The sequence below is a fragment of the Micromonospora sp. NPDC049048 genome, assembly GCF_043197615.1.
Taxonomy (GTDB): Bacteria; Actinomycetota; Actinomycetes; order Mycobacteriales; family Micromonosporaceae; genus Micromonospora.
In genome coordinates, this window is sequence record NZ_JBICTM010000002.1 from 340648 (window position 1) to 396863 (window position 56216).

The 56216-nt window shown below is 72.3% G+C and carries 55 protein-coding genes (1 of these 55 running past the window's edge); 26 read left to right on the forward strand and 29 right to left on the reverse strand.

Annotated elements, in window-relative coordinates; genetic code table 11:
• Positions 1 to 158: 158 nt before the first annotated feature.
• Together ACGFIG_RS06945 and ppc are read left to right on the forward strand one after the other, a co-directional pair.
• Positions 159 to 728: a hypothetical protein gene (locus ACGFIG_RS06945; RefSeq protein ID WP_393000036.1), complete on the forward strand. Its 570-nt coding sequence runs from the start codon at positions 159 to 161 to the stop codon at positions 726 to 728.
• Between the two features lie 291 nt (positions 729 to 1019).
• Positions 1020 to 3806 carry a phosphoenolpyruvate carboxylase gene (gene ppc, locus ACGFIG_RS06950; protein WP_393000038.1) on the forward strand — a complete coding sequence of 929 codons (2787 nt, stop codon included), beginning with the start codon at positions 1020 to 1022 and terminating at the stop codon, positions 3804 to 3806.
• 99 nt (positions 3807 to 3905) lie between these two features.
• Here the strand turns inward: ppc and ACGFIG_RS06955 are convergent, their stop codons facing one another.
• Complete coding sequence (locus ACGFIG_RS06955; protein WP_393000040.1) at positions 3906 to 4694, reverse strand: hypothetical protein; 789 nt, start codon at positions 4692 to 4694, stop codon at positions 3906 to 3908.
• A 92-nt stretch (positions 4695 to 4786) separates the two neighbouring features.
• On the opposite strand from ACGFIG_RS06955, the gene ACGFIG_RS06960 reads away from it, so the two are divergent.
• The 5 genes from ACGFIG_RS06960 to ACGFIG_RS06980 all read left to right on the forward strand — a co-directional run bounded on the left by ACGFIG_RS06960 (position 4787) and on the right by ACGFIG_RS06980 (position 10668).
• Positions 4787 to 5134: an ArsR/SmtB family transcription factor gene (locus ACGFIG_RS06960; protein WP_393000042.1), complete on the forward strand. Its 348-nt coding sequence runs from the start codon at positions 4787 to 4789 to the stop codon at positions 5132 to 5134.
• Positions 5131 to 5568 carry an SRPBCC domain-containing protein gene (locus ACGFIG_RS06965; protein ID WP_393000044.1) on the forward strand — a complete coding sequence of 146 codons (438 nt, stop codon included), beginning with the start codon at positions 5131 to 5133 and terminating at the stop codon, positions 5566 to 5568. Before ACGFIG_RS06960 ends, ACGFIG_RS06965 begins: the two co-directional genes overlap by 4 nt.
• A gap of 24 nt (positions 5569 to 5592) precedes the next feature.
• A complete protein-coding gene (locus ACGFIG_RS06970) occupies positions 5593 to 5955 on the forward strand; it encodes a nuclear transport factor 2 family protein (RefSeq protein ID WP_393000046.1) in 363 nt (120 codons plus the stop codon).
• A gap of 102 nt (positions 5956 to 6057) precedes the next feature.
• Positions 6058 to 7236: a DNA recombination protein RmuC gene (locus ACGFIG_RS06975; protein ID WP_393000048.1), complete on the forward strand. Its 1179-nt coding sequence runs from the start codon at positions 6058 to 6060 to the stop codon at positions 7234 to 7236.
• A 162-nt stretch (positions 7237 to 7398) separates the two neighbouring features.
• On the forward strand, positions 7399 to 10668 hold the full coding sequence (locus ACGFIG_RS06980) for a S8 family serine peptidase (protein ID WP_393000050.1): 3270 nt from the start codon (positions 7399 to 7401) through the stop codon (positions 10666 to 10668).
• 66 nt (positions 10669 to 10734) lie between these two features.
• Here ACGFIG_RS06980 and ACGFIG_RS06985 read toward each other — a convergent pair whose 3' ends face one another.
• Both ACGFIG_RS06985 and ACGFIG_RS06990 read right to left on the reverse strand, forming a co-directional pair.
• The gene (locus ACGFIG_RS06985; RefSeq protein WP_393000052.1) at positions 10735 to 11187 is read right to left on the reverse strand and encodes a hypothetical protein; all 453 of its coding nucleotides are present in this window, start codon (positions 11185 to 11187) and stop codon (positions 10735 to 10737) included.
• Positions 11188 to 11229: 42 nt separating this feature from the next.
• Positions 11230 to 12219 carry a 4-hydroxy-3-methylbut-2-enyl diphosphate reductase gene (locus ACGFIG_RS06990; protein WP_393000054.1) on the reverse strand — a complete coding sequence of 330 codons (990 nt, stop codon included), beginning with the start codon at positions 12217 to 12219 and terminating at the stop codon, positions 11230 to 11232.
• Positions 12220 to 12473: 254 nt separating this feature from the next.
• Between ACGFIG_RS06990 and xseA the strand changes: the two genes are divergently transcribed.
• Positions 12474 to 13694 (forward strand): exodeoxyribonuclease VII large subunit, encoded by a 1221-nt coding sequence (xseA, locus tag ACGFIG_RS06995; RefSeq protein WP_393000056.1) that lies wholly within the window; start codon positions 12474 to 12476, stop codon positions 13692 to 13694.
• Positions 13695 to 13778: 84 nt separating this feature from the next.
• The gene (locus tag ACGFIG_RS07000; protein WP_393001349.1) at positions 13779 to 13991 is read left to right on the forward strand and encodes an exodeoxyribonuclease VII small subunit; all 213 of its coding nucleotides are present in this window, start codon (positions 13779 to 13781) and stop codon (positions 13989 to 13991) included.
• Between the two features lie 128 nt (positions 13992 to 14119).
• Here ACGFIG_RS07000 and ACGFIG_RS07005 read toward each other — a convergent pair whose 3' ends face one another.
• The 3 genes from ACGFIG_RS07005 to ACGFIG_RS07015 all read right to left on the reverse strand — a co-directional run bounded on the left by ACGFIG_RS07005 (position 14120) and on the right by ACGFIG_RS07015 (position 16853).
• Positions 14120 to 14974, reverse strand: coding sequence for a hypothetical protein (locus ACGFIG_RS07005; RefSeq protein ID WP_393000058.1), 855 nt, complete (start codon positions 14972 to 14974; stop codon positions 14120 to 14122).
• Between the two features lie 244 nt (positions 14975 to 15218).
• A complete protein-coding gene (locus ACGFIG_RS07010) occupies positions 15219 to 16028 on the reverse strand; it encodes a hypothetical protein (RefSeq protein WP_393000060.1) in 810 nt (269 codons plus the stop codon).
• A 111-nt stretch (positions 16029 to 16139) separates the two neighbouring features.
• Positions 16140 to 16853, reverse strand: a complete 714-nt coding sequence (locus ACGFIG_RS07015; protein WP_393000062.1) for a DUF4245 domain-containing protein — start codon at positions 16851 to 16853, stop codon at positions 16140 to 16142.
• A gap of 152 nt (positions 16854 to 17005) precedes the next feature.
• Between ACGFIG_RS07015 and glpX the strand changes: the two genes are divergently transcribed.
• Both glpX and ACGFIG_RS07025 read left to right on the forward strand, forming a co-directional pair.
• Positions 17006 to 18037, forward strand: a complete 1032-nt coding sequence (gene glpX / locus ACGFIG_RS07020) for a class II fructose-bisphosphatase (protein ID WP_393000064.1) — start codon at positions 17006 to 17008, stop codon at positions 18035 to 18037.
• Positions 18034 to 19008, forward strand: coding sequence for a DMT family transporter (locus tag ACGFIG_RS07025; protein WP_393000066.1), 975 nt, complete (start codon positions 18034 to 18036; stop codon positions 19006 to 19008). Before glpX ends, ACGFIG_RS07025 begins: the two co-directional genes overlap by 4 nt.
• On the opposite strand, the gene ACGFIG_RS07030 is transcribed toward ACGFIG_RS07025, so the two are convergent.
• From ACGFIG_RS07030 to ACGFIG_RS07060, 7 genes are all read right to left on the reverse strand, one after another.
• The gene (locus tag ACGFIG_RS07030) at positions 18968 to 20566 is read right to left on the reverse strand and encodes a hypothetical protein (protein ID WP_393000068.1); all 1599 of its coding nucleotides are present in this window, start codon (positions 20564 to 20566) and stop codon (positions 18968 to 18970) included. The two genes, ACGFIG_RS07025 and ACGFIG_RS07030, sit on opposite strands and share 41 nt — an antisense overlap.
• A 65-nt stretch (positions 20567 to 20631) precedes the next feature.
• Positions 20632 to 21600 carry an NAD(P)/FAD-dependent oxidoreductase gene (locus ACGFIG_RS07035; RefSeq protein WP_393000070.1) on the reverse strand — a complete coding sequence of 323 codons (969 nt, stop codon included), beginning with the start codon at positions 21598 to 21600 and terminating at the stop codon, positions 20632 to 20634.
• A 179-nt stretch (positions 21601 to 21779) separates the two neighbouring features.
• Entirely contained in the window at positions 21780 to 22433 is a 654-nt protein-coding gene (locus ACGFIG_RS07040; protein ID WP_393000072.1) for a rhomboid family intramembrane serine protease, read from the reverse strand.
• Between the two features lie 113 nt (positions 22434 to 22546).
• Positions 22547 to 23245 (reverse strand): lytic transglycosylase domain-containing protein, encoded by a 699-nt coding sequence (locus ACGFIG_RS07045; RefSeq protein WP_393000074.1) that lies wholly within the window; start codon positions 23243 to 23245, stop codon positions 22547 to 22549.
• A 277-nt stretch (positions 23246 to 23522) separates the two neighbouring features.
• Positions 23523 to 24938, reverse strand: coding sequence for a PhoH family protein (locus ACGFIG_RS07050; protein ID WP_393000076.1), 1416 nt, complete (start codon positions 24936 to 24938; stop codon positions 23523 to 23525).
• A gap of 378 nt (positions 24939 to 25316) precedes the next feature.
• Positions 25317 to 25655: a hypothetical protein gene (locus ACGFIG_RS07055; RefSeq protein WP_393000078.1), complete on the reverse strand. Its 339-nt coding sequence runs from the start codon at positions 25653 to 25655 to the stop codon at positions 25317 to 25319.
• A gap of 31 nt (positions 25656 to 25686) precedes the next feature.
• Positions 25687 to 26031 (reverse strand): hypothetical protein, encoded by a 345-nt coding sequence (locus ACGFIG_RS07060; RefSeq protein ID WP_089003683.1) that lies wholly within the window; start codon positions 26029 to 26031, stop codon positions 25687 to 25689.
• A 264-nt stretch (positions 26032 to 26295) separates the two neighbouring features.
• Here ACGFIG_RS07060 and ACGFIG_RS07065 point away from each other — a divergent pair, with 264 nt between their 5' ends.
• The 3 genes from ACGFIG_RS07065 (at position 26296) to otsB (ending at position 28180) form a co-directional block, all read left to right on the forward strand.
• Positions 26296 to 26736, forward strand: a complete 441-nt coding sequence (locus ACGFIG_RS07065; RefSeq protein WP_393000080.1) for an XRE family transcriptional regulator — start codon at positions 26296 to 26298, stop codon at positions 26734 to 26736.
• A 162-nt stretch (positions 26737 to 26898) separates the two neighbouring features.
• Complete coding sequence (locus ACGFIG_RS07070; protein WP_393000082.1) at positions 26899 to 27252, forward strand: hypothetical protein; 354 nt, start codon at positions 26899 to 26901, stop codon at positions 27250 to 27252.
• Positions 27253 to 27355: 103 nt separating this feature from the next.
• The gene (otsB, locus tag ACGFIG_RS07075; RefSeq protein WP_393000085.1) at positions 27356 to 28180 is read left to right on the forward strand and encodes a trehalose-phosphatase; all 825 of its coding nucleotides are present in this window, start codon (positions 27356 to 27358) and stop codon (positions 28178 to 28180) included.
• A gap of 35 nt (positions 28181 to 28215) precedes the next feature.
• On the opposite strand, the gene ACGFIG_RS07080 is transcribed toward otsB, so the two are convergent.
• The 4 genes from ACGFIG_RS07080 to ACGFIG_RS07095 form a co-directional block, all read right to left on the reverse strand.
• Positions 28216 to 28986, reverse strand: coding sequence for an isoprenyl transferase (locus tag ACGFIG_RS07080; protein WP_393000087.1), 771 nt, complete (start codon positions 28984 to 28986; stop codon positions 28216 to 28218).
• 31 nt (positions 28987 to 29017) lie between these two features.
• Positions 29018 to 30175: a geranylgeranyl reductase family protein gene (locus ACGFIG_RS07085; protein ID WP_393000089.1), complete on the reverse strand. Its 1158-nt coding sequence runs from the start codon at positions 30173 to 30175 to the stop codon at positions 29018 to 29020.
• Positions 30176 to 30413: 238 nt separating this feature from the next.
• A complete protein-coding gene (locus tag ACGFIG_RS07090; protein WP_393000091.1) occupies positions 30414 to 31274 on the reverse strand; it encodes a hypothetical protein in 861 nt (286 codons plus the stop codon).
• Positions 31275 to 31317: 43 nt separating this feature from the next.
• On the reverse strand, positions 31318 to 33159 hold the full coding sequence (locus ACGFIG_RS07095; RefSeq protein WP_393000093.1) for a phosphoenolpyruvate carboxykinase (GTP): 1842 nt from the start codon (positions 33157 to 33159) through the stop codon (positions 31318 to 31320).
• Positions 33160 to 33575: 416 nt separating this feature from the next.
• Here ACGFIG_RS07095 and ACGFIG_RS07100 point away from each other — a divergent pair, with 416 nt between their 5' ends.
• Both ACGFIG_RS07100 and ACGFIG_RS07105 read left to right on the forward strand, forming a co-directional pair.
• Positions 33576 to 34109: a GtrA family protein gene (locus tag ACGFIG_RS07100; RefSeq protein WP_393001351.1), complete on the forward strand. Its 534-nt coding sequence runs from the start codon at positions 33576 to 33578 to the stop codon at positions 34107 to 34109.
• Between the two features lie 65 nt (positions 34110 to 34174).
• A complete protein-coding gene (locus tag ACGFIG_RS07105) occupies positions 34175 to 34924 on the forward strand; it encodes a GtrA family protein (protein WP_393000095.1) in 750 nt (249 codons plus the stop codon).
• Between the two features lie 33 nt (positions 34925 to 34957).
• Here the strand turns inward: ACGFIG_RS07105 and ACGFIG_RS07110 are convergent, their stop codons facing one another.
• On the reverse strand, positions 34958 to 35530 hold the full coding sequence (locus ACGFIG_RS07110) for a PH domain-containing protein (RefSeq protein WP_393000097.1): 573 nt from the start codon (positions 35528 to 35530) through the stop codon (positions 34958 to 34960).
• 102 nt (positions 35531 to 35632) lie between these two features.
• Entirely contained in the window at positions 35633 to 36508 is an 876-nt protein-coding gene (locus ACGFIG_RS07115; protein WP_393000099.1) for a biotin--[acetyl-CoA-carboxylase] ligase, read from the reverse strand.
• Positions 36509 to 36614: 106 nt separating this feature from the next.
• Here ACGFIG_RS07115 and ACGFIG_RS07120 point away from each other — a divergent pair, with 106 nt between their 5' ends.
• Positions 36615 to 38198 (forward strand): acyl-CoA carboxylase subunit beta, encoded by a 1584-nt coding sequence (locus tag ACGFIG_RS07120; protein ID WP_393000101.1) that lies wholly within the window; start codon positions 36615 to 36617, stop codon positions 38196 to 38198.
• Between the two features lie 28 nt (positions 38199 to 38226).
• Here ACGFIG_RS07120 and ACGFIG_RS07125 read toward each other — a convergent pair whose 3' ends face one another.
• The 3 genes from ACGFIG_RS07125 to ACGFIG_RS07135 all read right to left on the reverse strand — a co-directional run bounded on the left by ACGFIG_RS07125 (position 38227) and on the right by ACGFIG_RS07135 (position 40387).
• Complete coding sequence (locus tag ACGFIG_RS07125) at positions 38227 to 39075, reverse strand: hypothetical protein (protein WP_393000105.1); 849 nt, start codon at positions 39073 to 39075, stop codon at positions 38227 to 38229.
• The gene (locus ACGFIG_RS07130) at positions 39068 to 39568 is read right to left on the reverse strand and encodes an RNA polymerase sigma factor (protein ID WP_393000107.1); all 501 of its coding nucleotides are present in this window, start codon (positions 39566 to 39568) and stop codon (positions 39068 to 39070) included. Before ACGFIG_RS07130 ends, ACGFIG_RS07125 begins: the two co-directional genes overlap by 8 nt.
• Before the next feature lie 75 nt (positions 39569 to 39643).
• Entirely contained in the window at positions 39644 to 40387 is a 744-nt protein-coding gene (locus ACGFIG_RS07135; protein WP_393000109.1) for a M50 family metallopeptidase, read from the reverse strand.
• A 101-nt stretch (positions 40388 to 40488) separates the two neighbouring features.
• On the opposite strand from ACGFIG_RS07135, the gene ACGFIG_RS07140 reads away from it, so the two are divergent.
• Both ACGFIG_RS07140 and ACGFIG_RS07145 read left to right on the forward strand, forming a co-directional pair.
• Positions 40489 to 41040, forward strand: a complete 552-nt coding sequence (locus tag ACGFIG_RS07140; RefSeq protein ID WP_393000111.1) for a Uma2 family endonuclease — start codon at positions 40489 to 40491, stop codon at positions 41038 to 41040.
• Positions 41041 to 41171: 131 nt separating this feature from the next.
• Positions 41172 to 41924: a GH25 family lysozyme gene (locus ACGFIG_RS07145; RefSeq protein WP_393000113.1), complete on the forward strand. Its 753-nt coding sequence runs from the start codon at positions 41172 to 41174 to the stop codon at positions 41922 to 41924.
• 117 nt (positions 41925 to 42041) lie between these two features.
• Here the strand turns inward: ACGFIG_RS07145 and ACGFIG_RS07150 are convergent, their stop codons facing one another.
• Both ACGFIG_RS07150 and ACGFIG_RS07155 read right to left on the reverse strand, forming a co-directional pair.
• Positions 42042 to 42239, reverse strand: coding sequence for a hypothetical protein (locus ACGFIG_RS07150; protein WP_393000115.1), 198 nt, complete (start codon positions 42237 to 42239; stop codon positions 42042 to 42044).
• Between the two features lie 123 nt (positions 42240 to 42362).
• Entirely contained in the window at positions 42363 to 44276 is a 1914-nt protein-coding gene (locus ACGFIG_RS07155; protein ID WP_393000117.1) for a protein kinase, read from the reverse strand.
• Positions 44277 to 44368: 92 nt separating this feature from the next.
• Here ACGFIG_RS07155 and ACGFIG_RS07160 point away from each other — a divergent pair, with 92 nt between their 5' ends.
• From ACGFIG_RS07160 to ACGFIG_RS07185, 6 genes are all read left to right on the forward strand, one after another.
• Positions 44369 to 44578, forward strand: coding sequence for an acyl-CoA carboxylase subunit epsilon (locus ACGFIG_RS07160; RefSeq protein WP_393000119.1), 210 nt, complete (start codon positions 44369 to 44371; stop codon positions 44576 to 44578).
• A 143-nt stretch (positions 44579 to 44721) separates the two neighbouring features.
• Entirely contained in the window at positions 44722 to 45195 is a 474-nt protein-coding gene (locus ACGFIG_RS07165) for a hypothetical protein (protein WP_393000121.1), read from the forward strand.
• Complete coding sequence (locus tag ACGFIG_RS07170; protein WP_393000123.1) at positions 45192 to 46592, forward strand: hypothetical protein; 1401 nt, start codon at positions 45192 to 45194, stop codon at positions 46590 to 46592. Before ACGFIG_RS07165 ends, ACGFIG_RS07170 begins: the two co-directional genes overlap by 4 nt.
• Positions 46593 to 46645: 53 nt before the next feature.
• Positions 46646 to 47764: a S8 family serine peptidase gene (locus ACGFIG_RS07175; RefSeq protein ID WP_393001353.1), complete on the forward strand. Its 1119-nt coding sequence runs from the start codon at positions 46646 to 46648 to the stop codon at positions 47762 to 47764.
• 123 nt (positions 47765 to 47887) lie between these two features.
• A complete protein-coding gene (locus tag ACGFIG_RS07180; RefSeq protein ID WP_393000125.1) occupies positions 47888 to 48544 on the forward strand; it encodes a Maf family protein in 657 nt (218 codons plus the stop codon).
• A 9-nt stretch (positions 48545 to 48553) separates the two neighbouring features.
• On the forward strand, positions 48554 to 49207 hold the full coding sequence (locus ACGFIG_RS07185; RefSeq protein WP_393000127.1) for an O-methyltransferase: 654 nt from the start codon (positions 48554 to 48556) through the stop codon (positions 49205 to 49207).
• A 199-nt stretch (positions 49208 to 49406) separates the two neighbouring features.
• On the opposite strand, the gene ACGFIG_RS07190 is transcribed toward ACGFIG_RS07185, so the two are convergent.
• From ACGFIG_RS07190 to ACGFIG_RS07205, 4 genes are all read right to left on the reverse strand, one after another.
• Complete coding sequence (locus ACGFIG_RS07190) at positions 49407 to 50837, reverse strand: MFS transporter (RefSeq protein WP_393000129.1); 1431 nt, start codon at positions 50835 to 50837, stop codon at positions 49407 to 49409.
• An 84-nt stretch (positions 50838 to 50921) separates the two neighbouring features.
• Positions 50922 to 51677, reverse strand: coding sequence for an ABC transporter permease (locus ACGFIG_RS07195; protein WP_393000131.1), 756 nt, complete (start codon positions 51675 to 51677; stop codon positions 50922 to 50924).
• 17 nt (positions 51678 to 51694) lie between these two features.
• The gene (locus ACGFIG_RS07200; protein WP_393000133.1) at positions 51695 to 52654 is read right to left on the reverse strand and encodes an ATP-binding cassette domain-containing protein; all 960 of its coding nucleotides are present in this window, start codon (positions 52652 to 52654) and stop codon (positions 51695 to 51697) included.
• A 133-nt stretch (positions 52655 to 52787) separates the two neighbouring features.
• Positions 52788 to 53453, reverse strand: coding sequence for a PadR family transcriptional regulator (locus ACGFIG_RS07205; RefSeq protein ID WP_393000135.1), 666 nt, complete (start codon positions 53451 to 53453; stop codon positions 52788 to 52790).
• A gap of 133 nt (positions 53454 to 53586) precedes the next feature.
• On the opposite strand from ACGFIG_RS07205, the gene ACGFIG_RS07210 reads away from it, so the two are divergent.
• A complete protein-coding gene (locus ACGFIG_RS07210; protein WP_393000136.1) occupies positions 53587 to 55338 on the forward strand; it encodes an acetyl/propionyl/methylcrotonyl-CoA carboxylase subunit alpha in 1752 nt (583 codons plus the stop codon).
• 94 nt (positions 55339 to 55432) lie between these two features.
• On the opposite strand, the gene ACGFIG_RS07215 is transcribed toward ACGFIG_RS07210, so the two are convergent.
• Positions 55433 to 56216, reverse strand: partial view of a LysR family transcriptional regulator ArgP gene (locus ACGFIG_RS07215; RefSeq protein WP_393001355.1) — the 3' portion only. It continues 107 nt past the right edge of the window; the window shows 784 of its 891 coding nt (coding positions 108-891); its start codon lies off the right edge, out of view — the gene reads right to left on this strand; it ends in the stop codon at positions 55433 to 55435.

The following is a 56216-nucleotide window of genomic DNA, read 5'->3' on the forward strand; positions in this document are numbered from 1 at the left end:
AGTTGATCGAGAAACCGGAGGCCCGCGTGAGCACCCCTGCCGGACATCCGTCGCAGCCCCATCACGGGGGCCCGCCACCCGGCGGACCGTGGCCGTCGCAGCCCCACCGTGGCGGCCCGCCACCCGGCGGAGGGTGGGGAGGTCCTGCCCCGGCGCCGGTGACCAGGCGCATCCCGGAGGACCAGCCGTTCGTGGTACGGCCCAACGTCGCGAAGCGCGGCCTGCTGATGATGGGGGTGGTGCTGCTGTTCGTCCTCCCGATCGCCTCCTGCGCCGGTCTCGGCATAGTGAACTCGGCGGACCCGCAGATGCGCTCCCAGTCCGTCCTCGGCATCCTCGGCGTGGTGGGGTGCCTGCTGGCCCTGATCGCCCTGCCGCTGGGGATCCAGCTCTGGTTGATCGGCTCCGGCGGGCCGGTGCTGGCGCTCGGCCCGGCGGGGCTCTGGATCCGCACGCGACCGACCCGGGGCCAGGCGATCTGGTTGCCCTGGGAGGGGGTCGCGCAGATCTCCCGCCGCCGGTGGAGTCTGGAGAAGATGCTGGTGGTCAAGCCGCGCGACTCGCGGGTGCTCCAGAACCTCGGGGCGTTCACGGCGCTGGACGGCGCGGCGCTGAGCGCCTTCTACGGCTCCGGGCTGGTCGCCACGCTCAACTTCGCGGACCGGTCCGAGGCGGAGATCATGGCGGCGGTCGCCCACTACAGCGCGGGCCGCTGCCAGCTCGTCTGATCGGCGGGCTCACCGGGCCGTCCCGGGCGCCGCTCCCCCGGCCAGGCTGGGCGCCGCCGGGCGTGCCGAGGTGTGCGCAGCGCCACCCGTTCCGGTCCGCTGGCGGGCGGGCCGGCGCACCGCACCCGCTCCCACCAGCGCGGACGCCACGGGCATCGACTGGCCTTCGAGGAGGAAGCCGTTCCCGCAAGGCGGGCAGATGCAAGGGTCCTCTGCCTAGCGGCGGGGCACGCGGATACGATCCAGGGAGTCGGACAGCGCTGTCCTTCGTACTCGCGTAAGGAGCGCATCGTGACCGACCAGCACGACCACGACGGCCCCGACGCCGCCCTGCGGGCCGACATCCGCCGCCTCGGCACCCTGCTCGGGCAGACCCTCGCCCGCCAGGAGGGCCGGCCGCTGCTCGATCTCGTCGAGGAGATCCGCGCCCAGGTGCGCTCGGACGCCCCCGCCGCCGCGCAGCGCCTCGCCGGCCTGGACGTCACCACCGGCACCAAGCTGGCCCGCGCCTTCTCCACCTACTTCCACCTGGCCAACATCACCGAGCAGGTGCACCGGGGCCGGGAGCTGCGACGGCGCCGGGCGGTGCAGGGCGGCTGGCTGGACCAGGCGGCCAAGATGATCGCCGAGCGCGGGGTGCCGGCCGAGGAGATCGCGGCGGCGGCCCGGCGGCTGGCGGTACGGCCCGTCTTCACCGCCCACCCCACCGAGGCGGCCCGCCGGTCGATCCTGTCCAAGCTGCGCGCCATCGCCGACGAGCTGGACACCGAGACCGCCAACGCGATCCTCTACGGCGCCAGCGACGAGGGCCCGGCCAACCGCCGCCTCGCCGAACTGCTCGACCTGATGTGGCAGACCGACGAGCTGCGGCTGGACCGGCCGGATCCGACGGACGAGGCCCGCAACGCCATCTACTACCTGCGCGACCTGTACGCCGAGGCCGCCCCGCAGGTCCTCGACGACCTCGCCGACACGCTGCGCACCCTCGGCGTGGAGACCTCGCCGACCGCCCGGCCGCTGTCCTTCGGCACCTGGATCGGCGGTGACCGCGACGGCAACCCGTTCGTCACCCCGGCGGTGACCCGCGAGGTGCTGACCATCCAGCACGAGCACGGCATCGCGGCCACCGAGAAGGCGATGGACCACCTCATCGACGAGGTGTCGGTGTCCCGGCGGCTGCGCGGGGTGTCGCTCGACCTCTCCGCCAGCCTCGCCGCCGACCTGGACGCGCTGCCCGAGGTGGCGGCCCGGTTCCGCCGCGTCAACGCCGAGGAGCCCTACCGGCTCAAGGCCCGCTGCGTGAAGGTGAAGCTGGCCAACACCCGGCAGCGGCTGCGCCAGGGCACCGCGCACGTGCCCGGGCGGGACTACCGCGGCTCCGCCGAGCTGATCGCCGACCTGGAGCTGCTGCGCGCCTCGCTGGCCCGCAACGCCGGCCAGCTCACCGCCGTGGGCCGGCTCGCCTCGACCATCCGTACGGTCTCGGCGTTCGGGCTGCACCTGGCGACCATGGACGTGCGGGAGCACGCCGAGGCGCACCACGCGGTGCTCGCCCAGCTCTACGCGGCCGTCGGCGAGGTCTCCGACTATCCGTCGCTGAGCCGGCAGGAGCGGACGAAGCTGCTCGCCGACGAGCTGACCGGTCGCCGGCCGCTCTCCACCGTGGACACCCCGCTGACCGAGGCGACCCGCAAGACGTTCGACGTGTTCGGCACCATCCGCGAGGCGCAGGACCGGTTCGGCATCGAGGTCATCGAGTCGTACATCGTCTCGATGACGCTCGGCGTGGACGACGTGCTCGCCGCCGTGGTGCTGGCCCGCGAGGCCGGCCTGATCGACGTGCACAGCGGCCGGTCCCGGATCGGCTTCGTGCCGCTGCTGGAGACCCCGGCCGAGCTGAACACGGGCGGTGAACTGCTCGACGAGCTGCTCTCGCTGCCGGCGTACCGGGCGCTGGTGGCGGCGCGGGGCGACGTGCAGGAGGTGATGCTGGGCTACTCCGACTCCAACAAGGAGGCCGGCATCACCACCAGCCAGTGGTCGATCCACCGGGCCCAGCGCGCGCTGCGCGACGTGGCCGCCCGGCACGGGGTGCACCTGCGGCTCTTCCACGGCCGCGGCGGCACGGTGGGTCGCGGCGGCGGGCCGACGCACGAGGCGATCCTGGCCCAGCCGTACGGGACGCTGGACGGCGCGATCAAGGTCACCGAGCAGGGCGAGGTCATCTCCGACAAGTACTCGTTGCCGTCGCTGGCGCGGGAGAACCTGGAGCTGACCCTGGCCGCGGTGCTCCAGGCCACCCTGCTGCACACCGCGCCCCGGCAGCCCGCCGAGATGCTGGAACGCTGGGACGCCGCGATGGAGCTGGTCTCCGACTCGGCCTTCCGGTCGTACCGGTCGCTGGTCGAGGATCCGGACCTGCCCGCGTACTTCTGGGCGTCGACGCCCACGGAGCTGCTCGGCGCGCTGAACATCGGCTCCCGGCCGGCGAAGCGGCCGAACACGGGGGCCGGGCTGGCCGGGCTGCGCGCCATCCCGTGGGTGTTCGGCTGGACCCAGACCCGGCAGATCGTGCCAGGCTGGTTCGGGGTCGGTTCCGGCCTGGCCGCGGCCCGGGAGGCCGGGCTCGGGGACGTGCTGGCCGAGATGCACCGCAACTGGCACTTCTTCCGCACGTTCCTGTCGAACGTCGAGATGATGCTCACCAAGACCGACCTGAACATCGCCCGCCGCTACGTCGAGACGCTGGTGCCGAAGAAGCTGCACCCGATCTTCCACAAGATCGAGCAGGAGTACGAGCTGACCAAGCGGGAGGTGCTGGCGGTGACCTCTTCGCCGGCCCTGCTGGAGAGCTCCCCGGTGCTCCAGCGCACGCTGGCCGTCCGCGACACCTACCTGGAGCCGCTGCACCACCTCCAGGTGGCCCTGCTGCGCCAGTACCGGGAGTCCGGGGCGGCCGGCCGGGCGGTGGCCACCGCGCCGGGCGGCCGACGGGCGCCGAGCGACGGTACGGCGCTGGAGCGCGCGCTGCTGACCACTGTCAACGGCATCGCCGCCGGCATGCGCAACACGGGCTGAGATGCGAGGAGGGGCACCTTCCTGACGCTTCCCGCCCAGGAATGGTGCCCTTCACGCAGCACGCGGCAGGCGGCAGGCGGCAGGCGGTCGCGCTGGACGCTACCAGTCGCCGCCGCCGAAGTCACCGCCGAAATCTCCGCCCCCGAAGCCGCCGCCCCCGAAGTCGCCGCCACCGAAGTCACCGCCGCCGAAGTCACCGCCACCGAAGTCGCCGCCCTGCTCGCCGAAGCCGGTGGCGTCGCCGAAGCCCTCCTGGTAGCCGGCCTCGTAGCCGTACCCGGGGTCGCCGAAACCGGGCGAGAAGAGCGCGTCGGCGATCAGCATGCCGCCGAGGACGCCCGCGCCGGCGCCCAGGGCGGTCTTCCACCACGGGGTGGAGTACCAGCCCGCCGGCACCGGCCGGCCCTGGTAGCGCCCGCCCGGGTAGTAGTAGGGGGTGTCCCGGCCGGGCTGCGGGCCGGCCTTGAAGGTCTGCCCCTGCACGTCGACCTGGCGCTCCCGGGTGAGCCGCCCGGCGCCCTGCGCGGCGGCAAGCGGGGGCAGCTCGGGGCCGGGGTCGATGCCGAGCGCCACCCGGGCCGCCCGCACGTAGGTCAACCCCTCCAGCGCGGTCTCCCGGGCCAGGCGGAACTGCTCGACGCTGTGCGCCTGCTCCAGCTGGCTGCCGGCCGCGTTGTAGCGCTCCCCCGCGTCGACGAGCGCCTGGCGTACGGCCGGGTGGTCGCCGTGCAGGTTCATCACCTGGCCGCCGAGCCGCTCGTACCAGCGCTGGGCGTCGGCCCGCGCGTCGGCGAGGCGCCGGGCCTCCCGCGCGTCGCTCTCCCGACGCCACCAGACGAACGCTCCCACCAGCAGCACCACGAGGATGAGCAGGGGCAGAAATCTCATGGTCAGACCGTACCCACGTCGGGCAACCCGTAAGCTTCGGCAAATAACAAGCGGTCGTTTGCGCAAATGATCTTTTGCAATAGGGTGAGGCCATGGCCTCTCCCCCCGTGCCGCCCGGCCCCGACCTCGATCTGGCCTTCGCCGCCCTCGGCGACCCCGTCCGTCGCGCTCTGGTCACCCGTCTCGCGCGCGGCGAGGCCACGGTGAAGGAGCTTGCCGAGCCCTTCGACCTGACCCCGCAGGCGATCTCCCACCACGTGGGGGTCCTTCGGCGGTGCGGCCTGGTCGAGCAGCGGCGCGAGGGCACCAGACGCCCCTGCCGGCTGAGGGTCGACCAGCTGTCGCTGCTCGGCACGTGGATCGACGAGCAGCGCCGCGCCTGGAACGACCGGCTCGACGCCCTCGAGCAGCACCTCACCGACAAGGGAGCGATCCATTGACCACCAGCACCGAGCTCCGCGACGACGAGCTGATCGCCGAGCGTCACCTCCTTGCCGCGCCCGCACGCGTCTGGGCGGCCTTCACCTCGCCGGCGAGCATCGCGGCGTTCTGGGGCGGCTCGCACGCCAGCGTGCCGCCCGGCTCCGTGACCGTCGACCTGCGTCCCGGTGGCGGATTCGAACTGGACACCCGCGCGCCGGGCGGCAGGACCCGCCGGCTCCGGTTCGTCTACGTGAGCGTCGACGCACCGCACGAACTCGTGTTCGACGAGCCCGTCACCGGCCTCCGCACGACCGTCACCGTCCGCCCCGCCGGCGACGGTACGGACCTCACGGTCCACCAGCGCCGGCTGCCGCCTGAGCTGCGGACGGCCCAGGCAGCCGACGGGCTCGCCTCGATCCTCGACGCCCTCGCCGCACACCTTCGGCACTGACAGCCCACCGGAACGGAGAACACCATGACCCGTACGACCCAGCGCGACCTCGTCGCCGAATACTTCGCCGGATTCCGGACGAGCGACCACCCGCGGATCCTCGCGACCCTCACCGACGACGTCGAGTGGGTCATCCACGGTCACCGGACCACCCGCGGCAAGGCGGAGTTCGACGGCGAGATCGAGAATCCGGCGTTCACCGGCAGCCCCGAGCTCGACGTCCAGCGCGTCCACGAGGACGGCCCGGTCGTCGTCACCACCGGCGAGGGGCGCGGCGTCAGCATCGAACACGGACCGTTCCGGTTCGCCTTCAACGATCTCTTCACGTTCCGCGACGGGCTGATCGCCCGCGTCGACTCCTACGTCGTTCCACTGTCCCAGGTGTGACCCGGCGCCGGCTGCGGGCGCGGGTGCCCGGAGCCGGCCGAGCCGCAACGCCCGCCACGCGGCGCGACGGCACGTGCCGTACCCGTCTGGCAAGCTCGGGGGGTGGACTTCTCGACGCTGGCCGTGGTGGTCGTCTGCCTCGCCGTCGGGGGCGCGGCGGGCTGGTACGCCGCCCGGACCCGCTCGGCGACCGAGATCGCCCGGCTGGACGCCACGCTGCGGGCCACCCGGGAGGGCGAGGGCCGGCTGGAACAGTCCATGCGGGCACTGAGCTACGAGGCCACCGCACAGTCCCAGGAGGCGGTGGCGCGTGCCGTCGCCCCGCTGCACGAGACGTTGCGCCGCTACGAGCAGCGCGTCGCCGAGCTGGAGCACGACCGGGTCGACGCGTACGCCGAACTGCGCGAACAGGTCCGCGCCATGAGCACGGTCTCGGGCGAGCTGCGTACCGAGACGAAGCAGCTGGTGGCGGCCCTGCGGGCACCCCAGGTACGCGGGCGCTGGGGCGAGCACCAGCTGCGCCGCATCGTCGAGGCGGCCGGCATGCTGGAGCACTGCGACTTCTCGGAGCAGGTCACCGCCGCCACGGACCACCAGGGCGTCCGCCCCGACCTGGTGGTACGGCTGCACGGCGGCCGTTCGGTGGTGGTGGACGCCAAGGCGCCGTTCGACGCCTATCTGACGGCGATGGAGGCCCGCGACGAGCGGGGCCGCGACGCCCACCTCGACGCCCACGCCAGGCACCTGCGCGCACACGTGGACGCGCTGGCCGCCAAGACCTACTGGGCCGCGTTCGACAGCACGCCCGAGTTCGTGGTGCTCTTCGTGCCGGCCGACCCGTTCCTCGACGTCGCGTTGCAGCGCGACCCGACGCTGCTGGAGCACGCGTTCGCCCGCAACGTGGTGCTGGCGACCCCCGCCACCCTGGTCGCGCTGCTGCGTACGGTCGCCTACTCGTGGCGGCAGGAGGCGCTGGCGCGCAACGCGGTCGCGGTGCACTCGCTGGCCCGGGAGCTCCACGGACGCCTGTCGACGCTGGGTGAGCACGTCGGCAAGCTCGGCGCGTCGCTCGGGGGCGCGGTGACCGCGTACAACCGGGCCGTGGGGTCGCTGGAGGCGCGCGTGCTGGTCAGCGCCCGTAAGCTCGCTGAGCTGGGGGTCTCCGACGAGGAGCTGGCCGCGCCGGCGCAGATCGAGCTGGCGCCCCGTCAGCCGCAGGCCCCTGAGCTGCTCGGAACCGCCGATGCCGGGTCGCCGTCCGGACCGTCGACACTGGACTGACGGCCGATACCTATCACCGCTGGTGTGACAATGGACGGCCACCCATGTCACGAAGTGGTCACAACGAACTCGGCGGTAGTGACAGTGACCAGCGGCAGCACGAAGGATTCGCCTCACGCGTGCCCTGCATCTGAGGGCCCTGTTCTCTGGAGGAAAGAGAACGTGAGCAAACCCCGAAACCTCGGCCGGCGGACCTCCGCCGCGCTGTTCGCGTCGGTCGTGGCGGCCAGCGCCGTGACCGTCGCCGGTGGTGCCGCCACCGCGAGCACCGCACCGACCGCCGCACCCGACGCCTCCCAGGTCACCCCCGTGGAGGCCCTGGGTTCGCACGACGCCAAGCTGCTCGCCGAGGCGGAGGCGAAGAAGGCCCCGACCGTCACGCTGATCGTGGCCACCAAGAAGGGCGAGGCGAAGGACGTCGCCGCCGACCTCAAGAAGCTGGGCGCGGCCGTCACCGAGCGCTACGACAGCATCGGCTACGTCCTGGCCAAGGTCCCTACCTCCAAGGTGGTCAAGGCGGCCACGCTGCCCGGCGTCTCCGCCGTCGACCTCGACGAGACCATCCAGCTGCCCGACCCGACGCCCGAGGTCGCGCCCTCCGGCAAGAAGGCGGCACAGCAGGCGGCGACCCTGCCCGGCCCCGGGGCCGACACCCCGGCCGCCAACCCCTACATGCCGACCAACGAGACCGGCGCGGTCGACTTCGTGGCGGACAACCCCCAGTGGGACGGCCGCGGCGTCACGATCGGCATCATGGACTCCGGTGTGGACCTCGGTCACCCGGCGCTGCAGAAGACCACCACGGGCGAGCGGAAGATCGTCGACTGGGTGACCGCGACGGACCCGTTCGAGGACGCCACCTGGCGCCCGATGCTCACCGAGGTCACCGGTCCGACGTTCACCTCCGGCGGCGCGACCTGGACGGCCCCGGCAGGCACCTACCGGTTCAACCGGTTCAGCGAGTCGATCACCGCTGCCAGTGACCCGGCCGGTGACATCAACCGCGACGGCGACCGGACCGACACGTTCGGCATCCTCTACGACCCGGCCACCCACAACATCTGGGTGGACGTGAACCAGAACAACGACTTCACCGACGACGCCCTGATGCGGCCGTACAAGGAGAAGTTCGACGTCGGGTACTTCGGCACCGACAACCCGGCCACCCCCGTGGTCGAGCGGATCCCGTTCGTGGTCGAGTACCGCGAGGACGTGGACACCACCCCCGTCGGCGGCCCCGGCCTGGTGGACTACGTCAACATCGGCATCGTCGAGAGCACCCACGGCACCCACGTCGCCGGCATCACCGCCGCCAACGACATGCTCGGCAACGGCGCCTTCGACGGTGCCGCGCCCGGTGCCAAGCTGGTCTCCGCCCGCGCCTGCTCGTGGGGCGGCGGCTGCACCTACGCCGCCCTCACCACCGGCATGGCCGACCTGGTCATCAACCGCAAGGTCGACGTGATCAACATGTCGATCGGCGGCCTGCCGGCGCTGAACGACGGCAACAACGCCCGCGCCGAGCTCTACAACAACCTGATCACCACCTACGGCGTGCAGATGTTCATCTCGGCCGGCAACTCCGGTCCGGGCCTGAACACCATCGGTGACCCGTCGGTGGCCGCCAACGTGGTCAGCGTCGCGGCGAGCATCAGCAAGGACACCTGGCTGGCCAACTACGGCTCCGTGGTCAAGAAGAAGAACGCGCTGTTCAACTTCTCCTCCCGCGGCCCGCGCGAGGACGGCGGCGTCAAGCCGAACATCGCCGCCCCCGGTTCGGCCATCTCCACCGCCCCGACCTGGCAGGCCGGCAACCCGGTCCCCGAGGCCGGCTACGCGCTGCCCCCGGGCTACGCGATGCTGAACGGCACCTCGATGGCCTCCCCGCAGGCCGCCGGCGCCGCCGCGCTGCTGCTGTCGGCCGCCAAGGCGACCGACAAGGGCGTCACCCCGGCCGCGCTGCGCCGGGCGCTCTTCACCTCGGCCAAGCCGATCGCCGACGTTCCGACGTACGCCCAGGGCTACGGCATGTTCAACGTGCCGGGCGCGTGGAAGCTGCTGCGCAAGGGCGTGGAGACCCGCTCGTACACCTCCGAGGCCCCGGTCTGCACCGTCCTGTCCGGTCAGCTGAGCACCCCGAACCAGGGCACCGGCGTCTACAACCGTTGCGCCTCCACCGACGGTGGGCAGCGCGTCGGCCAGTCGAAGAGCTACCAGGTCAAGCTGACCCGCACCAGCGGGCCGGCCGGCACCGTGAAGCACAACGTGGGCCTGCGCGGCAACGACGGCACCTTCAAGGCGCCGAAGAGCGTCTCGCTCCCGCTGAACAAGACCGTCACCGTCCAGGTCACCGCCAAGCCGACCACCTCCGGCGCGCACGGCGCGATCATGACGATCGACGACCCGGCCACCTCGGTCATCGACTTCGAGGTGTCCACCGTCGTCGTGGCCTCGAACGACGTGCAGAAGCCGAACTTCGCCTTCTCGGCCGAGGGCTCGGTCGACCGGAACGGCTTCACCTCGTACTTCGTGACGGTTCCGCCGGGCACGGGCGCCCTCCAGGTGAACCTCTCCGGCATCGCCACCGGTTCGCAGACCCGGTTCATCGCCTTCAACCCGTACGGCGTCCCGGTGGAGAGCACGTCCAGCCTCGCCTGCTACACCAACTTCTCCGACGTCAACGCCTGCAAGCCGCAGGAGCGCGACTACCAGAACCCGATCGCCGGGGTCTGGGAGATCGAGGTGGAGTCCCGTCGGACCTCGCCGTCGCTGAACAACCCGTTCCAGCTCACCGTGCGTACGCAGGGTGTCGCGGTCGAGCCGGCCGTGGTCGAGCTGCCGTCGGTCACCGCCGGTGCGGCGACCCCGGTGACCTGGTCGCTGGCCAACACCTTCGGCCCGGTCTCCGTGACCGGCCAGGGTGGCCCGCTCTCCAGCGTCCACGCCGAGCGGCCCACCATCGCCGAGGGCGCGTCGCAGGAGTACATCGTGGAGGTGCCGGCGGGCGCGACCCGCTTCACCGCCCGGATCGGCAACCCGGCCAGCGCCGCGGCCGACCTCGACCTCTACGTCTTCCGTGGCGCCACGGAGGTCGGTCGGAACGCCGACGGTGACTCCGAGGAGTCCGTGACCATCAACAACCCGCCGGCGGGCACCTACCGGGTGGTCGTCGAGGGTTACGCGGTGGACGGGGCCGGTGGCAGCACCGCCTACGACTACCGGGACTCGTTCTCGGCGGCGGCGCTGGGCACCCTCTCGGCGCCCGCCACCCCGCTCAACCTGGCCCACGGCGCCACCGCCACCCTCACCGGCACGGTGACCGCCCAGTCGACCCCGGTCGCCGGTCGGGCGCTCTACGGTGAGCTGGCCGTGGTGACCACCGAGGGCGCGGTCGTCGGCCGCGGCGCCGTCTCCATCGGCACCGTGAACTGATCCGTCCCGCACCGGAACACCGGAGCCCGTCCCCACCAGGGGGCGGGCTCCGCCCGTTGTGCCGGTTCAACCGCGGCGGGCGGTCTCGACCAGGAAGGGCGTGCCCTGCTGGCAGGTCGTGAGCAGGTCGCGCTGGACCCGGCCGGTGACCGTTACCTTCGTGCCCGGCTTCAGCACGTCACGCGGGCCGCCGACCAGCAGGTGGTTGTCGAGCAGCAGGCAGTTGGGCTCGACCCCCGAGGTGACCGTCCCGGTCAGCGTGACGGCGCCGGCCGACGGCTTCGGCGCCCCGCCGGAGGGTCTCGTGGGCAGGGGCAGGGCCGGCCCCGTCGGGTCCACCGGGTCACCGGGGGTCGGCGGGAGTGCGGAGGGGCTCGGATCCGGACTGGGCGGGCTGGTCACCGGCTGCGCTCCCGTCGGGGTCGGGGTGGGGGTGTCGCCGGCCCCGTCCTGACCGCCGCAGGCGCTCAGCGCCACGCAGACGGCCAGCGCGGAGACGGCGAGCCGAAGAGTCCTCATACCCGTTTTCGACGCAGCGGGACCGCGTGTCGTTCCCGCCGGTCAGCCGCGGGCCGCGACGGCGGCCTTCATGTCCCGCTTGAGCTCCTGCGGCAGCGAGAAGGTCAACCGCTCGTTGGCGGTCACCACCTCGTCGACGTCGGTGAAGCCACGCGCGGCGAGGTGGGCGAGGACCTCCTGGACCAGCTCGTCGGGCACGCTGGCGCCCGAGGTCAGGCCGACCGTACGCGCCCCCGCCAGCCACGCGTCGTCGATCTCGTGCGCGAAGTCGACGAGGTGACCGGCGCGCGCACCGGCGTCGAGGGCCACCTCGACGAGGCGTACGGAGTTGGAGGAGTTGGCCGACCCGACGACGATCACCACGTCGCACTCGGGCGCGATCTCCTTGACCACGTGCTGCCGGTTGGAGGTGGCGTAGCAGATGTCGTCGCTGGGCGGCGACTGGAGCATCGGCAGCCGCTTCTTGAGCCGGGCCACCGTCTCCAGCGTCTCGTCCACGGAGAGGGTGGTCTGGGAGAGCCAGACGACCTTGTTCGGGTCCCGGACGGTGACCCGGTCGGCGTCCTCCGGGCCGTCCACGAGCTGGATGTGCTCGGGTGCCTCGCCGGAGGTGCCGATGACCTCCTCGTGCCCCTCGTGACCGATGAGCAGGATGTCGTAGTCCTCGGCGGCGAAACGCTTCGCCTCCTGGTGCACCTTCGTGACCAGCGGGCAGGTCGCGTCGATCGCCCGCAGCGAGCGGCTGCGGGCCTGCTCGTAGACCTCCGGGGCCACCCCGTGCGCGGAGAAGATGACGGTGGCGCCCTGGGGCACCTCCTCGTTCTCCTCCACGAAGATCGCGCCCTGGGCCTCCAGGGTCTGCACCACGTGCTTGTTGTGCACGATCTGCTTGCGTACGTAGATCGGGGCGCCGTAGAGCTTGAGTGCCTCCTCGACGGTCTGCACCGCGCGGTCCACTCCCGCGCAGTAGCCGCGGGGCTTGGCCAGGATCACGCGCTTGCCGGTCCGGGACGTCACTTCAGCCTGAGTCACCCGCCCATCGTACGTGCCGCCTGAGAGGGCGACACGGGACGCGACCGCCATCACGACGCCGGCGCACGCCTGCCAGAATGTCCCATTCGCTGCGCGTACGGCCACCGGTGTCCTCCGCCGGCCCACCACGTCCCGCACCGGGCCAGGGGCGCTCACCAGCTCCTTTCCGGTACGAGAGGACGCGCGTACCCGGCGCGCCGGAGCTGGCCGCCGAGGTGCGCGGGAGTGTCCGGGGCGGGCCGTAGGGTGGGCGGGTGAGCACAGGCGAGGTGGGGCGCAGCACATCCGAGGAGCCGTGGCCGGTCCGGGTGGTCAGCCAGAAGGTCGGCGCCTGGATCGCCCGGCTCGGCTGGGTGTGGGTGGACGGGCAGGTGGCGCAGATCAGCCGCCGGCCGGGCGCCAGCACCGTCTTCCTCACCCTGCGCGACCCGTCGGCCGACCTCAGCCTGACGGTCACCACCAACCGGGACGTCCTGGACGCCGGTGCGCCGGAGCTGCGCGAGGGTGCCCGGGTGGTGCTGCACGCCAAGCCGGAGTTCTACGCCGCCCGGGGCACGCTGAGCCTGCGCGCCGACGAGATCCGGCAGGTCGGCCTCGGTGAGCTGCTGGCCCGGCTGGAGAAGCTCAAGAAGCTGCTCGCGGCCGAGGGGCTGTTCGACCGGGCGCGCAAGCGCCGGCCCCCGTTCCTGCCCAACCGGGTCGGGCTGATCACGGGTCGCGCCTCGGCCGCCGAGCGCGACGTGCTGACCAATGCCCGCCGGCGCTGGCCGGCGGTGGAGTTCCGCACGGTCAACGTGGCCGTGCAGGGGCCGAGCGCGGTCCCGCAGATCGTCGACGCGCTCAAGGTGCTGGACGCCGACCCGACCGTCGACGTGATCGTCATCGCCCGGGGCGGCGGCGGCATCGAGGATCTGCTGCCCTTCTCCGACGAGGCGCTGTGCCGGGCGGTCTTCGCCTGCCGTACGCCGGTGGTCAGCGCGATCGGCCACGAGACCGACGCACCGCTGGTCGACTACGTCGCCGACCTGCGCGCCTCCACGCCGACCGACGCGGCCAAGCGCGTGGTGCCCGACCTCACCGAGGAGGTGCGCGTCATCCGCCAGGCCCGGCACCGCCTCGAACGGGCGGTACGCAACCTGGTGGACCGCGAGTCGCACCGGCTCGACGGGCTGCGCTCGCGGCCGGTGCTGGCCCGACCGCAGGTCATGATCGACCAGCGGGTCGCCGACCTGACCGGGCTGCGTCAGCGGGCCGGGCGCTGCCTCGACCATCGCCTGGCCGCCGCCGACGACGACCTGCGGCACACCCTGGCCCGGCTGCGCGCCCTCTCCCCCGCCGCCACCCTCGACCGGGGCTACGCGATCGTCCAGCGCGCCGACGGCCAGGTCCTCCGCGCCGCGTCCGAGGTCGGCCGGGGCGACCCGCTCCGGGTACGCCTCGCCGAGGGCGAACTGGCCGCGACGGTCGACGGCTGAACGGAAACGGAATCACGATGGCGAGCTGGCCGCGACGGTCGACGCTGAACGGAAGCGGGATCACGATGTGGTGGGATGGCAGCGATGACTGACGAGAAGAAGGACGAAGATCTCAGCTACGAGCAGGCCCGCGCCGAGCTGGCGTCGGTGGTCGAGCGGCTGGAGACCGGCGGCACCACGCTGGAGGAGTCACTGGCGCTCTGGGAGCGCGGTGAGAAGCTGGCCGAGACCTGCCAGCGCTGGCTCGACGGCGCCCGCGCCCGCATCGACGCCACCCGCCAGAACCCCACCCCCTGACGCCCGCCCCGCACCCCACCCCGACGCCGATCATGGAGTTGTGGTGGGCGATACAGGGCGTTCTGCACCTTGTGTCACGCACCACAACTGCATGATCGACGTCGGAACGGGGGCAGAAAACGGGTGGGTCAGTTGAAGAGGTTGTAGAGCTCGGCGGGGGCCTCGACCACCTGGTCCGCCGGGGGCTTCTGGGCGGCGGTGGCGCTGCCGTAGTCCGAGTACGTGATCCGGATGTCCTGCGCCTTGTTCTGGCCGGCGGCCGGGATCTGGATGACCATCTCACTGAGCCGGCCCTGCGGGTCGAGCTTCGCGGTGAACGGCACCGACTTCGCCTGCGCGCCGAGGGCCGTGATCACCGTCGGGTCCACCGAACCCGCCTCGGCCGCCTTCGACACGTCGATGGTGCCGGCGTACGCGCCGTCGCCCGTCTGGCGGACCTCCGTGATGCCCTGCGTCAGCACCTCGCTGCCGGCGGGGTCGACCTTCTCGAAGTCGAAGCCGAGGTTCCGGTTGCCCTTGATCCGGGTCTGGTCCAGGTGCTGGTACTTGCCGAGGTTCAGCTTCTGCACACCCGGCACGCTCTTGGCGGTCGTGCCACCGAGTTCGACCTTGACCCAGCTGTCCGGCTTGTAGTGGACGAGGTCGAGCTTCATGAACAGGTCGTCGGTCGGCTTGCCGATCGTGACCCGCATCTCGGCGCTCTGGGTGGGCTCGTGGACCCGCCCCTCGGCCGTCGAGCCGACGCCGGACATGGTGAACCGGAAGTTGCCGTTGCTGATCTCCCGGGTGGAGGCCAGCAGTGCCTGCTTGGCGTCACCGGAGGCCGGGGCCGCGCTGCCCGAGGCCGCGGGCGTACCGGACGCCGAGACGGTCGGGGAGGCGGACGAGTCCGCCGTCGGGGTCCCGGAGGCGTTGCAGGCGGCCAGACCGGGAGTGAACAGGGCGGCGGCCACCAGGCCGGCGCTCAGGCGTCGAACAGTCATGCGTGTCTCCCACGTGGGTCACCCGACGCACCTGGCGGCGGCCGGAAACCGGGCGACGCACCACGTCGGCTGCGCCGCGCGAACCCCCGTCGGGCCGGTTGCCGGGGCGGCTGGCCCGGGTTCGCCCCACTTCTGTTCCCTGTCGCCGCGTCGCACAATCACCGCGATGTCCGGTTGCCCCGGTCGGGTGACCCGGAACGCGGAAACGGGGCGGCCGGAGCCGCCCCGTTCCCGTGTGCCGCTGTCAGTCCTTGAACATCTCGTACGTCTCGGGGGACGCCTCGACCACCTTGTCCGCCGGCGGCTTCTGGGCGGCGGTGGCGTTGCCGTAGTCCGCGTACGTGACCTTGATGTCGTGCGCCTTGGTCTCACCGGCGGCCGGCACCGAGATCACCAGCTCGGTGAGGCGGCCCTCCGCGTCCAGCTTGGCGGTGAAGGGCAGCGCCTTGGCCTGCGCGCCGAGGGCCTTGACCAGGTCGGCGTCCAGGGTGGCGGCGTCGCCCGCGGCGGACACGTCGAGCTTGCCGGTGTAGCTGCCCTCGGCGGTCTTCTGCACCTCGGTGATGCCCTTGGTCAGCTTCGCGCTGCCAGCCGGGTCGACTTCCTCCATGTAGCGGCTGAGCTCGCCGGCGCCCTTGACCTTGGACTGGTCGAGGTGCTGGTACTTGCCCTTCCACTTCTCCGCGCCCGGGATCATGGCGCCCAGCTCGCCGAGGTCGAGCATCACCCAGCTGTCCGGCTCGATGTAGATCAGCTCCATGCTCATCGACATGCTGCCGGACTCGTCGTCGAACTTCATGCTGAACTGGGCGCTGTTGCTGGGCTTGTGCACCAGGCCCTTGCCGCTCAGCCCGGCACCGGCCAGCGTGAAGGTGAAGTTACCCTTCTCGATCTCCTTGGTGGAGGCGAGCAGCGCCTCCTTCGGGTCGGCAGGCACGGCCGAGGTTACCGAGCCTGCGTCGGCCGGCGTGGGTTCGTCCGACTTGCAGGCAGCCAGGCCGGGAACGAGCAGGGTGGCGGCGAGCACGCCGACGCTCCACCGTCGAATGTTCACAGGTAAGTCCCTCTTCGTGGAACGGTAAGCCCGGCGTGCTTCAGCCGCCGGGCAGTGAGCCGGGGCAGCCTAGCCGATCCGACCGACAACCGGGGGGCCGTTTCCCGGCGGCTACCGGACCGCCCCGGCCAGTTGCCGCAGCTCGTTGTCCCGGGCGTCGCCGACCACGATCACGGTCCGGTTCGGTTCGAGCAGGACCAGTGCCTGCTCGTTGCCCCGGGCCGTATACCGCTGCCAGGTGCGTCCGCCCAGGTCGGTCTGGCCCTGCGGTTGCGCCTCGGCGGTCAGCTCGGTCGGCAGCAGCCGTTCCGGCGGCACGTTGCTCTGCACCAACTGGGCGCCCCGCCCCTCGGGGGTGACATAGCCGAGCCGCAGGTTCGAACCGCCCTCGACGGTCTGGAACTTCGCGCTGACCGTGTGCCATCCGTCACCCAGCTCCGCCGGCTCGCTGACCGGGAAGACGTTGGCGGCCCGCGCCGAGTCGATGGCGGGGGCCGGGTCGACGGTCGTCGGCTGCTCGCCGCCGAGGAACCCCCGGTAGAAGGCGAGCAGCAGGGCGATCGGGACCAGCAGCACGAGCAGCGAGATCGCCATGTCCTTGGGCGAACGTTCCGACTTGCGGGTGTCGACCGCGGGCGGCGGCGCGGGCCGCTCGCCCGTCTCCGTCATGCCGTCGGACAGGGCCACGTCAGCCGCGCCGGCGGGCTCGACCAGCGCCGGCTCCCCCTCGGGTACGGCGGCGTCCCGGGTCGGGGCGACGGGCGGCTGGCCGTCCGGGGGTGTGCGGTCGGCGGGTACGCGATCGGCGGGCTGTGCGGCTTCCACCTCGTCATTCTCGCAGCCGCCCGACCGGCCGTATCCGGGCCATCACCGCCCCGGCCCCGCGCCGGGTGAGCGATCGTGTGAGGATCAGCGACAAAGCCGGCAGCGGCGACGCCGCACCCTGCCGCCCCGCAACGTCGCGAGGAGGAGCCGTCATGACGAACACCAGGACCCGGATCCCGCAGGATCTCGATCGCAACCTCGCCCTCGACCTGGTCCGGGTCACCGAGGCCGCGGCGATGGCCGCCGGTCGCTGGGTCGGCCGGGGCGACAAGGAGGGCGGCGACGGAGCCGCCGTCGACGCGATGCGCAAGCTGATCAACTCGATCCCCATGCGGGGCGTCGTGGTGATCGGCGAGGGTGAGAAGGACAACGCGCCGATGCTCTTCAACGGCGAGCACGTCGGCGACGGCACCGGCGCGGAGGTGGACGTCGCGGTCGACCCGGTCGACGGCACCACGCTGATGAGCAAGGGCATGCCGAACGCGCTGGCGGTGCTCGCCGTCTCCGAGCGGGGGGCGATGTTCGATCCGAGCGCGGTCTTCTACATGGAGAAGCTCGCCGTCGGACCGGCGTACGCCGACGTGGTGGACATCAACGCCGGGGTGGCCGAGAACCTGCGCCGGATCGCCAAGGTCAAGGGCACCGACGTCTCCGAGGTGACGGTCTGCGTGCTGGACCGCAGCCGGCACGACGACCTGGTCACGCAGATCCGCCGCACCGGCGCCGGCATCCGGTTCATCTCCGACGGTGACATCGCCGGCTCCATCGCGGCGGCCCGGGGCGAGTCGGACGTCGACGTGCTGATGGGCATCGGCGGCACTCCCGAGGGCATCATCTCCGCGTGCGCGCTGAAGTGCATGGGCGGGGCGATGCAGGCCAAGCTCTGGCCGCGCGACGCCGAGGAGCGGGAGAAGGCGCTCGCCGCCGGGCACGACCTGGACCGGGTGCTGGGCACCGACGACCTCGTCACCGGCGACAACTGCTTCTTCGTGGCCACCGGCGTCACCTCCGGCGATCTGCTGCGCGGCGTGCGCTACCGCGCCGGCGGCGCGTACACGCAGTCGATCGTCATGCGTTCGAAGAGCGGCACGATCCGGGTGATCGACTCGTACCACCGGTTGGAGAAGCTCGCGCTCTACTCGGCCGTCGACTTCGACGGCCGCCCGCTGGCCGAGCAGGAGTGAGCAGCACCGGGACGCTGGCCACGCCAGCCACGTCTGCGACCCGCCGGATCACCGGTGTGGCTCTCGCGACGCTCTCAGGGCTGGCTGTGGCCGTGCAGTCCCGGATCAACGGCGAGTTGGGCGTACGCCTGGCCGACGGGATCGCCGCCGCGGTGGTCTCGTTCGGCCTCGGCCTGGTGGTGCTGCTGGTGCTGGTCCCCGCCACGCCGGCCGGGCGGCGAGGGCTGGCCGCCCTGCGCGGCGCGCTCACCGACGGCTCGCTGCGACCGTGGCAGTGCCTCGGCGGGACGTGCGGGGCGTTCCTGGTCTCCGCCCAGGGGCTGACCATCGGCACCCTCGGTGTGGCGGTCTTCACGGTCGCGGTGGTCGCGGGCCAGTCCGGCAGCAGCCTGGCGGTGGACCGGGCCGGGGTCGGCCCGGGCGGTTCCCAGCCGGTCACCGGCCGGCGGATGGCCGGGGCGGCGCTCACCGTGGTCGCCGTCCTGCTGGCCGTCGGTGACCGGCTCGGCGACCCGGACACCCTCGGGCTGGCCCTGCTGCCGCTGCTCGCCGGGGTGGCCGTCGCCTGGCAGCAGGCGGTCAACGGCCGGGTACGCATGGCCTCCGGCAGCGCGCTGACCGCCACGCTGGTCAACTTCACCGTCGGCACGGCCGCCCTGCTGGTCGCCTTCGCCGTCGACCTCGCGGTACGCGGATGGCCGACGGGCAGCCCCCCGGCCGAGCCCTGGCTCTACCTGGGCGGGCCGATCGGGATCGTGTTCATCGCGATCGCCGCCGCGATCGTCCGGTTCACCGGCGTGCTGCTGCTGGGCCTGTCCACGATCGCCGGGCAGATCGTCGGCGCCGTACTGCTGGACCTGCTGCTGCCCACGGCGGCCTCCCGCCCGGACGCCGTCACGCTGCTCGGCGCGGCGCTGGCCCTGGTAGCGGTCATGATCGCCGCTGTCGCACCGAGCCGGCCGGCCCGTTGACGGGCGGAGTCGCCGGCGCGGCGACCAACCGGGCCGCCCGCCAGCCCAGCAGCAGTCCCGGCACGGTGGCCGCCACGGCGAGCAGCAGGGCCGTGCCGGAGTACGCGGGCCGGCCGTAGAGCCAGCCCACCAGCGGCAGCGCGGTCAGTGCCAGGGTCAGGGCGGCGGCCAGCAGCACCTCTGCGGTCCACCGCCCACGCGCCCCGCGCAGCCCGACCGGCGTCAGACCGGCCAGCGCCAGCAGGGGTACCAGGACAGCGGCCAGCCCGACGAGACTCAGTTCCTGGACGAACAGCTCGTCCGCCCAGACCTGGGCCAGCAGGACCCAGGCGGCGCCCGTCAGGAGGCCCAGGGGGACGAGACGCCAGCGGGCGGCGCCGGTCCGCCTCCCCGCCCGCGCGCCGGCCACCGCGACCACCGATGCGACCAAGGTGAGGCCCAGGGCCAGGGCCAGCAGCGGGTCGTCCCCCCGGTCCGCCGGGGTGCTGCGGCCGAACGCCGGAGGCCGCCCGCCGAACGGGTACCCGACCGCCGCCTCCCCGCCGAGGAACCCGAGCCGCTCCCAGCTCCCGTCGGGCCGGCGGACGGCGAATCCGTCCCGCCCGTTGGCCACCAGCACCACGTGCCGACCGTCGCCGGTGTCCCGCACGGCCAGCTCCTGCGTGGTCAGCCGCTCGCCGCGCGGTCCCGGGTCCGGGTACTGGCGGCGCAGGACAGCCCGCTGTGCCTCGGTCGCCCCCCAGGCGGGCTGCCAGGTCCGGCCCGCGTCGTCGCTCTGCTCCACCGCGAGCCGGCCGGGGACCACCCGGTAGCAGCGCGTCGGCGTGGCGGTCGAGCAGCCCTGGCTGACCGGGCCGGCCACCGGCCCCTTCGTACCGGCCAACGCCTCGGTCTCGCCCCGGATCGGGTCGCGCCAGGTGAGCCCGTCGTCGCCGCTCAGCCGCCAGGCGGGAGTGTCGTCGAAGACGCGGGTGTCGTAGCCGTACCCGGTGCCGGCGGCCAACTGTCCGTCGAGGACCGTAGCCCGGACGGCGTCGGGATAGTGGACGGCGCTGGTGGCCGCCACCGCCAACGTCGCCGCCGGCAACAGCACCAGCAGCCGGACCAGCCGGGCGGTTCGCCGCCGCACCGGCGCCCGTCGCGCCCGGGACCAGCTCCACCCCGCGAGGACCAGCGCGGGCAGCGCGAGCAGGTCGGTGGGGTCGGCCCGGACCAGCGACGGCCCACTGACGGTGCTCCAGAGCGCCGAGGCGCCGGTGGCGGCGTACCCGCTGGATTTGACTGCGGTGAAGCCGGCGGCCACGAGGCCGAGCCCGAGCCCGGCGGCGACGCGGGCCGGCAGCCGTGGGGCCAGCAGCGTCAGCAGCACGGCGACCAACGGCGGCGCGACGAGCAGGCCGGCGACGTCGCTGAGCTTTCCGGTCACCAGGCCGGGGAACGCCGGCTTGAACAGGTGGTCGTTGACCACGAGCAGGACGAGGGCGGTGACCGTCGCGGGATGACCCAGCCAGGCCAGGGTCGCTGGCGCGCCGTCACGGCGCGGGACCGGATGGCTCATCGGCCCACGATCGCAGCAACCGATCTCGATCCGGCCACGGACGGGGCAGGATCCGGTAGCAACGCTCAGGTGCCGTCGGACGAGTGCCCGGGGAACAGGTGCGCGCTCGGGTCGATGGCCACCGCCGCGTTGTTGACCGCCGTGGCGGCCTCGCCGAAGCCGGTCGCGATCAGCCGTACCTTGCCCGGGTACTCCGTGATGTCGCCCGCCGCGAAGACCCGGGGCAGGTTCGTCGCCATCGCGCTGTCGACCACGATGTGCCGGCGGTCCAGCCGCAGCCCCCACTCGGTCAGCGGCCCCAGGTCGGCGGTGAAGCCGAGGGCGGCCACCACCGTGTCGACGGGCAGCAGCTCCGCCGCGCCGCCGCGTACGGTGATCTCGGCGCCGGTGACCGTGCCGTCGCCGTGCAGCCCGGTCACCTCGGCGTTGACGATGACGCGCACCGGCAGGCCCAGCACCCGGGCGACGGTGGCCGCGTGCGCCCGGAACTTCTCCCGCCGATGCACCAGCGTCACCGAGCGGGCCAGCGGCTGGAGCGTCGACGCCCAGTCGAAGGCGGAGTCGCCGCCGCCGACGATCAGCACGTCCCGGTCGGCCAGCTCGCCCGGCTGCGGTACGAAGTAGACGATCCCGGCGCCGGCGAAGTGCTCCGCCACGGGCAGCGGTCGGGGCGTGAAGCTGCCCAGCCCACCGGTGACGACCACCGCCCCGCAGCGGAGCTGTCCGCCCCCGGCGAGGCCGAGCACCGGCCGCCCGTCGGCGTACGAGAGCTTCTCGGCGCGGGTGCCGAGCAGGTAGCACGGATCGAAGGGAGCCGCCTGGGCGACGAGGTTGGCCACCAGGTCCCGCCCCTTGACCGCCGGGAAGCCGGCCACGTCGTGGATCAGCTTCTCCGGGTACATGGCGGTGATCTGGCCGCCGGGCTCGGGCAGCGCGTCGACCACCGCGACGGAGAGTCCCCGGAACCCGGCGTAGTACGCCGCGAACAGCCCGGCCGGGCCGGCCCCGATCACCGCGACATCGACCTCACGCATGGGCGTACCGTCGCTTTCCGCTCACGGATCAACGCGTGCTGATCCCGACGGTAGGGCCGGCGGCACCCCCGGGCAAGCACGTCCCACCGCGACGCGCGGCACCGGCGCGTCGGCACGGCGCCGACGGGGCGGGTAGGTGTGGCCGCACCGCCGAGCCAGGACGGCCGGCCGCGCGCCGGTCAGGGCATCGTGAGCGTGGACTCCGAGCGGTAGGGACCGCCGAGGTCTCCCCGCCGGCGCCGGAAGATGATCGCGGCGACCACCCCGCCGAGCAGCCCGAACAGGTGGCCCTGCCAGGAGATCCGCTCGTCGGTGGGGAGGATGCCGACCAGCTGCCAGCCGTAGAGCAGGCCGACGAGCAGGAAGACCGCGAAGTTCCACCAGCTCCGTTCGACGATGCCCCGGGTCAGCAGGATGCCCAGGTAGCCGAAGATGACCCCGCTCGCGCCGACCACCACGGAGGTCGACGAGCCGGTGAACCACACGCCCAGCCCGCTGACCAGGATGATGACGAGCGTCGACCAGAGGAAGCGGCGGGCGCCGGCGGCGAGCACGAAGGTGCCGAGCAGGATCAGCGGGATGCTGTTGCTGTAGAGGTGGTCGAAGCCGTGGTGCAGGAACGGCGAGAAGAAGACGCCGTCGAGCCCGTCGATCCGCTTCGGGATGATCCCGGCGGCGGTGTCGAAGCCGGCCGCGAGCCCCTGGTCGAGGGCCTCGATGAGGAAGAGGAACGGCACCACCGCGCACATGGCGACGAAGGCCCGGCCGAGCGCGGCGTAGAACGCCTCGGTGCCGAACCTGTGCGGGTCGCCGCTTGGCGGGTGCAGGGTCACCCGTCAAGAGCTATCAGGTGACGGGCACAGCCGCCACTCCTGCGGCGATCCGTAACCGGAACGACGAGGGCGGGGTGTGTGGACACCCACACACCCCGCCCTCGAAGGTCGGTCTAGTACCAGCCCACGTCCTGCGAGTGGGCCCAGGCCTTGCACGGCGTGCCGTAGCGGCCCTCGATGTAGCCGAGGCCCCACTTGATCTGGGTCGCCGGGTTGGTCTGCCAGTCGTCGGCGACGGAGCCCATCTTGCTGCCGGGCAGCGCCTGCGGGATGCCGTACGCCCCGGACGAGGAGTTGCGGGCCTTGTGGTTCCAGCCGCTCTCCTTGTCCCAGAGCTTGTTCAGGCACGGGAACTGGTCCATCCCGAAGCCCGCCTTCACCATGAGCGCGCAGCCGACCTCGCGGTTGCCGCTGAACTCGGCGCAGGAGGCCGGGATCGGTCCCTCGTACGGCTTGCTCTCGGCGGCCTTCTCGGCCGCGGCCTTGGCGGCGGCCTCGCGGGCCTTCTTCCGCGACGCGGCGGCGGCCTCGGCCTCGCGGGCGCGCTTGGCGGCCTCCTTGGCCGCCGCGGCGGCGCGCAGCTTCGCCTGGTACTCGGCGGCCCGCTGCTTGGCGGACTGCACCTGCTGGGCGGCGTGCCGCTCGCGCTGGTACTCGAATTCGGCCTGCTCGACAGCGACACCGACCTGCGCGGTCAGGCCCTGCTGCTGGGTCTGTCGGTCTTCGCCCAGGTAGACGCCGCCGGCAACGCCCACGGAGAGCAGCGCGACAGCGGCCGTACGGGCGCCGAACCGGCTCCACAGCCGACTCACGAAGTGGTCCCTTCGTCGGGTGCAAGGACACGGCGCGGGGCTGCGCCCCGGGTGGGGCGCGTCTCCGCGTCGCAAGCGCCCCGACCCGGTGGCGGTCGCAGCCGACGTACCCGGGTGGCAGTTGGCGCGTCCTGTGACGAACGATCACCAACGATCTTCTCGGTACGTGGGCGCTCGTTGGACACCATCGCGCACGGTGGGACTGATGGGAAACCAACGGGCACGATTGTGATCTGCGCCACACCAAAAATGCGGACAAACCCCTACATAAGCCTCGTCATTGCGGGATGTCCTCCAGCAGATCCGTCACCATCGCCGCGATCGGCGAGCGCTCCGAACGGCTGAGGGTGACGTGGGCGAAGAGCGGATGGCCCTTCAGCGCCTCGATCACCGCGGTCACGCCGTCGTGCCGCCCGACGCGGAGGTTGTCCCGCTGCGCCACGTCGTGCGTGAGCACCACCCGGGAGCCCTGGCCGATCCGGGAGAGCACCGTCAGCAGCACCCCGCGCTCCAGCGACTGCGCCTCGTCCACGATCACGAAGGCGTCGTGCAGGCTGCGGCCCCGGATGTGCGTCAGCGGCAGCACCTCCAGCAGGCCGCGCGAGGTGACCTCCTCCAACACGTTCTCGTGCACCACCGCGCCGAGGGTGTCGAAGACCGCCTGCGCCCAGGGCGACATCTTCTCCGACTCCGAGCCGGGCAGGTAGCCCAGCTCCTGGCCGCCCACGGCGTAGAGCGGACGGAAGACCACGACCTTCTTGTGCCGGCGGCGCTCCATCACCGCCTCCAGCCCGGCGCAGAGGGCCAGCGCCGACTTCCCGGTGCCGGCCCGCCCGCCCAGCGAGACGATGCCCACCGACTCGTCCAACAGCAGGTCCAGCGCGATCCGCTGTTCGGCCGAGCGGCCGTGCAGCCCGAACGCCTCCCGGTCGCCGCGGACCAGCCGTACGGTCTTGTCGGGCAGCACCCGGCCGAGCGCCGAGCCCCGGGCCGAGTGCAGCACCAGGCCCGTGTGGCACGGCAGCCCGGCGGCGACGTCCAGGTCGAGCGCCTCGCCGGCGTAGAGCCGGCCGATCTGCTCCTCGGCGAGCTCCAGCTCGGCCATCCCGGTCCAGGTGGGGTCGCTGGCCTGGCCGTGCCGGTACTCGTCCGCCCGCAGGCCCACCGAGGCGGCCTTGACCCGCAGCGGCATGTCCTTGCTGACGAGCGTCACCTCCCGCCCCTCGGCGGCGAGGTTCAGCGCCACGGAGAGGATCCGGGCGTCGTTGGAGTCGGTGCGGAACCCCGGCGGCAGCACCCCGTCGTCGGAGTGGTTCAGCTCCACCCGCAGCGTGCCGCCGGATTCGTTGGCGGGCACCGGGCGGTCCAGCCGCCCGTGCCGGACCCGCAGTTCGTCCAGCATGCGCAGGGACTGCCGGGCGAACCAGCCCAGCTCCGGATGGTGGCGCTTGCCCTCCAGTTCGGAGATGACCACGAGGGGCAGGACCACCTCGTGCTCGGCGAAGCGGTGGAAGGCCGCCGGGTCGGACAGGAGCACCGAGGTGTCCAGGACGAACGCCTGGCCGGCTGGTCGGGGCTCCTCGTTGCCGACCGGAGCGACGGACGCGCTGCGGCGGCTCCGGGTGGCGCGGCGGGTCGTGGCAGTCGCGGCCGGGGTCTGGTCGGTCCCGGCGGGCGTACGGCGAGTCGTCACAGGCCTGCTCCGACGGATGGGCATCCGCCACCCGCGTTCCGCCTCCTCCGGTGCCCGGGGACACGGGGTCGGATGCGGAACCCCGTGCGCGAGGTCGCAGATCCGGGCGGACCGGCTGGCCCGGGAGAACCCCGTGCCATGCCTAGACGCTAGCCGCGTCGGACCCCGTGGGCTAGAGGGCGACGGTGGATCTCCGGGGACCGGCGGGTGAACTCGGCCGGCGGCGAAACCGGCCGGGATGCATGCCCCCTGCGCGCATCCCGGCCGGTGGGACCACCGTCACCGGTCTGACGTGGCCCCGACGGTGCGTGTCCGCCGCGGACGACGCACCGCGCTGGTTCCGGTCGACGGGGCCTCGGGCTCCCCGTCGACCGGGGCTCAACCGGTCCGCCGGACCAGGGTGCCGGTCGGGTGCCGCCCGGCGACCGGGGCGACCGGCGCCGTGAACGACGAGCCGGTGTACGTGGTGCCGGGCCGGACCACCGTGCCGGTGACCCGGGCGGCGGTGACCGGCGACGGGCCGGCCAGGGCGGACGCGATGGCGGCCTGGGCGTCGCGGCGACGGCGGTTCCAGGCCCCCCGGTCGCCGTCGAAGTAGCCCTGCCGGTAGCCGAACCGGTAGCCGATGCGGTAGCTGAGCTGGCCGTGCAGCCGCCCGGCCGCGTAGCTCGTGGCACCGAGGACGAGGACGAGGAAGACGGCGAGGAAGGGGCTCATCCGGCGGCTCCGGTGCGCCGCGGGTGCCGGGTCATCGCTCCTCCGGCTCGGTCGGCGTGGGCTCGGCGACCAGGAGCCGGTCGAGGTCGTCGGTGCTGACCTCCTCGACCAGCTCGACGCTGATCCGGCAGCCGTCCAGGACGACCTCGGCCACCGAGGAGCGGCGGATCTCCCCGCCGGCGTCGTACACCCGGACGCTGACCTCGGGGCAGCCGAGGTGGGTACGCCAGGCGTCCCACTCCGTACGGTCGCCGACGCTGAGTGACAGGTAACGGCAGCCCCGGGCGAGGTAGAGCCGCCATGGCGCGCTCAGACCCGTGGCCACCCCCTCCGCGATCAGGCCGAAGGCCTGGGCACGGGTGGCTAGCTCGGTCACCACACCCCCCTCGCGCCGGGGGCGTGACGCATGTGAGCACTCATCGTCTCATGCACGTGACACACCGTAGATTGTCCCATGGACGTGACAGTATCAGCTTTTCGTCTGTTTGCCGGGGCCTCTACGGGCATCTATTCTGCCCAGGTGACGCCCCTCAGAAGCGGTGTCGGGTCAGTTACCGGCACCTCGACAACCACGTCACGTCCGCGTGACACCAGCGTGCCAGGACACCCGGCGGTGGCCGGATGGTCGTACCGTCACCAGGTGACCGAGACGGCCAACGCACGGAAGATCGCCTTCGCCACCTTCGTCCGACGGGCGCTCGACGAGGCCCGGGCCACCCGGGCGTGGAGCGGCACGGAGGTGTCCCGTCGCACCGGCGTCTCCCGGCAGACCATCAACCGCTGGGTCCGGGGCGACTGGGCCAGCGACCCGGAGGCCGAGCGCGTCGTCGCGTTCTGCGAGGGCCTCGGCCTCAGCCCCGCGACCGCCTTCGCGGCCCTGGGCTGGGAGCGGGCGACCACGCCGCGCAACACCGCGACCGCGCCGCCGATGGACCCGGACGTGGAGGCGCTGCTGCGTCGGCTCGTGGACCCCGACGTCTCCGACGCGGAGAAGTTCCACATCCGGGAAACCATCAGATACCTCGCGTATCGCCCCACTCTCCCGGTCGATGTCCGAAAACGAGGGAAACAGGCCGGCTAGTTCCTCAGATGGCGAAAGAACGGCAGGTCAGACTCATTCGTTTCGCTCCGGGGCCGGAACGGGCGCGCTAGCGTCCCTATTCGTACTGCTTGGGCTCGTCGTCGGCGGGGGGACGGGACAAGGCCGAACCCAGCCCTGCGGGACAGAAGGAGGGGTCTGTCCATGACCCTGAAGTGGATGGCAGTCGTGATCGCCGCCGTGTCGCTGACACTGGGCGTGACCGGAAACGTGGTGACCCTGGCGGTCAACGGCGGGCAGCTTCCGCTGCTCGTCAACCTCGTGGCGCTCACCGCCGCCGGCACCGCGGTGATCCTGGCCGTGGTCGCCGAGCTGCACGACCGGCTCAACGACCGGGTCAGCGCCCTGACCGACTTCCTCGTCGGCCGGCTGAAGGAGATCGAGGAGCGCAGCGGCGACCGCAACAGCGGATTCGTCGAGGGTTACCTGCTCAACCACGGCCAGGAGGCCGCCGTCGTGCCGTTCGGCCGGCGGGGACGGGGAGCCGCCGAACGCTGACCGTCAGCCCGCCGCGCACCGACCGCGCACGCCTCCGGGCGCCGGACGGTGGCCACCGCTCGGACGGGGATTGAGCCGCCCCGCCCGGGGTACGCTGTCGCGCGTGCCGCCGTTGAATCTGGGCAACCACCAGCCGAGAACCCCGTTGGACGCCGACCAGGCCTGGCGGACGACCGCCGGAAGGTCGGCCGGGACCGTGCTCTTCTTCGACTTCGACGGCACCCTGGCACCGGTCGACGACGACCCCACCGCCGTGCGCCCCGACCCGAAGGTGCTGGCCGCGATCGAGACGCTCGCCCCGGTCGTCCGGCGGATCGCGATCGTCTCCGCGCGTCCCGTCGAGTTCCTCCGCGACCAACTCGGGGGCCTCGACGGCGTCGACCTGTACGGCCTCTACGGCCTGGAGCACAGCCACTCCGGCGGCGAGACCGTGACGGAGCCGGCGGCCCTGCCCTTTGTGCCCACCATGGCGGAGCTGGCCGACCTGGCGCGGGCCGAGCTGCCCGAGGGCGCGCTGGTGGAGTACAAGCGGCTCTCCGTGGCGCTGCACTGGCGCACCGCGCCGCAGCTCGGTGCGGCCGTGGAGCGGTGGGGCCGGGCCCAGGCCGAGCGGCTCGGGCTCAAGGTCCAGGCCGGGCGGATGGTGCTGGAGCTCAAGCCCCCGGTCGACCGGGACAAGGGCATGGTCATCGACGAGATCGTCCGGGACGCCGAGGGCGCCTGGTACTTCGGCGACGACGTCTCCGACATCAAGGCGTTCGCCGCGCTGCGGGCCCGGGCCGCCGCCGACCCGCACTTCTTCGGCGTCTGCGTCGCGGTCGCCAATCCGGAGACGGGCCGCGAGGTCGCGGAGGCCGCCGACCTGACCCTCGACTCCCCCGCGGCGCTCGGCGACTTCCTCACCGAGGCCACCACGCACCTCACCTGACGCGCTCCGGGCCGGCCGGGGGTCGCGGGGTCGCGTCAGGCGCCGTAGCGGCGTTGGCGGTTGGCGTAGGAGCGCAGGGCGCGCAGGAAGTCGATGTGCCGGAAGTCCGGCCAGTTGAGCTCGCAGAAGTAGAACTCCGAGTGCGCCGACTGCCACAGCATGAACCCGGAGAGGCGCTGCTCGCCGCTGGTGCGGATGACCAGGTCGGGGTCGGGCTGGCCCCGGGTGTAGAGGTGCTCGGCGATGTGCTCGACGTCCAGCACCTCGGCCAGTTCCTCGAGGGTGCCGCCCGAGGCGGCGTACTCCAGCAGCAGCGACCGCACCGCGTCGGTGATCTCCCGCCGGCCGCCGTAGCCGACCGCGATGTTGACCTCGGCCCCGCCGCGGCGGTCCCGGGTGCGCTCCTCGGCGGCCTTCAGCGCGGCGGCGGTCGAGGCCGGGAGCAGGTCGAGCGCGCCGACCATCCGCAGCCGCCAGGGATTGCCCTCCTCGGCCAGCTCGACCACCAGGTCCTCGATGATCTGGAGCAGCGGGTCGAGTTCCTTGGCCGGTCGGCGCAGGTTGTCGGTGGCGAGGAGGTAGAGGGTCACGTGCCCGATGCCGGCCTGGTTGCACCAGCCCAGCATGTGCTTGATCTTGACAGCGCCCATCCGGTGCCCGTCGTTCGGGTCGACGTAGCCCATCTCCCGGGCCCACCTGCGGTTGCCGTCGCACATCACGCCGACGTGCCGGGGCACCGGCTTGCCCGCGAGCTTCGCCGTGAGGCGACGCTCGTACACCGAGTAGATCAGGTCCCGCAGAGTCATCACCTTGCAGCGTAGCGACCTGTCCGCCGGTTCACCGCCTCGGAATGCGCTCCCGCGCCGACAGACCGATGCCGATCATGCCGAGGGTGCGCACGTCGAGCCGTCCGTCGCCCAATCCCAGCTCGACCACCGTCCGGTAGACGCGGTCGTCGCGCCGCGCCGCGCGGACCGCGGCGTCGACCACCTGGCGGTGCCGGGCCAGCCAGGCCGCCAGCGAGCTGTGCCGCAGGTGGGTGCCGAGGCGTCGGCGCAGCGCCGCCGCGTACCGCCGGGCGGCCCGCTCGGGCGTGCCGGCGGCGGCCGCCCCGGCGAGCGCGCCGGAGAGCAGCGCGTAGAAGATGCCCTCGCCGGTGAACGGATTGATCAGCGAGAGCGCGTCGCCGGCGAGCACCAGCCGGCCGCGCCCGGGGGCGGGACGGTGCGTCGACAGCGGCAGGTGGTGGGCCCGCAGGTCGGTCACCGCCGCCGGGTCCGTGCCGGGCAGCAGCGCGGCGAGCCGGTCGAGCAGGTGCGCCCGGGTCAGCGGCTCACCCCGCAGCACCTCCCCGTACCCGACGTTCGCCCGGCCGTCCCCGATCGGAAACGACCAGGCGTACGCCGGCCAGCGCGGCGCCGAGGTGACGATGAGCTGCTCGGGCGGGCCGGGCAGTGCCGGGGCGTACCCCCGGATGGCGAGCGCCAGGTGCCGGTCGGGATTCGGTCGGTGCCCGAGCGCCCGCCGGACCACGGACCCGGCGCCGTCCGCGCCGACCACGGCCCGCGCCGCCAGCCCGCCGTCGAGCACCACCCGGTCGGCCCGGACGTCGACGTGCCGCACCGCGTGCCGGCGCAGCCGCGCGCCGGCCGCGACCGCCGCCGCCACCAGCCGGGCGTCGAAGACCTTCCGGGGCACGGTGTACGCCGGCCGGGGCAGCGCCCGGGCCACGGTCCCGCCGCCCGGGCCGACCAGTCGCAGCGCCGGCAGCGGCGCGTAACCGGCCACCGCGTCGGACACCCCGAGCTCGCCCAGCACGTCCAGCGCGTGCGCGGCGATGCCGTCCCCGCACGCCTTGTCCCGGGGGAAGTCCGAGCGGTCCAGCAGCAGCACGCTCGCCCCCGCCCGCCGGGCCGCCAGCGCGGCGGCCGCCCCGGCCGGACCCGCGCCGACCACCACCACGTCGAACTCGTCGCCCACGGACTCGTCGCCCACGCGTCACCTCCCACCGCCGGTCCGGCTCCCTGCGGCCATCCTGCCGCCGGAGACGCCCGGCGCGACGAAACCCGCCCGGCACGTCAACAAGGACCACGAACTCACCGCCGTCCTCCCGGGTCCTTCCCGAAGCCCTCGTGGGGCCCTCCCGGTGTCCTCCCGGGGCCCTCCCGGAGCCCTCGCTCGGACCGCCCGGGCGGATGGGGAACGAGCCCATGGCCATGCTCGGGGTGGCGTGTTACGCCGGGCGGGTGGCGCGTTCGGCGCGGGTGGCGCGCCGGAGGCCGTAGAGCGTCAGCACGGCGGCGGCCACCAGCGGGCCACCGTCGCGGACCAGCCCGTCCGGGCCGAGCAGCCACCAGCACAACGGCAGGTCGACGGCGAGCACGATCGCGGTGACGGCCACCAGCAGCGTGCGCGCCCAGCGCTTGCCGCGCATGAGGAAGGCGGTGCAGAAGAGCACCGCGTAGCTGGTCACGATCCCGGCGACGAACCAGAACAGCACGGCGGGTACGGCGGTCAGCCGGTCGTCCAGGACCGCGCCGGCGGCGACCAGGGCCGGGACCAGCATGAGCGGGCTGTAGGTGAACGCCGCGACCCGGCTGGTGAGCAGCCAACCGTTGACCTCCGGCCGGCGGGGCGGGGTCTCCCGCCAGGAGATGCCCTCGCGGTCGATGACCAGCCGGGGCCGGTGACGGACCAGGTGCCCGGCGACGGCTGGTGAGCGGTAGAGCAGCCAGACCACGGCGGCGCAGAGCACGGTGAGCAGGGCGAAGCCGAGCAGTCCCGGCAGCGGCGGCACCCCCTGCCGGGGCACGATCAGCCGACCGACCGCGAAGACCGTGGTCACCGCCAGGATCAGCCCGAACGGCCGGGCCGCCGTCCGGCCCCGGCGGACGTGCCCGATCAGCAGCAGGAAGCCGAACGACCGGAGCATCGCCCAGCCGGTCCGCACCGCCAGCCCGAAGCCCTGCTCCGGGGCGTACCACCAGTTGAGCAGCTCGACCACGACGGTGGCCGCCGCGGTCAGCGCGAGCAGGGTGGTCAGCGTCCGGACGGCGGACGGCCGCCGGACCTCGGTCGCGGCGGCCGTCCTCATGGGATCTGATGATGCCCGGTCGGGGCGTCAATCACACCTGCCCTCAGCGCTGCGGCGCCGCGTCGAGCCGGGCCCGCAGCGCGTCCAGCTCGGCCCAGAGCACGCCCGGCAGCTTGTCGCCGAACTTCTCGAACCACTCGGTGACCAGCGGAAGCTCCTTGCGCCACTCCTCCGCGTCGACCTTCAGCGCGATCCGGACGTCCTCCGGGGTCATGTCCAGGCCCTCGACGTCGAGCGCGTCCTGGGCCGGGACCATGCCGATCGGGGTCTCGACGCCCTCGGCGCGCCCCTCGATCCGCTCGATGATCCACTTCAGTACGCGCGAGTTCTCGCCGAAGCCCGGCCAGAGGAAGTTGCCCTCCGGGTCCTTGCGGAACCAGTTGACGTAGTAGATCTTCGGCAGCTTGGACTCGTCGCCGTCGGCGCCCTTGCCCATCTCGATCCAGTGCCGGAAGTAGTCGCCGGCGTGGTAGCCGATGAACGGCAGCATCGCCATCGGGTCGCGCCGGACGACGCCCACGGCACCGGAGGCGGCGGCGGTGGTCTCCGAGGAGAGCGTCGCGCCCATGTAGACGCCGTGCACCCAGTCGCGGGCCTCGGTCACGAGCGGGATGGTGTCCCGGCGGCGACCGCCGAAGAGGATCGCGTCGATCGGCACGCCGTTCGGGTCGTAGTAGTCCTCGGCGAGGATCGGGCACTGGGTGATCGGGGTGCAGAAGCGGCTGTTCGCGTGCGAGGAGAGGCTGTCGCTCTCCGGCGTCCAGTCGTTGCCCTTCCAGTCGACCAGGTGCGCCGGCGGCTCGCCCATGCCCTCCCACCAGATGTCCCCGTCGTCGGTCAGGGCGACGTTGGTGAAGACGGAGTTGCCGCGGTCCAGCGTCCGCATCGCGTTGGCGTTGGTCTTCCAGTCGGTGCCCGGAGCGACACCGAAGAGGCCGTACTCGGGGTTGACGGCGTAGAGGCGGCCGTCGGGGCCGAAGCGCATCCAGGCGATGTCGTCGCCGATGGTCTCGACCTTCCAGCCCGGGATGGTGGGCTCCAGCATGGCCAGGTTGGTCTTGCCGCAGGCCGACGGGAAGGCGCCGGCGATGTGGTAGACCTTCCCCTCCGGAGAGGTGATCTTGAGGATGAGCATGTGCTCGGCGAGCCAGCCCTCGTCGCGGCCCATCACGCTGGCGATCCGCAGCGAGTAGCACTTCTTGCCGAGCAGCGAGTTGCCGCCGTAACCGGAGCCGAAGGACCAGATCTCCCGGGTCTCGGGGAAGTGCGAGATGTACTTCGTCTCGTTGCACGGCCAGGCCACGTCCTGCTGGCCGGGGGCGAGCGGGGCACCGATGGAGTGCAGCGCGTGGACGAAGTCCGCGTCGTCGCCCATGGCCTCGAGGACCTTCGCGCCCATCCGGGTCATGATGCGCATGGAGGCCACCACGTACGGGCTGTCGGTGATCTCGACGCCGAACATGGGGCTCTCGGCCTCGACCGGGCCCATGCAGAACGGAATGACGTACATCGTGCGCCCGCGCATGCAGCCGCGGTACAGCTCCGTCATCGTCCGCTTCATCTCGGCCGGCGCCATCCAGTTGTTGGTGGGGCCGGCGTCCGCCTCGTCGACGGAGCAGATGAAGGTGCGCTCCTCGACCCGGGCGACGTCCGTCGGGTCGGTGCGCGCGTAGAAGGAGTTGGGCTTCTTCTCGGGGTTCAGCCGGATCAGGGTGCCGGCCTCGACCAGCTCGTCGGTGAGGCGACGCCACTCCTCGTCGGACCCGTCCACCCAGACGACACGGTCGGGGGTGGTCAGTTCAGCGACCTCACGGACCCAAGCGAGCAGTTTGGGGTGGGACGTCGGGGCCTGATCGATACCCCGAACGGTAGCCGGAGCAACCATGACACATCTCCTTGGTGGTCGACGCTGACCGGTCTATGGGATGCACGAGTCTTGACGGCGCTGTGCGTCCTAAACGGCGCGGTGCGTCGCCCTTCGTGGAAACCTGGGATTGGCCTCAGCGTAAACCGGGCGAGGTCACCAGTCAGTGGGACTGGTTGTGAAGAACTGCACAAGCTGCGGTCACGCTGCGGCATCGCGAGCTAATACCCGCTTTCACGCGCAGTTTCACGCAAATGCTTGTGGGAACACTCACGGCCCCGGCCGGGCACGCTCCCGTCGGCGGAACCCGCGAATCGGCCCGCGCCGTCGCCGATCTCGTTACGCTCTGTCCACAGACGCCCACCCGTACGGTCGGTCCGCCGTTGCTACCCGTGCGAGCTGTCCACAGCCGGTACGCTCGCGTCGTGGCCGCCACGATGACCGGGGAGCCAGGCTCCCGGCAGACCCGCACGGGTCTGCTCCGTTCGCTGGTGGACCGCTTCGGCCACCTCGTCCGCGAGCTGAGCAAGTTCGCCACCGTGGGCGGGGTCGCCTTCCTGATCGACTTCGCGCTCTTCAACTACCTGACGAGCGTGCGGGGCGTCGAGCAGGTCACCGCGAAGACCATCTCGACGGTGATCGCGGCGACCGTGGCGTTCATCGGCAACCGGTTCTGGACGTGGCGGCACCGCAAGCGCTCCAACCCGGCCCGCGAGTACGCGCTGTTCTTCTTCTTCAACGGCGTCGGCCTGGGGATCGCCGTGGCCTGCCTGGCGATCAGCCGCTACGGCCTGGGCAGCATCTGGCCGCAGGTGTTCCAGACGCCGCTGGCCGACAACATCGCCAGCTTCATCGTCGGGACGGGGCTCGGGACGCTGTTCCGGTTCTGGTCCTACCGACGGTTCGTCTTCGTCGAAGCGGGAACCCCCACCGTTCCGGAAGAGAAGCACGACCGAGACCACCGGGCGTGACCTACCGCCCACCCCGTCCCGGCCGGAGCCTGCCGGCCCCCGCCCACTGCCCTAAGGTGTTCCGCATGCGTCTTGTCCGTCTGCTGCCTGAGCGCTGGCAGAAGTTCATCCACGAGGCGCTCAAGTTCGGAATCGTCGGCGGCGTCAACACCGTAATCAATTACGCCGTGTTCAACGTGCTCGCACTGACCGTTTTCGTCGATGGTCAACTGAAGGCGACGGTCATCGCGACTGTGGTGGCGACGATCACGTCATATCTAATGAATCGTCACTGGACGTACCGTGATCGCCCGAAAGCGGCGATGCAGCGTGAATACGTCCTCTTTTTCCTGTTCAACGGGGCCGGCCTGCTCATCGAGCTGGGTGTTCTGGCTGCCGCCAAGTACGGGCTGGGCCTGACCAGCCTGCTGGCACTCAACGTGGCCAAGACCGGTGGCGTGCTGCTCGCGACGCTGTTCCGCTTCTGGTCCTACCGGACGTTCGTCTTCCAACCCGCCCCGGCCCACGCGGCCGACACCTGGCACAGCATCCCGCGCGACGAGTGGGACACCATGGCCGAGATGGATCCGGTGGCCGAGCTGGCCGAGTCGATCTCCGAGCTGGAGGAGGCCGAACCACCACCGGGCACCGCGCCGCGCCCCGCACACGTCGTGCTGGGGCAGAAGAACCCCGCGCCGGCGGCGGGCCCCGGAGCCCCGGTCCAGGGGCGCCCCGCCCGGCTCGACGCCGGCCTGGGCCGCTCCCTCGACCGGGAACTGGAGGCGGAACTGGCCGCCGAGCTACAGGCCAGCACCCGCCGCCCGCCGCGCCGCTGAGCCGGAGGCCCGGCGCCCGCTGAGCCCGGACCGTCAGGTGGTGGGGTCGCGCAGCGGCTTGCCGTCGTGCAGGTCCGCCAGGATCTCGCGCATCTCGCCGTCGCCCAGGGAGTGCTTGTCGTGGTGGGCCTCCACCAGCTCGTAGAGCTTGGTCTGCACCTGGCCGACCCTCGGCACGTCGTGCAGGACGGACTGGCCCCGCTCGCCGGCGGACTCGATGGTCAGAGTTCCGCAGCCGAGCAGGCGCTCCACGAACTTCTGGTTCATCGCGTGGTCGTTGACCCGGGTCAGCGGGATGTCCCGCCGGTCGCGCGAGAGCACCCCCTGCTGGAGCAGCACCCGCTCGTTCGTGAAGAGGTAGTGGGTGGTCCGCCAGACCAGGAACGGCCAGAGCGCCAGCCACAGCACCGCCAGCAGTGCCAGGCCACCGATGACGGCGAGCGCGATCGAGCCGCCCCCTCCGGACGGCAGCAGGAGCACGCCGGCCACCACCGCCGCGACGGCGAGCACGAGCACCGCGACCGGCCGGATCAGCGCCTTCCAGTGCGGGTGCAGGTGCAGTACGACGTGCTCGTCCTCGGTGAGCACGTCTTCCGGGAATGCCACACGAACCTCCTCGCGTCCACGATGTCGGCGATGACGCTAGCGGCTCCCGCCGTCCGGCCGCCTCCGCCACAAGGGCCGTGTCGCGGGAACCTCTGCGCCGAGCTACCGCACGTGCAGGACGTCCCCGGCGGCCACCCGGTGCTCGCCGTCCGGCGCCCGCACCACCAGCCGCCCGTCGAGGTCGATCCCGGTGGCCTGGCCGGCCAGCTCACCGCCGCCGGGCAGCAGCACCCGGACCTGCCGGCCGATCGTGTCGCACGAGCGCAGGTACGCCTCGTGCAGCCCGCACTCCCGCACGTCGGCGCCGCTCGCGCGCCACTGGTCGTACCAGTCGGCGAGCGCGCGCAGCAGGGCCCGCAGCAGCGGATCCCGGTCGGTGGCGGACGCGCCGGCCAGTTGCAGCGAGGTGGCCGGCAGCCCGCCCGGGTTCTCCGGCAACTCGTGGGCGCGCAACGTCACGTTCAGGCCGATGCCGAGCACGATGGCCGGTGGCTCTCCCGGTTCGGTCGCCGGCACCGCCTCGGCCAGGATCCCCCCACACTTGCGGCCGTCGACGAGCAGGTCGTTCGGCCACTTCAGGCCCGCGTCCAGCTCGGCCAGCCGGGTCACCGCCTCGACGAGCGCGACGCCGGCGAGCAACGGCAGCCAGCCGTACCCGGCGGGGGACACCGGCGGCCAGCCGCGCTCCTCGCCGGCCTCGCCGGGCCGCAGCAGCACGCTGGTCGCGATGCCCGCCCGGGGCGGCGACTGCCAGACCCGCCCGCGCCGGCCACGCCCGGCGGTCTGCCGCTCAGCCACCACGACGAGGCCCTCCGGCTCGCCGGCCCGGGCCGCCTCGACGACGTCCGCGTTCGTGGAGCCGGTCTCGACACGCAGCTCCAGCCGGGCCCACGGGCCGTGCGGGGCAACCAGCGCGCGCCCCAGCCGCGCCGCCGACAGCGGCGGGCGGTCCAGATCGGTGTACGGCGAACCCGGCATACCGTCAGCCTACGGTCCGCCCGGCGGGCGGCCCGCGGGCGTCGCGGCACCCGGCTGAGGCGAACTGCACAGCGGCGACGGCCTGAACCATCGTTATATTCCCAGAGTGACTACCGAGACCGGGATCAACATCCACAGCACCGCGGGCAAGCTGGCCGACCTGGAGCGGCGGGTCGACGAGGCGGTGCACGCCGGGTCGGCGCGCGCGGTCGAGAAGCAGCACGCGAGGGGCAAGAAGACCGCCCGCGAGCGGATCGAGATGCTGCTCGACGAGGGTTCGTTCGTCGAGCTGGACGAGCTGGCCCGGCACCGGTCGACCAACTTCGGGCTGGCGAAGACCCGCCCGTACGGCGACGGCGTCATCACCGGCTACGGCACCATCGACGGCCGGCAGGTCTGCGTCTTCGCCCAGGACTTCACCGTCTTCGGCGGCTCCCTCGGCGAGGTCTTCGGCGAGAAGATCGTCAAGGTGATGGACCTGGCCATGAAGATCGGCTGCCCGGTCATCGGCATCAACGACTCCGGGGGCGCGCGCATCCAGGAGGGCGTCGCCTCGCTCGGCCTCTACGGCGAGATCTTCTTCCGCAACGTCCGGGCCAGCGGGGTCATCCCGCAGATCTCCCTGATCATGGGCCCGTGCGCCGGCGGCGCGGTCTACTCCCCGGCGGTCACCGACTTCACCGTGATGGTCGACCAGACCTCGCACATGTTCATCACCGGCCCGGACGTCATCAAGACGGTCACCGGCGAGGACGTGGGGATGGAGGAGCTGGGCGGCGCCCGTACGCACAACTCGCGCAGCGGCAACGCGCACTACCTCGCCACGGACGAGCAGGACGCGATCGACTACGTCAAGGCGCTGCTGTCGTACCTGCCGTCGAACAACCTGGACGAGCCGGTGGTCTTCGACGCCCCCGCCGACACCGACGTGACCGACGCCGACCGGGAGCTGGACACCCTGATCCCCGACTCGGCCAACCAGCCGTACGACATGCACCGGGTGATCGAGCACGTCCTCGACGACGGCGAGTTCCTGGAGGTCCAGCCGCTCTACGCGCAGAACATGGTCGTCGGCTACGGCCGGGTCGAGGGCCGGCCGGTGGGCGTGGTCGCCAACCAGCCGATGCACTTCGCGGGCACCCTGGACATCGCCGCCTCGGAGAAGGCCGCCCGGTTCGTACGCACCTGCGACGCGTTCAACATCCCCGTGCTGACCTTCGTGGACGTCCCCGGCTTCCTGCCCGGCACCGGCCAGGAGTGGGACGGCATCATCCGCCGGGGCGCGAAGCTCATCTACGCGTACGCCGAGGCCACCGTCCCCAAGGTCACCGTGATCACCCGCAAGGCCTACGGCGGGGCGTACGACGTGATGGGCTCCAAGCACCTCGGCGCGGACCTGAACTTCGCCTGGCCCACCGCCCAGATCGCGGTGATGGGCGCGCAGGGCGCGGTGAACATCCTCTACCGCTCCGACCTGGCCGCCGCCGAGGATCCGGCAGCCGTACGGGCCGAGAAGATCGCCGAGTACGAGGACACCCTCGCCAACCCGTACATCGCCGCCGAGCGCGGTTACGTGGACAGCGTCATCCCGCCGCACGAGACGCGTACCCAGATCGTCCGCGCGCTGCGGGTGCTGCGTACCAAGCGCGAGACCCTGCCCCCGAAGAAGCACGGCAACATCCCGCTCTGACGCCCGTCCGGGCGGGATCCGGCGGCGGTCAGCAGGCCGGGTTGGCGGCGACGCACATGCGCTGCGCGGCCATCCTGGCGAGACGCACCAACTCGGCCTCGCTGGCCGGTTCCAGCATCAGCACGCTCAGCAGGTCACCGACCCGCACCACCACGGTCGTGTCCGGTCCCGACCGGACCTGCCCGTCGGCCTGGCCGAGGGTCGCGGAGACGGAGTGGCGCAGCAGGAGGGACTCGTCGCCGGCGAAGTCCCGCCTCGGCACGTCCCAGTGGTGCACGTCGTCGACATCGACGGACTCGTCGCCCCAGTGGACCGACCGCGTCTCCCGCCACTCCCGGCAGGCGGCGAGCTGCCCGCGCAACGCCTCGAAGAACCGCGTGGCCCCGTCGTCCCGCATCCGGTGCAGGTCCTGGACGAGCAGGACGTCCCCGAGCCGCCCCCCGCCGGACGCCGGACGCAGCACCGTCTGGGAGCGGCTGATCCAGCTCTCCGGCGCCCGCGTGGCACTGCCGCGCCCGGTGGTGCACCTGCTCAGGCCCACGTCGACGGTCCCGCCCAGGCCCGCCTCGCTGAGGTGCAGTCCCGCCCGCGCCGCCAGGTCGTCCTGATGCAGCAGGGCCGCCGGTGGGATCTCGACCCGGGTCACCGGTGCCGCCGGCCGCGGCGGGGACGCCGCCGGGGACACCCCTCGCTGCCCGGCCCGGTCCCCGACCACCACGGCGGAGGCGGAGACGACGGCGAGCACCGCGACCGCGGCCAGCATGGACGTACGCCTGCTGCGCCGGCGGGCCCGGGCGCGGATCTCCGCCGGCTCCAACCAGCGGACGTCGTGCAGGTCCCGGTGCACCTGCTCGACGAAGATCATCTCGTCACGCATCGGCGGCCTCCTCGAGGTCAGAGACGGCGAGCAGCCCGGCGAGCGCGGCGCGCCCCCGGGAGAGTCGGGCCTTGACCGTGCCGACCGGGGCGGCCGTCTGCCGGGCCACCTCCGCGACCGGCATGCCGACCAGGTAGTAGAGGGCGATGGCGGTGCGCTGCTCCTCGGGCAGCCGGCGCAGGGCGGTGACCACCTCGACGGTGGCGGTGTCCGGGCCGGGCACGCTCTCGCTGGCGCCGTGCCGCAGGTAGGCGCGGGCCCGGCTGCGCAGACTGCGCCACCGGCTGACCGCGATCCGGCTCGCCACCACCCGCACCCACGCCTCCGGCTCCTCGTACCCGCTCACCGTCGACCAGCGCTGCCAGGCCCGGATGTACGCCTCCTGCACGGCGTCCTGCGCCTCGGCGCGGTCGCCGGTGAGCGCGTAGACGAAGCCGAGCAGCCGCTGCCGGCTGCTCCGGTAGAACTCGTCGAACCCGTCGACGTCCGGCACCTGCTACCTCCCCGTGACGGTCGCAGGGGACACGCGCCCGGTGGTACCGCCGGTTGCCGGATCAGCCGGTCAATTTCAGCCGGTCACGCCGGCCTCGGTGAGGATCGGGCCGGCCAGCAGCAGCGCGCCGGCGCCGAGGGCGACCAGGTTGACCAGGGCGAACACGGTGACCCAGAAGAACGCGGGCAGCGGGGTGAGGCCGGCGAGCTGGTCGGCGTCGGAGGCGGGCATCCGGCCCCGGGAGCGCAGCCGTTGCAGCTCCACCACGGGTCGCACCCCACCGAGCAGCAGGAACCACACCCCGGCGTACGCGAACGCCGCCTGCACCTGGGGCGTGGCGTACCAGGAGACGGCGAGCACCACCCCGCCGGTGACCAGCAGCGAGATCACCCCGAAGACGTTGCGGATCATCACCAGCATCGCCAGCAGCAGCGCCACGGCGACCCAGAGCAGCAGGGTGATCCGGTTGCCGCCGAGCAGCCACGCGCCGGCCAGCCCGACCAGCGGCGGGGCGACGTAGCCGGCGAGCAGGGTGAGGATCATCCCCGGGCCGGTGGGCCGGCCGGCCGAGAGGGTCAGCCCGGACGTGTCGGAGTGCAGCCGGATGCCGTGCAGCCGGCGGCCGGTGAGCAGGGCGACCAGCGCGTGCCCGCCCTCGTGGGCGATGGTGATGGCGTTGCGGGCGATCCGCCAGGGCAGCCGGGTGGAGACGACCACCAGCGCGACGACGGCGGTCAGCAGCACCAGCAGGGGCGGTGGGTCCGGCTGCGCCGCGAACAACTTGTCCCAGAGACCGCCGAGCCCGTCGATCGACACCATGGGGCGCGAGCCTACCGGCCCCGACCTGTGTCGCTGCGTCCTCGTCGGCCCGTATCGTGGGAGGCTGATCCGGTGGCGACAGGAGCGGGAGGTGGACGCCGGTGAGCGCGGCACCCCTGGAACCCCACGTCGGCCTGTGGACCGAGGCCGAGTACCTCGCCATGGGCGAGACCTCGAACCGGATCGAGTTGCTCGACGGGAGCCTGATCGTGAGCCCTGCCCCGAGCAAGCGGCACCAGTTGGTGTCGTGGAGCTTGACGAACAGCCTGCGGCTGGCAGCGCTGCCACAGGGCCTATTGGTCTTCGAGGCGGTGAACGTCCGGCTCGGCGTCGACCGCATCGTCATCCCCGACGTCGTGGTGGCCGACACCGACGACGAGGGCACCGTGGTCGAGGCGGGCGAGGTCCTGCTCGTCTGCGAGATCGTCTCACCGGGAAACGCGGCCGCCGACCGGTTGGTCAAGATGCAGCTCTACGCGATCGCCGGGATCCCGTGGTATCTGCTGGTCGAGCAGGATGGTGCCGGCCACTCGCTACGGCTGTACCGGTTGGACGGCGAGCACTACGTCGAGGACCAGGTGGCGAAGCCGGGCGAGGAGCTCAGCCTGGCCGAGCCGATCCGCTGGCGCGTAGACCCGGCCGCGCTGCGCTGAGCCGGAGCATTGCGCTCGGCCGGTGTACCCGACCGCACCGTTTTTGAAGATTTCTTTAACTCCCCTTGCCCTTCAAGGCGCTTATCTCCAAAGATGGATGTCTATTGAGTCCGGCGTCCTTGGAGGATTCCATGACCCGTACCGGAACATCCCTGCGGCGGCTGCTGGCCGTCAGCCTCGCGGCCCTGGCCACCGCCGCGGCGGGCCTCGTCTCGACCGCGACCCCGGCGGCCGCGGCCACCACCCCCGGCATCGACGTGTCCCACTACCAGGGCGCCATCAACTGGACCAGCGTCCGCAACGCGGGCATCCAGTTCGCCTTCATCAAGGCGACCGAGGGGACCAGCTACAAGGACCCGAGGTTCAACACGAACTACGTGGCCGCCTACAACGCCGGCGTCATCCGGGGCGCGTACCACTTCGCCCGGCCCAACATCTCCTCCGGGGCGGTCCAGGCGAACTACCTGGCCTCCAACGGCGGCGCCTGGTCAGCCGACAGCCGCACCCTGCCGGCCGCGCTCGACCTCGAAGGCAACCCGTACGCCGGCGGCTACTGCTACGGCCTCAGCACGACCGGCATGCGCAACTGGGTCCAGGACTTCCTCAACACCTACCGCTCCCGCACCGGCCGCTACGCCGTCATCTACACCACCACGAGCTGGTGGAACCAGTGCACCGGCAGCTGGACGGCCCCGTGGGCCAACCACCCGCTCTGGGTCGCCCGCTGGTCGAGCACCGTCGGCACGCTGCCGGCCGGGGCACCGTTCTGGAGCTTCTGGCAGTACACGGACTCGGGCAGCGTGGCGGGCATCAGCGGCGCCGTCGACCGCAACCACTGGAACGGTGACCGGAGCCGACTGATCGCGCTGGCCAACAACACCTGAGCCCGGGTCGACGCCCGAGCCTGAGTCGCCTGGGGAGGCGGTTGGCGGCAGCGGGACCGGTTGTCACCGTACGGTCGACAACCGGTCCGGCTGCCGCCACGTCGCCATCCGCGGGCGTCAGGCCCGCCGTCGGGCCGCCACCGGCACCGTCGCCGGGTTCTCGCGAGCGAGCGCGTCACGCCGGGCGAAACGCCGGACGCCCACCCCGACGAGGGTGACGGTGACGACGCTGAGCAGCGCGAACAGCACCGGCAGGCCAGCGGCGGTGAGCAGCAGGACGATGTCGCCGAGGGCCACGAGCATCCACAGTGCCACTCGGGGCCGAGCGTCCCTGAGTCGGTAACCCATGTCGTACCCCTCCCTTCCGTCGAAGGTCGAATACCCCGTACGACGGAAGGTCATGCGAGTCGATCTCGCAACGGGCGCGAATCCCGCGGGTCAGTCCTTGCGGTCGGGTACGAAGCCCTTGGCGATCCGGTCGAAGTTGGCCAGGTTGGCCTGCCAGTCCTTCGCGGCGACCTCCCAGCGCAGGGCGTAGCCCCGGTTGCTGGCCGTCACGAAGCCCCGGTTGCGCACGTGGATCCGGGTGCCGTCGCGGGTCTCCAGCCACTCCCAGTCCGCGCAGGTCTTCCAGTAGTCGCAGCGCTCGATGCTCAGGTACTGGTAGTTCTTCACGAACTTCCTACGGTCCGGCTCGATCCGCTTCCAGTCCGCGTACGCGTCCGACTTCGGCGTGGAGGTCCACTGCACCAGCAACTCGCCAGGCCCGTCGGCCTGGTCGAAGACGACCGTGCTGCCGTCCACCTGCCGGCGCACCCAGCCCTCCGGCAGCGGCAGCGTGAAGCCGGCCGGATCCTTGTGCAGCTTCCAGCCGGCCGGCAGCGCGTCCGCGGTCGGCGAGGGGGTGGCCGAGGGCGTCGGACTCGGGGCCGCGCTCGTGGGCGGCGCGGAGGACTGCGCCGGCTGCCCCGGCGAGGACGCGGCGCCGGTCGGGTCGGCCTGCGGGGAGCCGCCACCGTCCCCGCCCTCGCCGCCCGTCAGCATCGGCACGACCAGCACCAGGCCGAGCAGCAGCAGCGCCACCAGCGCACCGATCAGGATGTTGCGGCGGGTGTTGTCGGGCTTCGTACCGCCGGACGCCACGACCGTCGCCCGGCCGGACGGCGGGCTCACGGGCGCGGGCATCACCGACGTGGGATTCGCCGGCCTGCCGGGCGCCGGCTCGGCCTTCGTGTCGTCGAGCGCCGGCTGCGGCGGATCGACCTTCGCCGTCGGGGCCGAGTCCGAGATGGACGGTCCGACCTTGGCGGTCGACGCGAGGTCCGACGGGACCGCCGCGGTCGCGTCCTCGGCGGCCGACGCGGCACCGGCACCGGCCGCCGCCTGCGGCGCGCGGGGCGCCGGCGGGCTGACCGGCTTGTCCGCCGCGCCCTCGGCCGGTCGCGGCGCCGGCACCAGCGGCGGGCGCGGCTCGCGGGGACCGTTCGGCCCCGGCCGGCGTACGCCGTCGAGCAGCGGGATGGTCCGGGTGCGCTTGCCGCCGGCACGGCGCAGCAACTTCTCCGCGACCTCGGCGGTGATCCGCTCGTTCGGGTCCTTGCGCAGCAGGCCGTTGAGCACCGGCTTGAGCGGCCCGGCGTTCTTCGGCGGCGGCATCGGCTCGGTGGCGAGCGCCGCCAGGGTGGCGATCGCCGACGGTCGCGCGTACGGCGACTTGCCCTCGACCGCCGCGTAGAGAGTGGCGCCCAGCGACCAGAGGTCGGCCTCCGGCCCGGCGGTGCCCTCGCGGGCCCGCTCCGGCGAGATGTACGCGGGCGACCCGAGCACCATGCCGGTACGGGTCACGTTCGGGTCGCCGGGAATCGTGGCGAGGCCGAAATCGGTCAGCACCACCCGGCCGTCGTCGCCGAGCAGCACGTTGCCGGGCTTGACGTCGCGGTGCATCACGCCGGCCTTGTGCGCCGACTTCAGCGCGGCCAGCACGCCCAGGCCGATCTCCACCGCCCGCGCCGGCGTCACCGGGCCGTCCTCGGCGAGGGCGTCCTGCAACGACCTCGACGGCACGTACTCCATGACGATCCACGGGTCGCCGTCGGTGCGCAGCACGTCGAAGATGCGGACCACGTTGATGTGGTTCAACCGGGCGATGGCCCGGGCCTCGCGCAGCGAGCGCTCGCGCATCTCGCGGCGCTCCTCGTCGGTGAGGCTGGGCGGCGGGACGAGTTCCTTGATGGCCACGTCCCGGTGCAGCACCTCGTCGCGCGCCTTCCACACCCGACCCATGCCGCCCTGACCGAGCGGCGAGAGGAGCCGGTATCGGTCAGCGACGAGTTGGGGCAGTGCGTTCGACATCGCCCAGACGGTACCCGGAGCCGACGACACTCACACCGCCGGCACGCCACTGTGCGGTTCAGGTCGACCTGTGCGGCGCGTACGCTGGCACCATGTCTGCCGAAGAGCCGCTGTTCCGGGTCGTCCGCGGGGTCCCCACCGCCGAGGAACTGGCCGCGTTGGTGGGCGCGATCGTCGTACGCTCCCGCCCGACCGCCGCGCCTCCGCCGGTCGCCACCTCCGCCTGGGCGCGCTCCGGCCGGCCCGCCGCTGCGGCGGTCGCCGGCCCCGGCGGGTGGCGGACGTCCGGCCTGCCGCGCTGACCCTTCTCGTACGCGACACCGCAGCTCGGCACCTCCGTCTACCCCCGGGTCGGTCGTCGTGTGCCGGGACGGGGCTGCCGACGGGGCCGGGGACCCATTAACCTCACTCAGGGAAACGGCGTAGTGACGGGCAGGGAGGGCCGATGATCCCCGAGGAGGACGGTCCAGCGTCCTGGCTGCGCGGCTACGGCGGCATCGAGGCCGACATCCGCCAGCTCCGCGAGTTCGCCGACAAGCTCCAGGCCGAGGTGGAACGCAACTACGCCCCGCACCTGTCGTACATCGCCGAGGACATGACGGCGCCGGTGCCGAACCCGGCCGACGCGTTCATCGAGCTGGTCAACTTCCTGCGCGCGCACCACGAGACGCAGCAGGCCGCCACCGACATGGTCTGGGGTGTCCGCGACGCGACCGGCCACCTGGCCGTCGCCGCCGGCACCGTCGCCACCCGCTACACCGGGGCCGACGCCTTCGCCGCCGCGCGCGTCACCGACGTCGAACGCGCCCTCGCCAACCCGGCCGCCGCCGCGCCTCGCGCCGGGTCGCCGGCGCTACGCGATCCCACCGGGCCGGAGCCCGCCCCGGGGCAGGGGCTGGGCCCGGTGGTGCTGCCATGATCGAGCGGGGCACCGGCGGCCGCACGTCCGCCCTCACCGACTGGCGGCTGATGGACGTCGCCAGCATGTGGGCCTGCCTCCAGGACCACGACACCACCAACCACTGGAAGCAGGTCTCCGGCTGGCGCAAGGTCTGCGACCTCTCCCGGATGCACCTCAGCCGCCTCCAGGAATACCGCCGAGGGCTGGCGGAGGCCTGGCCGCCGGAGACCAACGAGGCCGCCCGCGCGTACGTCCGCGAGTTGGACGAGCTGATCGACAAGGTGCAGCGCACGCACGACGCCGCCAGCGCCAACTACACCGCGCTCTCCGCCGCCACGCAGGCCATCAGCGCCACGCGGGCGGAACTCAAGAAGATCTACGAGACGTACGCCGTCAAGGTCCAGGAGAAGCAGACGTACGAAGCGACGCTCGCCGACCCGAAGGCGGCCATGGGCAGCCGGGTCCCCGACCGCCCGGTGACGGACGCCGACCTGGAACGGCTCAACGTCCAGGCGCGCGGCATCATGTACGGCCTCAGCGGCGAACTCCAACACGCCCAAGTAATGCTCCGCCAGCCACCACCCAGGCCTAAGCCGTCGCCTGGGATAGACCAGCACAACTCCGACGTCTACGGAGGCCCCGGTTCAGTCGCTCCGGTGATTCCGCCCGTCGTCCCCGTGCCGTTGTCAAGGTCGACTACGTCGTCCGTTGCCCGGCCGACTACGAACGCGCGACAGGTCTCCGCACCAACCACCCGCAACGTCGGGCCTGTCCTCGGTGGGGTCAAACCCGGTCTAGCGCCTTCCCCAACCAATCCCGCGATGCCAGGTGCAACTCCACCCGGCCTCCACACTGGTTCCGGCAGTGGACCGATGCCTGCCATGCCGCCAGGCGTGCGGCCTGGGCATGGGATCTCGGGACTTCCGATCGGTCAGCCTGCCCCTAGCAGCCGGCCGGTCAACGGAGCCATTAGCGGGCTCCCGTCTGCCACGCCACCGGGATCACCCCGGCCCATGCCACCAGGCGGCCTGATCGGCGGAACCCCCGGAATGGGACTTGGACCATCGAATGGCAACGGCGCACAGCAACGTCGGGTTAACCCGATTGGTGGAGTAATCGGCGGCGGGGGAGCAGGCACCGCTCCAGCCGGAGGCGCAGGTTCCCGCCCTGGGGCTGGCCGCAACTTCAGCGCATTGCAGGGTATACCGCCAATCGGTGGAGCACCCGGCATGGGCACTGCCCGTTCAGGCGGATTGCCGGGCCAGTCAGGGAAGTACGACGACAGTGACGAGAAATCGCGACGCTGGGACCCGGACCACCCATGGGAAGTGGACCGAGGCGTAAGCCCGGTAGTCTACCCACCGGACGAAGACGGCCCCATCGACCCAGGTCCGGCTATTGGTTTTAACCGTTGAAAGCTCGGACCATCCAAGCCACCTTGGCGCTGTTCAGTCTTACGGCAACACTCCTGCTGCCAACTACCTCGCATGCGTCTGACCGTAGCGCCGCAAGTCCGCAGGGCGTTGACCGAATCCGAGGGGACCAGTGGCACCTGAATTTTCTCAAGATTGCCGAAGTCCACCAGATTACCCATGGTGAAGGTGTAACGGTCGCGGTACCAGATACTGGCGTTGACCCGCACCCCGATCTCGCCGGCAATCTACGCCCAGGCATAGATACTTTTGGCGGAGGCAGCGGCGACGGCCGACAAGACGAGGACAGCCACGGAACCGGCATGGCAGGGCTAATAGCCGCCCACGGGCAAGCTGGCAATAGAGGCGCCCTCGGCATCGCCCCAAAAGCAAGCATCTTTCCCATCCGGGTAAAGATCAAGAATCAAGGTGGCACAAGCCACGACCTAGCAGACGCGATCGACTATGCAATCAGGCAAAATGTGGGAGTTATTAGCATTTCCGCAGCAGGGGCGCCAGATAGCCGATTACTGGCGGCGCTTGATGCCGCAGCACGCGCGAACATTGTTGTTGTCGCCGGAGCCGGCAATAAGCCCCTCAGTCAACATGTCGGCTTCCCCGCATCTCACCCAAGCGTGATTGCTGTGGGAGGGATCGACCGGCTCGGCCGTCTTGCCACTGTCTCAGCTACTGGCCCCGAGATTGACTTGGTCGCACCCGCTGTGGACATCTACAGTACGAGCATTGATGGCAAATACCGGAGAGGCACAGGAACGTCGGATGCGACCGCGATCGTTGCGGGGGCGGCCGCGTTGATCAGGTCGAAGTACCCGTACCTGCCTGCCTCCGAGGTGGCACATCGGCTCACGGCCACCGCGATCGACAAGGGACCTCCGGGGCGAGACGACGAGTACGGACACGGGGTCATCGACCTGGTGGCGGCGTTGACGGCTGACGTACCGCCGCTTGGATTCGGCTCGGCGACGGCGAGCGCGCCGGCCACCTCCGCCTCGGCCACGGCGGCGGGAGCGGAACCGGAGGACGAGGGCAGCGGCGCGGCGACGACCCGCGGCCTGGTCACGCTCGGCGTGATCGTGGCAGCCGGCGGGGCGTGGGCGTACTTCGCCCGTCGGCGTCGTCGTGGCGACGACCCGCCGCCCCGCATCAGTCGCTGAGCTGCCCAGACGAAAGAAAAGCGAGCGAGGGGCGGATTCAATCGTTGCTGGTGGCGGCACCGGGACAGCCGACGCGCCGCACCCGGGACGTCGCCGCCACGCTCAGCCGGTAACGTCGGCGACGTGCCGAAATCCATGCCGCTCCGCCTCGTGCTCGCCTCGGCGAGTCCCGCCCGCCGCAAGATTCTTCAGGCCGCCGGGATCGAACCGGACGTGCTGGTCAGTGGTGTCGACGAGTCCCTCGTGGTCACCGAGCGGGCCGAGGACCTCTGCCTGGAACTGGCCCGGCTGAAGGCGCAGGCCGTGCTCACCCGGCTGCGGCCGGCCGAAGACCAGCGGACGCTGGTGATCGGCTGCGACTCGGTGCTGGCCTTCGAGGGTGAGATCCTCGGCAAGCCGGCCGACGCGGCGGACGCCACCCGCCGCTGGAAGCGTTTGCGCGGTCGCAGCGGCGTGCTGCACAGCGGGCACTGCCTGGTCGACGTCCGGGAGGGGCGGCAGGCCGAGGCTGTCGCCTCCACCGTCGTGCACTTCGCGGACGTCAGCGACGAAGAGATCGCCACGTACGTGGGGACGGGCGAGCCGCTGGCCGTGGCGGGGGCCTTCACGATCGACGGGCTGGGCGGGCCGTTCGTGGAGCGGATCGAGGGCGACCCGAGCACCGTCATCGGGCTCTCCCTGCCGATGCTGCGCCGCCTGCTCGCCGAGTTGGACCTGAGGCTCACCGATTTGTGGACGAAGGTCGCGCCCGGCAGCCAGACGGTCGAGCCGCTCGGCTAGCGTCCGTTCATGACCACCAAGTCGATCCCGCTCACCTCGGACCTGCACGCGTACCTGGTCGCGCATGGTGCGCCGCCGGACGAGATCATGCGGGACCTCGCCGAGGAGACCCGCGCCGCGCTGCCGAACGACGCGCAGATGCAGGTCGCGCCGGAGCAGGCCGCCTTCCTGACCTTCCTCACCCGGCTGCTCGGGGTGCGGCAGGCCGTCGAGGTGGGCACCTTCACCGGCCTCTCGTCGCTGGCGATCGCCCGGGGACTGCCCGAGGGCGGGCGGTTGACCTGCTTCGACATCTCCGAGGAGTTCACCGGCATCGCCCGGCGGTACTGGGCCCGCGCCGGCATGGACGACCGGATCGAGCTGCGCATCGGTCCGGCCGGCGACACGCTGCGCGAGCTGCCCCACGAGCGTCACCTGGACTTCGCGTTCATCGACGCCGACAAGACCGGCTACCCGATCTACTGGGCTGAGCTGGTGCCCCGGATGCGTCCCGGCGGGGTGATCGCGGTCGACAACGTGCTGCGCGGTGGCCGGGTGATCGCCCCGCAGAACGCCGACGACCGGGCCATCGCGGCGTTCAACGACGAGGTGCTCGCCGACGTCCGCGTCGACGCGGTGATGCTGCCGATCGCCGACGGCCTGACCCTGGCCCGGGTGCACTGACGCGACCGGCCGGGCCGGCCCTGCGAGATCTTGGTACGGGAGGGCCCCTGGAGGGGCCGTTTCCTACCAAGATTGATGCGGACACGAGCCGGCACGAGGCCGGCACGGCCGCCACGCCGGCACCGCCGGCACCACGCCGGGAGGGCCGGCGGGCCAGCACGGCGGCCGGCACAAGGCCGGCGGGGCGGCGGGGCGGCCGTCAGGCGGGGGTCGGGGTGGGGAGGTCGGCGGGGGACGGGCGCAGGGCGCGGCCCAGGCGGGTGGTGAGCAGCGCGGCCGTCGCGATGAAGGCCGGCAGCAGCAGGAAGGCCAGGTGCGGCCCGACCCCGTCGGCCACCCAGCCGAGCGCGACCGGCGCGATCCCGAAGCCGACCCCCATCGAGTACGACGCCCAGCCGGCCGCCCGGTCGGCGGCCGGCCCGGCGACGGCGAGCGCGATCGAGATCGCCAGCGGGTAGTGCAGGGCGTTGCCGAGGCCGAGGACGACCAGGCCGGTGACGGCGAGCCAGCCGACCGGGGCGATCCAGAACAGCGCGAAGCCGGCCAGCGACACGCCCAGCGCGGCGAGCAGCAGCGGTACGGGCCGGTAGCGCAGGGCGAAGCGGCCCCCGACGAGCCGGCCCACGAACATTCCGCAGACGATCGCGGCGACGGCGGCCGACGCGGTGCCGGCCGCCATCCCGGCGTTCGAGCGGAGCACGTCGGCCGTCCAGAGCGACAGGCAGACCTCGATCGAGCCGGTGACCGCCATCAACACCCAGGCGATCCAGTACGCCGGCGGCAGGCGTCGGCTCGGCCGGCGGGCGTCGGACGCCGACCCGGCACCCGTGCGTTCCGAGGCGGCGTCGGCGCCGGTGCGGACGGTCGACTCGACACCCGACCCGGCGCCCGTACCCGGGCCGGGTTCGACGCCCGTGTGGACTGTCGAACCCGGGCCCGCGCCAGAGTCGGGGCCAGCGCTGGTGAGGATCGCCGACCCGGCGCCCGAGGCGAGGTGGGCGTCGGTGGGTGCCGTCAAGGCGGCGCCGGCCGGCGGGGTGCCGGGAGCCGCGGCAGCGGGGGCGGGCTTCGGCAGGCGTACGCGAAAGGTCAGGGCGGCGAGCGCGACCAGCGTGATCAGGCCGACCTCGACGGCCATCGCGGGTCGCCATCCCCACCCGGCGTCCACGCTGGCGCCGATGACCAGCGGGGCGAGGATGCCGGCGCCGGCGCAGACCGCGTTGGCCTCGGTCAGCGCGGCGGGCGCGCCGGTGCCGTGCCGGTCGGTGAGCACCACGGACACGCCGCTGACCACCAGCATTCCGAAGGTGGCGATCACCGCGACGGCGGTGAGCGTGGCGGGCAGTGCGCGGACCGCGCCGAGTGCGGCGGCGCCGGCTGCCACCCCGGCCAGTCCGGTCCAGATCGCCCGGCCCCGACCGAGCCGGCGGGCCAGGGGTGCGAAGAGCGCCCCGCCGGCCAGCGCGCCGACGGCGATGCCGGTGCTGTGCAGGCCGGCGACGGCGGCGGAGGTGCCCTGCTCGTCGCGGAGCAGCGGCACGACCGGCCCGAAGCCGTAGAGGAAGAAGCCCCACAGCCCGAGCTGGGCGTAGGTCAGCCAGGTGAGCCGATCACGGGTGAGGCGGGGCACCGGCCTCACGCTACAAGCGTCGGGCCGGTGCCCCGCCCCTGGTGAGAGGCAACTCTCCCCGCTGTCAGGAGGGGCGCGCCCCGCTCACCGGACGCTGCGGGCGAACTGCCGGGCGGCCCAGACGACGCCGGCCGCGGCGAGGACCGCGATGATGCCGAGGCCCTGCCAGACCTTGTCGTCGCCGAGCTGTCCCGCGAAGAGTGCCCGGGTGCCGTCCACCGCCCAGGAGAACGGGTTCCACTCGGCGATGCCCTGGAGCCAGCCGGGGGCGAAGGTCAGCGGCAGCAGGATGCCGGAGAGCAGCAGCACGGGCTGGGCCACGGTGTTCATCAGCGGTGCCAGCGCGTCCTCGCTCTTGACCTTGAGCGCGATGCCGTAGGAGACGGCCGAGGTCATCAGCGCGATCAGGGCGAGCATGAGGTACGCCAGCAGCAGGTCCACGAGGGAGACGCGCAGGTCGAACATGAGCGCGAGCAGGGTGATGATGACCGCCTGCACGATGAGCGACACCACGTCGCGCAGCGAGCGGCCGAGCAGCAGGGCGAGCCGGCTGATCGGGGTGACCCGGGAGCGTTCGATGACCCCGGCGCGCAGTTCGGCGATCAGGCCGAAGCCCTGGAACAGGCCACCGAAGATGGCCAGCAGCACCAGCAGACCCGGTACGAAGATCTTGTAGGCCTCGGCCTGGGTGGGTGCGTTCAGGGCCGGTTTGAGCAGCGGGGCGAAGAGCAGCAGGTACATCACCGGCTGGAAGACGCCGACGAAGACCCAGACGGGGTTGCGCAGCAGCAGTTGGAGCTGGCGCTGGAAGATCAGCCAGGTGTCACGGGCGAGTTTCATGGGTTCTCCGGTCGGGGTCAGGACTCGCGCAGCGAGCGGCCGGTCTTGGTGAGGAAGACGTCGTCGAGGCTGGGGCGGTGCAGCTCGATGGACCGGAGCCCGAGGTCGGCGGTGTCGAGGCGGCGCAGGATCTGCGGGATGGCGGTGGCGCCCTCGTCGACGTAGAGCCGCAGCCCGCCCTCCTCGACGGTCTCCAGCTTGTTGACGTACGGCTCGCCGTCGAGCAGCTGCGCGGCCTGCGGGGTGGCCGCGGCGTCGAGCCCGACCAGCACGACGTCGCCGGAGATCTCGCGCTTCAGGTCCGCCGGGGTGCCCTCCGCGACCACCTCGCCGTGGTCCATGATCGCGATCCGGTCGCAGAGCGCGTCGGCCTCCTCCAGGTAGTGGGTGGTGATGAAGACGGTCATGCCGTCGGCCCGCAGCCGGCGGATCTCGTCCCACATGTGCGCCCGGCTCTGCGGGTCGAGGCCGGTCGTCGGCTCGTCGAGGAAGACGATCTGCGGCTCGTGGATGATGCCGAGGGCGATGTCCACCCGTCGGCGCTGACCGCCGGAGTAGGTCTTGCACTTGCGGTCGGCGTACTCGGTGAGCTGGAAGGCGTCGAGGGCGCGGGCGGCCCGCCGGTGCGCTTCGGCCTTGCCGATGCCGTACATCCGGGCGTGCAGGACGAGTTCCTCGCGGGCGGTGGACTCGTCCCAGGTGCTGCCGCCCTGGGCGACGTAGCCGATGCGGCGGCGCACCTCGGCCGGGTCCTTGCGCAGGTCCGCCCCGGCGACGGTGGCCTCACCGCCGTCCGGCTCGATCAGCGTGGCCAGCATCCGCAGGGTGGTGGTCTTGCCGGCGCCGTTGGGGCCGAGGAAACCGAAGATCTCCCCCTCGGTGACCTTCAGGTCGACGCCGCGTACCGCGTCGACGGTCTTCGTCTGGCGACCCTCTCGGGAGCGGAACGACTTCCGCAACCCTCTGGTCTCGATCATCTCTGCTCCTGGTCGTCCGGGCCGGTGCCACCGGCCGCCTGTCTGTCCCTCGGAGACGACGCCGGACGGCATGGCTCTCCCCCGTGGCGTCCCGGGCAGGCTAACGCGATATAGCTTTTATGGTCAACGTTGATTATTCGCGCTCCGGCAGCTGGTCGCGATCCTGGTCGGCTCCCACGTCCGGCGCCGGCCGGGGCGGCAACCGCTCCTCCCAGCCCTCCCACCCCTGCGCCCGCGCCACCCCGTCGGGCAGGTACGACACCCCCGACTCGATCCGTTCGGCGATCCGCTCGCACCAGGAGATCTCCGCCTCCGACCGGGCCGTCCAGAGTTCGAACATCCACCCCACGTGCACCGGCTTGGTGTCACGCATCCAGCCAGAACTCAACGAGGCACGCATCCACTCGACACCGGCACGCAGCAGGTTCGCCCGGTTGCGCAGGGCGGCCGCCGCCTCCTCGCGCGGCATGGCGGGCAGGAAGGAGAACGCCGCCGCGAACGGATCGGGGGGCTCGTGCAGCTGCCACCACAGCCCGCGCAGCAGCGACTCGAACTCCTCCTCCCCCTTCGGAGTGACCTCGTACGTGGTGCGGGCCGGACGGGCACCCACCTGCTCGGTGGCCACCTCACGCAACAGCCCTTCCTGGGTCAGCTTGCGCAGAGCGTGGTAGATCGATCCGGGCTGCACGTTCGCCCACTTGTCGGCGCTCCAGCTGAGCAGCTCACGGCGTACGTCGTAGCCGTGCACGGGCTGCATCCAGCGCACCAGACCGAGGATCATCATTCGCGTGGCAGACACCGCACAAGCGTAATAAGCAAACTTGACTAGGGTGCCGTCAGACAGTGCGGCATCCCACACTGAGCGATCGTTAGGGCCGTCACCATGGCCGATACACTCCCGGTCAGTGACCCTCCGGGGAGGAGCCAGCAAGGTGCGCAAGGTACTCATCGCAAACCGCGGCGAGATCGCCGTCCGCGTCATCCGCGCCTGCCGCGACGCCGGCCTCGGCAGCGTCGCCGTCTACGCGGACTCCGACCGCGACGCCCTGCACGCCACGCTCGCCGACGAGGCGTACGCGCTCGACGGGGACACCGCCGCCGAGACGTACCTGCGCATCGACAAGCTGCTGGACGTCGCCGCGAAGGCGGGGGCCGACGCGGTCCACCCCGGCTACGGTTTCCTCTCCGAGAACGCCGACTTCGCCCAGGCGGTCATCGACGCCGGGCTGACCTGGATCGGTCCCACGCCGCAGGCGATCCGGGACCTCGGCGACAAGGTCACCGCCCGGCACATCGCCCAGCGCGCCGGCGCGCCCCTGGTGCCCGGCACCCCCGACCCGGTCGGCGGCCCCAACGAGGTGTTGGCGTTCGCCGTCGACCACGGCCTGCCGGTCGCCATCAAGGCCGCGTTCGGTGGCGGCGGGCGCGGGCTCAAGGTGGCCCGCACGATGGAGGAGATCCCGCACCTGTTCGAGTCGGCCACCCGCGAGGCGGTCGCCGCGTTCGGCCGGGGCGAGTGCTTCGTCGAGCGCTACCTCGACAAGCCCCGGCACGTCGAGGCGCAGGTGCTGGCCGACCAGCACGGCAACGTGATCGTGGTCGGCACCCGGGACTGCTCCCTCCAGCGCCGGCACCAGAAGCTGGTCGAGGAGGCCCCCGCGCCGTTCCTCACCGACGCGCAGCGCGCCCAGATCCACGACAGCGCCAAGGCGATCTGCCGGGAGGCGGGCTACCACGGCGCCGGCACGGTCGAATACCTGGTCGGCGCCGACGGCACCATCTCCTTCCTGGAGGTCAACACCCGCCTCCAGGTCGAGCACCCGGTCACCGAGGAGACCGCCGGCATCGACCTGGTCCGCGAGCAGTTCCGGATCGCCGACGGCGAGAAGCTGCGGCTCACCGAGGACCCGACGCCGCGCGGGCACTCCATCGAGTTCCGGATCAACGGCGAGGACCCGGGCCGCAACTTCCTGCCCGCCCCCGGCACGGTCACCGCGCTGCGGCTGCCCACCGGCCCCGGCGTCCGGGTGGACACCGGCATCTCCGCCGGCGACGTGATCGGCGGCAACTTCGACTCGCTGCTGGCCAAGGTGATCATCACGGGCGAGACGCGTGCCGAGGCGCTGGAGCGGGCCCGCCGCGCCCTGGACGAGATGGTCGTCGAGGGCATGGCCACCGCGCTGCCGTTCCACCGGCTGGTCATCCGGGACGAGGCGTTCACCGCCGAGCCGTTCACCGTGCACACCCGGTGGATCGAGACCGAGTTCGACAACACCGTCGCGCCGTTCACCGCCGCCGCCGGTCCCGCCGAGGCCCCGGCCGAGCGCGAGACCGTCGTGGTCGAGGTCGGCGGCAAGCGGCTGGAGGTCCGCCTCCCCGCCGGCTTCGGCGGGGGTACGACCACCGGCGCGCCCGCCGCGCGCAAGCCGGCCCGCCGGGGCGGCGGGGCCAAGGCCGGCGCCGCCGTCAGCGGCGACGCGCTCACCTCCCCGATGCAGGGCACGATCGTGAAGATCGCGGTCGCCGACGGCGACACCGTCGCCGAGGGTGACCTGGTCGTCGTGCTGGAGGCGATGAAGATGGAGCAGCCGCTGCACGCCCACAAGGCGGGTACGGTCAGCGGCCTCGCGGCCGAGGTCGGCGCCGTCATCACCGCCGGCGCGTCGATCTGCACCATCGCCTGAGGTGCACGGAAGGGCGGCTTCCTGACGTTCCGGGGAGGGGCCCTTCCTGGCGCACGCGGCGTGCCACCCGCCGCCGCACGGGCAGCCGCACGGGTCAGCGTAGTTCGGCGGCGGCCACCGCCCGGACGGCGACCGTCAACGCGTCCAGCGTGGTGGAGTCCACCCGCCAGTGCTGCCAGTACAGCGGGCGGTCCAGGTGCCGCCCGGCGCCGAGGTCGACGCAGCGCCCGGCGGCGATGTCGGCGTGGGCGATCCGCTCGGGGACCATCCCCCAGCCCAGCCCGAGCCGCACCGCCTCGTTGAAGCCGTCGAAAGACGGGACGTAGTGGATCGGCGGGTCGAGCCGGCGCCGGGTCACCGTGCGGGCGAACTTGTGCTGGAGCTGGTCCTTACGGTCGAACGCCATCATGGGCGCCGACGCGAGGGCGGCCTCGGTGAGGCCGTCGGCGAAGTGGCGGGCGGCGAACCGGGTCTCGGCCAGCGCGACGTACCGCATGGCGCCCAGCCGCTCCACCCGGCAGCCCTGCACAGCCTCGCGCTGTGCGGTCACCGCCGCCATCGCCGTGCCGTCGCGGATCAGCTCCGCCGTGTGGTCCTCGTCGTCGCGGCGGACGTCGAACAGGAGCGCCAGCTCGGCGGGCAGCCGGGCCAGCGCGGCGACGAACCAGGTGCCCAGCGAGTCGCCGTTCGCCACGACCGTCACCCGGGTGGCGGCGGGACCGCCGAGCGCGGGCGGCCGGGCCACCTCCAGCGCCTCCCGTTCCAGCAGGGCCACCTGCCCGGCCAGCCGCAACAGGGGCCGGCCCGCCTCGGTGCTCCGGCACGGCTTCGTCCGCCGGACGAGTACCTGCCCGACGGCCTGTTCCAGCGCCTTGATC

Bases quoted from the DNA above. Each gene is read 5' to 3' on its own strand.
- ACGFIG_RS07125 (WP_393000105.1), bottom strand. From the start codon at position 39,075: ATGCGTGACGAGATGATCTTCGTCGAGCAGGTGCACCGGGACCTGCAC.
- ACGFIG_RS07055 (WP_393000078.1), bottom strand. From the start codon at position 25,655: ATGAGCCCCTTCCTCGCCGTCTTCCTCGTCCTCGTCCTCGGTGCCACG.
- ACGFIG_RS07005 (WP_393000058.1), bottom strand. From the start codon at position 14,974: ATGACTGTTCGACGCCTGAGCGCCGGCCTGGTGGCCGCCGCCCTGTTC.
- ACGFIG_RS07030 (WP_393000068.1), bottom strand. From the start codon at position 20,566: ATGAGCCATCCGGTCCCGCGCCGTGACGGCGCGCCAGCGACCCTGGCC.
- ACGFIG_RS06960 (WP_393000042.1), top strand. From the start codon at position 4,787: ATGGCCTCTCCCCCCGTGCCGCCCGGCCCCGACCTCGATCTGGCCTTC.
- ACGFIG_RS07095 (WP_393000093.1), bottom strand. From the start codon at position 33,159: ATGGTTGCTCCGGCTACCGTTCGGGGTATCGATCAGGCCCCGACGTCC.
- ACGFIG_RS07155 (WP_393000117.1), bottom strand. From the start codon at position 44,276: ATGTCGAACGCACTGCCCCAACTCGTCGCTGACCGATACCGGCTCCTC.
- ACGFIG_RS07090 (WP_393000091.1), bottom strand. From the start codon at position 31,274: ATGAGGACGGCCGCCGCGACCGAGGTCCGGCGGCCGTCCGCCGTCCGG.
- ACGFIG_RS07115 (WP_393000099.1), bottom strand. From the start codon at position 36,508: ATGCCGGGTTCGCCGTACACCGATCTGGACCGCCCGCCGCTGTCGGCG.
- ACGFIG_RS07135 (WP_393000109.1), bottom strand. From the start codon at position 40,387: ATGGTGTCGATCGACGGGCTCGGCGGTCTCTGGGACAAGTTGTTCGCG.
- ACGFIG_RS07100 (WP_393001351.1), top strand. From the start codon at position 33,576: ATGACCGGGGAGCCAGGCTCCCGGCAGACCCGCACGGGTCTGCTCCGT.
- ACGFIG_RS07185 (WP_393000127.1), top strand. From the start codon at position 48,554: ATGACCACCAAGTCGATCCCGCTCACCTCGGACCTGCACGCGTACCTG.
- ACGFIG_RS07035 (WP_393000070.1), bottom strand. From the start codon at position 21,600: ATGCGTGAGGTCGATGTCGCGGTGATCGGGGCCGGCCCGGCCGGGCTG.
- ACGFIG_RS06970 (WP_393000046.1), top strand. From the start codon at position 5,593: ATGACCCGTACGACCCAGCGCGACCTCGTCGCCGAATACTTCGCCGGA.
- ACGFIG_RS07165 (WP_393000121.1), top strand. From the start codon at position 44,722: ATGATCCCCGAGGAGGACGGTCCAGCGTCCTGGCTGCGCGGCTACGGC.
- glpX (WP_393000064.1), top strand. From the start codon at position 17,006: ATGACGAACACCAGGACCCGGATCCCGCAGGATCTCGATCGCAACCTC.
- ACGFIG_RS06985 (WP_393000052.1), bottom strand. From the start codon at position 11,187: ATGAGGACTCTTCGGCTCGCCGTCTCCGCGCTGGCCGTCTGCGTGGCG.
- ACGFIG_RS07105 (WP_393000095.1), top strand. From the start codon at position 34,175: ATGCGTCTTGTCCGTCTGCTGCCTGAGCGCTGGCAGAAGTTCATCCAC.
- ACGFIG_RS07160 (WP_393000119.1), top strand. From the start codon at position 44,369: ATGTCTGCCGAAGAGCCGCTGTTCCGGGTCGTCCGCGGGGTCCCCACC.
- ACGFIG_RS07170 (WP_393000123.1), top strand. From the start codon at position 45,192: ATGATCGAGCGGGGCACCGGCGGCCGCACGTCCGCCCTCACCGACTGG.
- ACGFIG_RS07200 (WP_393000133.1), bottom strand. From the start codon at position 52,654: ATGATCGAGACCAGAGGGTTGCGGAAGTCGTTCCGCTCCCGAGAGGGT.
- ACGFIG_RS06955 (WP_393000040.1), bottom strand. From the start codon at position 4,694: ATGAGATTTCTGCCCCTGCTCATCCTCGTGGTGCTGCTGGTGGGAGCG.
- ACGFIG_RS07070 (WP_393000082.1), top strand. From the start codon at position 26,899: ATGACCCTGAAGTGGATGGCAGTCGTGATCGCCGCCGTGTCGCTGACA.
- ACGFIG_RS07195 (WP_393000131.1), bottom strand. From the start codon at position 51,677: ATGAAACTCGCCCGTGACACCTGGCTGATCTTCCAGCGCCAGCTCCAA.
- ACGFIG_RS07080 (WP_393000087.1), bottom strand. From the start codon at position 28,986: ATGACTCTGCGGGACCTGATCTACTCGGTGTACGAGCGTCGCCTCACG.
- ACGFIG_RS07000 (WP_393001349.1), top strand. From the start codon at position 13,779: ATGACTGACGAGAAGAAGGACGAAGATCTCAGCTACGAGCAGGCCCGC.
- ACGFIG_RS07145 (WP_393000113.1), top strand. From the start codon at position 41,172: ATGACCCGTACCGGAACATCCCTGCGGCGGCTGCTGGCCGTCAGCCTC.